This is a genomic window from Pseudomonas libanensis, assembly GCF_001439685.1.
GTDB lineage: Bacteria > Pseudomonadota > Gammaproteobacteria > Pseudomonadales > Pseudomonadaceae > Aquipseudomonas > Aquipseudomonas libanensis.
The window spans coordinates 1-57,671 of record NZ_JYLH01000021.1 but is presented as its reverse complement, the minus strand read 5'-3'; the positions used below and the strand labels follow the sequence as shown (position 1 = coordinate 57,671).

The window sequence follows — 57,671 nt, the reverse complement described above, 5'->3', positions numbered from 1 at the left end:
GCCGGCCTTGAGCCCTTCGATACGCTCGGCCCAGGAATCGCGGGCGGTGAGGATCAATACCGGGATGGCCAGCTTAGCGGTGCGCCATTGCGCAAGCACATCAAGCCCGGGCAAACCGGGCAGGCCCAGGTCGAGGATGATCAGGTCATAGGGTTCGCTGCGACCTTGATACGCGGCGTCGCGGCCATCGGCCAGCCAGTCGACCGCATAGCCTTGGCGCTGCAAACCGGCCAGCAACTCGTCAGCCAGGGGCACGTTGTCTTCCACCAGAAGCAGGCGCATCAGTCCTCCTCATCTTTGATCAGATTACCGTTGGTGGCGTCCAGTTTGATCTCACGCACCACGCCTTCGGTGGTCACCAGTTCCACTTCGTAGGCATATTGGCCGTGTTTCTTTTCCAGCTCGGCCTCCAGCAGCCGCGAGCCGGGGTAACGCGCCATGGCTTGGTGCAACAGTTGCTCCAGCGGCAGGATCACGCCCTGCTGGCGCAGGGCCAGGGCTTCATCCTGATTGAGGTCGCGGGCCGCCAGGCTGGAGCAAAAAACCATGAGCACCAGCGCCACTCGACTGCCCACGCGTAAATTAACCTTCATTACGTATCCTGATGATTCTTGAGAACCTGCCCGGTGAGCGCGTCCAGTTCAACGTCCCATTCAATGCCGTTGCGATCTTCCAGTTCGACTTCATAGACGTACTTGCCGTATTCCTCATCCAGGTCGGTGCCCAGCAGCGTCGAGCCAGGGTGCAGCGCCAGGGCTGTGGCGTCCAATTGGTCAAAGGCGACAATAGTAACAGTGGCGGGGACGATCAGTGGCTTGTCCGGGTCCACGGCTGTGGCCTGGGTCGCCGTAACCATGATGATAGCGGCGGCGCCCAGAACAGTGAGGCGCGTCATGATAAGTCTCCGTTACAGGATGTTTTCCTACGCCGTCACCCTACCTGCTGCAACTTAACTGAAACTGAATTGCCACCATGGCAATTGCGCGCAAGCCGTTTCTCCCACCATTTGCGATATTTTCTATAATGCCCCGTTCGCCCAATCAGAGACCGGTATGACAGCCATCCATATCAAGTTCCCTGCCTTGACCCTCAAGGCCGGCAAACGCGCCTTCGCCCGCATTCGCGAGCGGGGTCTTGCGCCTGCCGACGTCGGCATTCTCCCCGGTGCGGCTGGCGACCCCAAGGCCTTGGGCATCCAGGGCCTGGACCTGGCGCTGTTTGGTGACTGGCTACCCCGCGTGCCGCGCGAGCGTGCGCTGATCGGCGCGTCCATCGGTTCCTGGCGGTTCGCCAGCGCCTGCCTGCCCGACCCTGTGCAAGGCTTGCTGGACCTGGGCCGCCTGTATAACGAACAGCGCTTCGCCAAAGGCGTGACCATGGCCGACGTCAGCCAGAGTTGCCAACGCATGCTCGATGACCTGCTGGCTGGCCGTGATGCGCGCATACTGGACAACGCCGACTATCGCCTGAACATCATGGTGGTCAAGAGCCACGGCCTGCTCGCCGACGACCACCGTGGACGACTGGGGCTGGGCCTGTCTTCGGTGATCGCCGATAACTTGCGCAGCCGCGCACGGCTGTCGCGGCATTTCGAACGGCTGATCATCCACGACCCGCGCCAGCCACCGCCAGTGCATCCCCTTCAGGATTTCCCGTCGCGCTTCCTTAGCCTGGAATTGGGCAACCTGCGCCAGGCGCTGCTTGCGTCCGGCTCGATCCCCATGGTCATGCAAGGTGTGCGCGACCTGCCTGGGGCCGGGCCCGGCACCTATCGCGACGGTGGCCTGCTCGACTATCACCTCGACCTGCCCTACCACGGCGATGACATAGTGCTGTACCCGCACTTCACTGACCGGGTCATCCCCGGCTGGTTTGACAAGGGCCTGCCATGGCGACGCAGCAGCCCGCAAGGCTTGCAGGATGTGTTGCTGCTGGCACCCTCCAGGGACTACCTGGCTCGCCTGCCCTACGGCAAACTGCCGGACCGCAGTGATTTCAAGCGTTTCATGGGCGATGACCCGAGCCGCAACAAGTATTGGCAAACCGCGATGAGCGAGAGCCGGCGACTAGGGGATGAGTTTTTGGCCTTGGCGGACAACGGCGCGCTGGGTGACCGGTTGCTTGCCCTCTAACGGTAGGAGCGGTGTGCGCAGGGGCTGATCAAGCTGTTAAACTCGCCGACTGCCAGACACCTGACCGAGCTGAAAACACTGTGGAAATCTTCAAGGAATTTACATTCGAATCCGCCCATCGCCTGCCCCACGTGCCGGAGGGCCACAAATGCGGGCGCCTGCATGGGCATTCGTTCAAGGTTGCGATCCACCTGAGCGGCGACCTGGATCCCCACACCGGCTGGATTCGCGACTTTTCGGAGATCAAGGCGATTTTCAAGCCGCTCTACGAACGCCTCGACCACAACTACCTCAATGACATTCCCGGCCTGGAAAACCCCACCAGCGAAGTGCTGGCCAAGTGGATCTGGAATGAATTGAAGCCCTTGCTGCCCGAGCTCAGTGCGATTCGTATCCATGAAACCTGCACCAGCGGTTGCATCTATCGCGGCGAGTAAGCGATCGCGTGTCGGAAAACCACCTGCGGGGGGTTTTTCCGAAGTGCCAGTAAAGTCTTTCAGAGGAGTTCATTGCAATGATGCGCCCCGCCACTGTCGATGATGTTGCTGCCATTGAGGCCATCGCCCAGGCTGCTTACTCGCCTTACATCTCGCGCATCGGCCGCAAACCCGCGCCGATGCTGGAAGACTATCGCCAACGGATCGAGGCCGGTGGCGTACATGTGTTGGACCATGCGGGGCAGGTGCAAGGCTTTATCGTCCTGCTCGATACCGACACTGGCCTGCTGCTGGATAACCTGGCCGTGGCACCGGATGCCCAAGGCCTGGGGCTAGGGCGCGTGCTGATGGATTTCGCCGAGCAACAAGCAGCCGACTCTGGCTACACGCACATCTACCTGTACACCAATGAGGCCATGACCGAGAACATCGCGCTATACGCTCGTCGAGGGTATGCACAAACCCATAGGGCCGTGGAAAACGGTCTGCGCCGGGTGTACATGAGCAAATTTCTACAGGCGATTTAACAGGTCCAACTTGTGTCACTTGCTGCACCGTTTTCGCGCTTGACCGGCAACCCGGGCATGACCTTCTCGGCGACGCTTCCTGGTTTGACTATAAATACGCTGCACAACCCCGGGCGCATCACTGCCTCTGACTTGGCACGCACGCTGCAACAGGCCTGCGTCACTCATTCAGGGAGCAACCCACATGACGCAGCAGGAACCAGGCAACGATTACCCCCTCAGCGAAGTCCCCTTGCATGCGCGCAAGGGCCTGGCATCCACGGCCATGGTGCTGCTGGGCTTCACGTTTTTTACTGCGACCATGTTTGCCGGCGGCAAGCTTGGGGTGGCGTTCAGTTTCACCGAGATGCTCGGCGTCGTGGCCCTGGGTAACCTGTTGCTGGGTATCTACGCCGCAGGTTTGGGTTACATCGCCTTCAAGAGCGGCTTGAACTCGGTGTTGATGGGGCGTTTCTGCTTTGGCGAAGTCGGCAGCAAGCTCAGTGACTTGATCCTGGGCTTTACTCAGATTGGCTGGTATGCCTGGGGTACTGCCACGGCGGCCGTGGTATTGGGCAAGTATTTCGAATTGAGCCAGGGCAGCGTGCTGGGGTTGATGGTGGTGTTTGGCTTGCTGTTCTGCGCCACGGCCTACGTAGGGTATCGCGGGCTGGAAATCCTGTCCTATATCGCCGTGCCGGCCATGGGCATATTGCTGGTGCTGTCGATGTGGGTGGCGACCGTGAAAGTCGGCGGCCTGGATGGCCTGCTGGCGGTGGTGCCAACCGGTGAACTGGACTTATCCACGGCGATCACCCTGGTGTTCGGCACCTTTGTCAGCGGTGCGACCCAAGCCACCAACTGGACGCGCTTTTCACGCTCGGCCAAGGTCGCGGTGCTGGCCAGCCTGATCGGCTTTTTTATCGGCAATGGCCTGATGGTGCTGATCGGCGCCTATGGCGCCATCGTCTATCAGCAACCGGATGTGGTGGAGGTTTTGCTGCTGCAGGGTTTCGCCATGGCGGCGATGGCCATGTTGCTGCTCAACATCTGGAGTACCCAGGACAACACCATCTACAATTTTGCCGTCGCCGGCTGCAACCTGCTGCGCACCCGTCGCCGCAAGACCGTGACCCTGGCCGGTGCGGTGATCGGCACCCTGCTCGCCTTGCTCGGCATGTATGACATGCTGGTGCCATACCTGATCCTGCTGGGCACGGTGATCCCGCCGATTGGCGGGGTAATCATGGCGGACTTCTTCTATCGCTATCGTGGCCAATACCCACGCCTGGCGCAAGCCCGCCTGCCGGCGTTCAACTGGCCCGGTCTGGTAGCGTATGGCGTGGGCACCGTGCTGGCGTTCAACTCGCCATGGGTCGCACCACTGGTGGGGATTGTTGCCGCGTCGCTGACCTATATGCTGCTCAGCGCCATACTACGTGCCATGACCGCCTGGACATCGGTATCGCCCTGAGTATCAGGCGGCTGTCTGCCTGATTGTTTTTAGCCAAGAGGAACTTGACCATGCACATCATCAATGCCCGCCTGCGCAACCGTGAAGGCCTGCATGATCTGCACCTGGAACACGGCCGGATCGCCAGCATTACTGCGCAAACCGGGATGCCGGCACTCACGAGCGGCGACCTGGATGCCGCCGGTAACCTGGTAATTCCGCCCTTCGTAGAACCCCACATCCACCTCGACGCCACCCTCACCGCCGGGGAACCGCGCTGGAATATGAGCGGCACGCTGTTTGAAGGCATCGAGTGCTGGGGTGAGCGCAAGGCCACTATTACCCTGGAAGACACCAAGGCCCGCGCCAAAAAAACCATCCAGGCCCTCGCCGCCCACGGCATCCAGCATGTGCGCACCCATGTCGACGTCACAGACCCGGACCTCACTGCACTCAAGGCCCTGCTGGAAGTGCGTGAAGAAAGCTCGCACCTGGTCGACCTGCAAATCGTCGCCTTCCCCCAGGAAGGCATTGAGTCGTTCCGCAATGGCCGCGAACTGATGGAAGAAGCCGTTCGCCTGGGCGCCGACGTGATCGGCGGTATCCCCCACTTCGAATACACCCGCGACCAAGGGGTCAGTTCGGTGAAATTCCTCATGGACCTGGCCGAGCGCACGGGCTGCCTGGTGGACGTGCACTGTGACGAAACCGACGACCCGCATTCACGCTTCCTCGAAGTCCTCGCCGAGGAAGCCCGCAGCCGCGACATGGGCGCGCGGGTCACCGCCAGCCACACCACGGCCATGGGTTCCTACGACAACGCTTACTGCGCCAAACTGTTCCGTCTGCTGGGGCATTCAGGCATCAGCTTTGTCTCCTGCCCCACCGAAAGCATCCATCTGCAAGGCCGCTTCGACAGCTTCCCGAAACGCCGGGGCGTCACCCGTGTCAACGAACTGCTTGAGGCCGGCATGAACGTGTGCTTCGGCCAGGACTCCATCGTTGATCCCTGGTACCCCCTGGGCAACGGCAATATCCTGCGGGTCCTGGAAGCCGGCCTGCACATCTGCCATATGCTCGGCTACCGTAACCTGCAAAGTGCCCTTGACCTGGTGACCGACAACAGTGCCAAGGCCATGGCCCTGGGTGACCGATATGGGCTGCATGCCGGTCGCCCCGCCAACCTGCTGATCCTGTCCGCCGACACTGACTATGAGGTCATTCGCAGCCAGGGCCTGCCGCTGTACTCGATCCGCAACGGCAAGGTGCTGATGAAACGGCAGCCGGCGCAGGTGGAGTTTTTATATAACCCGGCTGGCTAGACGATTGAGTCGATGTCCAGCGTTTGCGCTTTTCCCTGATCATGGTGTGCAGGCGGCGCAATGCTGGCAAATTGGGCAAACTCGCGGCTTTCAGGGTGACCGAACCAACGTTCGAGGCTCGATTGCAGGTGCGCAGACTGTGCTTGGCTGCCGTAGACATCGCGAGCTTCAAGGCGACGCCAGCGCAGGGTTGCCAGGCGCTCGCGGCTGGTGTGCAAGCGGTCGATCTCGGCGTTCAAGGCATCGGTAGGCTCATAGCTGCGATCATTGGCTGGACGCTGGCGGGCAAGTTCACGCCGTTTGGCTCTCAATTGCTCGCGCATGTCTTCGAGGGCGCGGTCGAGCAGCTCAAACTCCCTCAAGGTCACCAGGGGGCCTTGACGATCCAGGGCTTGCTGCCAGCGTCGCAGTGTGGCCCAGGCTGCAGGGATGTAGCTGATGGTCATGAAGTGTTGGCCGGCCTGAAAAAGCTGCCGCAGCAGATTGTCACGGTCGGGCATATCGCCCTGGAGTTGCAATGCGCGATGACAGCCCGCCTCCTGGATGGACTCACAGCCAGGTTTCCATAGCACTGAAGAATGGGTGCCGTCCGGGAGCGTGATCGGCATGAAGTGATGTTGCTCACCGTGATGTTGATAGGGATTGCCGCCCACCCGTACCAGCCCGGCGGCGAACAATAGGCCTCCGGGTGCAGGGGCACTGAATAATGTGATGGCCCCGGGGATCCAGAGTTTGGCGGTGGTGTTCATCCAACGCGCCGGAACGCTGGGGACGGGGTCGTTGTGGTTGACGATGCGGTGGTGGACCAGGGATGAGGCGCCGGCGATGAACTCGGAGTCGGCGGCGCGAGGGGCGCCGTAGGTGTAGAGGAGAATGTTGTAGCTAGCCTCCGGGGTTCGGCGCAGTCCTTCAGCCAACAGCAATGCAATAGCGCCGCCAAGGCTGTGGCCACAAATCACAATACGCTGGCCAATGTGGAATTGGTCAAGGTATTGCAATACGAAATCACGGATAGCCCGGTAAGCCTGGTAGAAGCCCTCGTGGACTTTACCAACGCCGTCGACGAAAGCCACTTGATGGGCGTCCGCGTCACGTAGCGCATCAGCACCGCTGACGGTTCCTCGCACGGAAATCAGGATGACCTCGTCGTGGTGAGTGATGAACGCCTGGGTGTCAGTGCCAAATTTTTCGTCATCGAAAAAATGCAGGCGTGCGGGGTGTTCCTGTTCTTCCTTCAGTTCCGGGCGATTTTGGGGATATAAGTCGGGATCGAAAGGCAGGATTTCGAAACGCTGGGAGTATGGGACGTCTTCATAGAGCGGATAGAAACGTTGCGTTTGCTTCGGATCGATTTGCCAGGCTTCGTGATACACCGAAAGCTGTTCAGCGAACAGATTTCCAACGCTTGGATTCAACGGAAACCGGACCTCCTTTACGGGGTTTTCTCGAGGGACTTGCCCAAATTCGCAATAACTCAACGCAGCAAACAATCCCAGCTGAAACACATTCAGGGCACAGATGTTGTCTTCGATAGATAGCATTGGGCGCAAGGCCCGCAACGGTCGTACCTCGAGAATGGTGTGCTTGTTTGGAAACAGCACGATACCCGTTAATGTTGGCTCGGGTGGGCCGAATCCCAGCTCGGCCATCATTTTCAATGCATGACGTTTGGGGCGATGGGTACGAGGCGTTATCGGAGGCAAGTGGGCGACATGTCGAACCAGATCTCTGACTTCGACTTGATAGAACCGGTCAGCTTGTAGTTGAGCAGGATTGGCTTCAACACGACGCCCATTGGACGTAGAAAATTTAGTCTGCTCTGCCCGAACTTGAAGCTCGCTGATAGGAAGTTGATAAGCCGGCCGCATCATTAACCGGCGATATGGCTGTTCTGCTCCTGAATAAAGTTCGTCAAAAACAAGAACCACGGGACCGCTATAAATATCTTGTAACTTGGCGCCCCCCTCTCCGTTCAATCTACCTTTGTACTGCTGCCCTGCACTGTCGTGAACGGTATACGGCAGACCGCCATACATCGTTCCTACTCCGACTTCGTCGACTAAGCAAAAGCTCACCCACTGCCCTCGTAATGAGCAAGCTGGCGTGCTATCACTGAAAAATGATCGCTTCCTTGCGTCCGTGCACATGACTCACTCCTTCATTCACACGATGGATAGATATCGCAGATGCGACCGTCCGGCATTTTTATAGGTTTAAAATCAGTCGTGTTGCCGTTGCAGTAGGCATCCCGATCGGAGAAGTCCTTTCCTTTACAGCGTTTCCACCCTCCTGGAACAGTTACCCAGTTATCGTCAAAAGCGGGTCTCTCCTCATCAGTCAAAGTCAGCACCATCCTCAGGGTTTTTCCTGGGAGTTCGTCTCGTTGCGCGTATCCACCTACTCGTGTTTTTTGCAGTTTTCCCTCCGCATTAACCGAACGGCACTGGAGAATTTTCCTGATCCCGTGAAGAGGGCCTACAGTCCGAAACAACCATTGACACTGGCCCGAAAAATCCTGCGCACCTGACTCCCGCATCCCGGGCATATCCAGATAATCTCTGATAGAGATATTGGCAATATCCCCACCCACATCCGTACTCCGCTTTCCCCACTTCGCATAAAAATCAAACTCCAAACTACGCAGCACCAACGGACACCCCTCTACCGTTTCAGTCAGCGGCAACTCATAACTCACCCTGCTCGCTGCAGGTTTGTAGTCTGTAAAAAAGACTTTCCGCTCTGGTCTCTTGCCCCGGCGTCTCGGCAAGACACAGGTTTCACCCGTTGCAGGTCGATAATTAGCTGCCGTCTTAAGTTCGAACTGCGGCGGCAAATCCACCTCCAACGTAAAATGCTCTACCCCCTTCCCCGTACACCCCGAAAACCCTACGCCCCCGACCGCAAGCAACCCCACTTTCATCCATCTATTCACCCTTCCCCTCCTCCCTGCGCCACTGCTCCACCACCCGTTCAAAATGCGCCCCTGGCGCCTCGCCTACCCTCGGTTGCCAATGGACAACACTGCTGCGGGTCGCCTCCTCCAACCGACGCACCACCAAAAACTCCAACTGCTCAGGCGTTTGCCATTGCCAGGTGCGCGCCTGCTCCAGTACCTGGGCCAGCCAGATCCTCGGGTCTTGGAATTCAACCAATGCCGCCAAGTCTTCGCTGTGCTCGGCCAACAGGTAGCGCAGGATATTGGCGTGCAGAATCGCTTCGGCCTGGGGATTGGGTGCACGCAGCCAAGGTGACGGGTCGGGTACCGGATAGTCGCCTGGTGCGGGGTTCTCGGCCTGGCACCAACGGCCTTCGTGCCAATAGCACACGCTGATGAGCGGCCCGAGGTAGTCCGGCCAATGCGCTTTCGATAAATGGGCCAAGGCACGACCTAGGGTGCGGTTGTCGTGAATGCGATAAAGCACCTGCTGGCCCTTGGGCCCCAGCAGCAATCGCGCGCGCCAATGTCGCGTCACATCATTCAAATCGGCAGCAGGCAAACTGCCCATCCACCCCCAATTCGACTCGGGGTGTTGCAGCAGCTCGACCAATGCAGGTTCCTGCATCTGCTCCAGCAACACTATGACCGGGCCTGAGCTCGCTAACTGCGCCGCATCGGTCTCGCTGTAGAGTTCGCAATAGCGCAATAGGCTGCACCCTGCCAACAGGGGCTGGCGAGCCGTGTTATGGCCTTCCAGCATCAGGCACAGCGCGTACCCTCTCTGCCGCTGTTGAGCCATCCATCGATTGGGCAAGCTGTCCATCAAGCCGCCCTCCCCGCGATATCGCAGCCGCCTTCTCGGCAGCCTTCACACAGGGGGCAAAAATCCGCGCCCAGTTGCTTGGCCAAGTCCATGATGATGCCTTGCACCGCGGAAAATGGCGCGGCAACCCGCCCAGAGCCCACCGGATGGGATGCCGACGGTGTGCCGCCAAGGCTGATGGTGCGGCTGCTGAAAATACTGCCGGCTTGAATCACCAGGTGCTCTCCACCCGCCTTCAGGCTCAGTTTCGCACCCGCATCGATTACCAGGCTGGCACCTGCCTGGAGATGAACCTGCTGGCCGGCTTCGATCACCATGGTCTGGCCCACTCGGGTCAGGCTATCGCCCTGCACGTCAAGGTGGTCATGTGCCTTGAGCGTTACCTTGCGATCACCGTCGACGTGGCGATGCTCCTCGCTTTCCAGCCGGAGCGTGCTCACCCCCCGAATGATTTCATGCCTCTGCCCGGCTACTTCCAGGCGGCTGTCACGGCCCACCTGTTGTTCCAGGTCGCGTTGTGCGCGCAGGTAGATCAGTTCTTCGCCGCGCCTGTCTTCAAGGTGCAACTCGTTGGCCCCTGCTCCGTGTGGATAACTGCGGCTACGCAGTACGCTGCGCGTCTTGTGCTGCGGCAAAGGGTAGGCGGGCAGGTGCAGCGCGTTAGGCAGGCAACCGCTGACCAGGGGTTGGTCGGGGTCGCCCTCCAGGAAGCTCACCAGCACTTCCATGCCCACCCGTGGAATGACCATGGCGCCAAACCCATCCCCCGCCCAACCGGACGCCACCCGCAGCCAACAGCTGCTGGTATCGTCAGGTTTGTCCAGGCGATCCCAATGAAAGCGCACCTTCACACGGCCATAGGCATCGCAATGGATGTCCTCACCCGCAGGCCCGGTCACCGTCGCGGTTTGGCTGCCACTGATCGTCGGCTTGGGGTGCTTGAGCGGCGGTCGATGCACTGCGCTCCAAGGTGTCGCAGTGAAGCGGTTGCGATAGCCTTGAAACCTGTCGACTCCAAATGCGGCCTCCTCCAAAACCTGCGGTTGGTAGCCCTCATGACGCACTGAAGTCAGTAGCCACAAGTCGTTGCAGACTGGATCGGGGTGATCGCACAGCTCGAGAAAGTGACCACTGCATAACGCCGGTTGATCGCTCTTGCCCAATACTCGATGACGATCACGCTGATGGCGCTCCAGGCTGCGTCGCGCCAGTTGCGCCCCCCGTGCACAACCGGTGAACCCGGCGGGGTAGCCATAGTCTTCCAAAGGGTCTGTAGCTCCGGCCTGGGCTTGCAGGTGTAGCGAAGGATGCTCAAAGTCGAAGTCACGGCGTACGGTGCGTTGACTACGGGTTTGCAGGCGCCGGTCGAAACGCTGGACGACCCGGGCCTCGAGCGCCGGATCAGGCGATGAACAATAACGCTGCACCGGTAACCGTCGAAACACGGTTTGGTCATCACCAAACACCAGCAGATGATTGTCCGCACTGTGGCGAAAATGGAAGTGAATGCCCTCCTCTTCACACAGTCGCTGAATGAAGTGCAGGTCGGACTCCATGTATTGCACGCAGAATGCCCGCGGGGGATACACCACCGGCCCGAGCTCGAAGGTATAGGCATCGGCGAGAATACCGTGGTGCTCAAGGATCGTCGCTATGATCTGCGGCACGTTGCGCTGCTGGAAAATCCGCTGGTCGCGGCGATGGGCAAGCCATGCAAGGCGGGGGGCCAGCGTCAGGTGATAACGGGTAAACCGAAGACCGGTGTCATCCCGGCCGATGGCGTAGACCTGTCCATGCAGGCCTGTATCCACCTCGCCGAAGTCCAGATAGGCGGGTTGACGAAGCAAGGCCTCCAGGTCAAGGGAAGGGTCTTCGCTGATCAACTGCATGTGAATGAAGTACGGCTGGTCGAGGGCTTCGTGACCTTTGAAGGCCAAAACCTGGAAGTCCGTATTAATTCCTGTAAGAAACAATTTAAACCGTGAGGAAGAAAACGCGTGAACCATCCTTTGTTACCCGCCATCAACTTTTTCGATTGAATTACCCTTCCTCGCCAACCCTTAATGGCTTGCGAAAAAAAGCACCTGAACACGTTAAAGCTTAGCGATTTCGGCAGCGTTTCGGATGTTAAAAAACAAAAGAGAAGTTTCGTACGTCGAGATTGGAAGTATCTTTTAAAAAATGCGACACCTTGCAAAACAATGCTGGCTAATATCAAGAAAGTTCTTACTTTGACTTGCACATTCACAGCTAATAATTCAGGAAACAGCTGACGTCGGATTAAGCCGTGCGGGGTTTCACAGGTTCAGGTTATTAGTCGGGCGGCCCCAAACAGACTGACACTCAACAGGTTCCCGGCCTCCGCCTGCAAATGCACTGGAGCCGTACCACCCGGCATCACCACGGCGACCTCTCCAGCCTCCACCCAACCCGCTCGCCACGCGGCACAAGCCACGGCGCAGGCGCTGGTGCCCGAAGACGCGGTAGGCCCTTCACCTCGCTCAAATACACGGGCAATGACGCGATTGCCGGAGTCCCGAGCAGCCCACTGCAGGTTGACCCCACCGACACAGGGTTGGCCGCCACCTGCCGGGGGGGGCAAAGGCAATGCTCTGTAACCGGTTGAACAGCCCTGGCTGATGCATCGTATCGTTAGCTGGCAAGGCGCACGCCTGCGCCAGTAACGTCACGCAATGGGGGTTGCCCACCCGCACAAACTGACTGCGCCGCCATTGAGGATCAATCGCGGCCAGGGCTGCCACATGGCGGTAATCCGCTGCAGGAAACCTGAGGTTCAACCACGCTCACAGGGATTACACACTTTTCAGGCCACCTCTTACAGGCACGATAACGTCTGTGTGGTTTGCAAGCGTCAACGCGTTGCGTGTTCGTTAAATAATGCTCTCGATCCGCATGTTTTTACCCCGCACGCGAAGGGAACCCTGCTCGCTCGAAAAGGCCTGATGTGCAAGGATGTCACGCCGGACATCGTTCGCTGAACGCAAAACCAAGGATTCTTCATGACTGCCATTCTCACTCCAGCCCCCGTGGTTCCCGGGCGGTTGGAACAAATGTCCACCCGTATCGCTTTTTTTATCGCCGGTTTTGGAATTGCCGCGTGGGCGCCCTTGGTGCCGTATGCCAAGGCGCGCGCGAACCTGAACGAAGGCACGCTTGGTCTATTGCTGTTGTGCCTGGGGGTGGGTTCGATCATCGCAATGCCGGCGGCGGGCGCGCTGGCGTCTCGCTACGGTTGCCGGCGCGTGCTTACCGCCGGAACGCTGATGATCTGCCTGGCCTTGCCGATGCTGGCCACTGTCAGTTCGATCCCGTTACTGATCGCCGGGCTGTTCCTGTTTGGCGCGGGCCTGGGCACCGTGGACTCCACCGTGAATCTGCAAGCCGTCATCGTTGAGCGCGCCAGTGGCAAAACCATGATGTCAGGGTTTCATGGCCTCTTCAGCCTGGGTGGCATTGTCGGCGCGGCAGGGGTTTCCGGTTTGCTGGGGCTGGGCCTGTCGCCACTGCAGGCGACCCTGGTGGTGGTCATTATCATGGCCGTTGCGCTGTTCAAGGCCGCACCGCATCTGTTGCCGTATGGCAGTGAAAGCTCAGGTCCTGCATTTGCAGTGCCCCACGGAGTGGTGCTGTTTATCGGCTGCCTGTGTTTTATCGTGTTTCTGGCTGAGGGTGCCGTGCTGGATTGGAGTGCGGTATTCCTGAGTGCTGAGCGTGGCCTGGATGAGGCCTACGCCGGTCTTGGCTACGCGGCATTTGCCTTGACCATGACCGCTGGGCGCCTGACCGGTGATGCCATTGTCCGACGCCTGGGCGCCACGCGAGTGATCGTGATCGGTGGCGCGCTGGCGTGTGCCGGCTTGCTCCTGGCGACATTATTGCCGGCTTGGGAAACAGCGTTGCTCGGGTACGCATTGGTGGGTGCCGGATGTTCGAATATCGTGCCGGTGCTGTACACCGCCGTCGGTAGACAAAAGGTCATGCCTGAACATATTGCAGTGCCGGCCATCACCACCCTGGGTTACGCCGGTATTCTCGCCGGCCCCGCCATGATCGGCTTTATCGCCCACGGCAGCAGCTTGAGTACCGCTTTCGTGCTGATTGCGGTGTTGCTGGCGGCAGTCGCTATCAGCGGCAGAATTCTCAAGGTGTAGGCCACGGCGTCAACGTGCTTTGCGAGCTTTGTGCTGCTCCTGCCAACGTTCGAGGTTTTTGTTGCACAGGTGGTCTTCTACATGCGGCGGGCCAAACAGGCGTGGAGTATTCGCATGCTTCAGCGCAGGTAGCAGACCCGGCCGCTCAAAAATGTTCTTCATCGTGTAGACGCACAGTTCGCTGTACTTGGACCTGGGCATCCCGGTGGACGGGTCCAGCACCGGGTTACCCTGTTGATCAACCTCATACGGATCCAGCAAAACTTCCCTGAGCTTGGCGATGTCGACGTACTGGTGCTGTTCGAAAAGAAAGGTCCGATCCTTGGTTTTATCTCTCAAGTGCTCGAACTGCCCTTGCAGCGCCTCCACTACTTCAGCGTTGCCCTGGGCATGAAAGGGATCCTGGCTGAAGACGCTTGGGGAGCTGTTGCCCTGCAACGTCTGGGCCGCCGCCCTGAGACTATCTCGCGTGATATCACCGTCACGACTGAAGATCGTATCGCTTAGTCGCGGGCGCTCGATAATTTCCCGAACGACCTGAATCGCGCCGTCCAACTCCTCGTTTTTTCCGGTGGGCTCAGCGGCGATCCGTTGCAGTGAAAACCAAGTCAAACGCCCGTCATTCAGATACGAATGCAGCAGCCCGAAGGCTTTCTCCAGGGCACTCGCCAACTGCTTGTCCGTGGAGTTGGGGCCCGGCAGGGAAAACTGCGCCCGTTGCGGGGGGAAGTTCTGCAAGTTTCGATGACGCAGGACAGACAATGTTCCGCGCAACAGGAAGGGCTTGCGAGGCCCAACAGACGCAGGCCCGGAGGGCGTTTCACTCCAGGCTCCAGCGTCGTCGACCGGTGGCGCCATGGGTTGCGTGACTGGTCCACCAGGGGCGTGAGACCGCCCGGGAGGTAGTACACCATCGATTGACATGGGTTTTCTCCAACTCTTTGAGATGCATATCCGCTTGGTGATCGGCTCGGTGACGACCAAAATCAACGAATGAAATCCACTCGGACAAGCACCTCATGTGTGGTTGGATGAACCCGGCAGTTCCTTACGGACAACGAATACCAATGACAATATGTAAAACCGCAACCAACGATGCTCAACCCAATTTGCGCCTGCGCCACCAGCTCGCGAGGGTGTGAATCAGCCCGACATTTTTTATCGACTCGGCCCCCTCTGCGCAGGCCTGTCCGTGCGCAAGCATGCCCCTGGAAAAGTCATCCGAAACGGGCGCCTGGAATTGTCGCTGACCGGCAAAAGCCTTCATGCGCAGGGCTTGGGCCGCATGTTCCTTTGCAGGGGTGTGCAGGCCTCGCGTTGCTGCGCCCTCCTCTGATACCGCAAGTTTCGCGTCCTGGGTGCTGTGCAAGAGTTCAAGGCGCTGGGATGGGGGGGAGTTAAACGAGGTTGAAGTCATGAGTTTGCCCTCACTCGGAATCTGAAAAGCGGCGGGTGAATCACTACTGTAGGTATCAGCTATGTGGCAAATGAGTGTAATCCGTTCCTCGAACAATTGAGTCAGGCGCCGCATTCGCCGTGCAGCGCCTGTAGGTTGGTCATTTGGACAATAGGACCAATGCTCTCCAATTGATCTTTCCGTCCCCGTCCGTACTGGCGAGGTCATCCATCAGCTTGAGCAGGTTACTTCGCTTGATTACTGCCTGGGCCAACTGGATAAGGTGGTCCTTTTCAGCGTCGCCTGTGAAAGGCTGGCGGGCGAGCTTTTTCAGGTCGCGAATTCTAAGGTCTGGCCCCCAGGGCCAGCCCTTCAATTCGTCAAAGTGCTCGAGCATCTCAGCGGCCAACTCCTTGTCAGACTTGTACTTGAAGTAGTTTTCGCCCTTGATGACCGCGTTCACGTTCTGAAAGTCGATGAGATTATCCAATGCACCGGTAGAAGTGTGTCGATCAAGCGCCGACATCAGTTCCGGACGCCGCAGCAGCTCATTGGCCAAGCGAATGTTCTCCCGCATGGAGGGGTTAGGCGACCACCCTCTTCTCGCCATCGCAAGGATGCTGTCAACACTGATATACCCTGGATTCCTGGGGTCCCTGAAGGCATGGAAACTGTCGCGCAATTGCGCTGCCAACTCTTCATTGTTCTTCAGCGAGTATTGCGGATCTGGCCTGCCAGGCGCGACCGGATAGGGCCTTTCTCCGTCGGTAGGGTCTGGTCGTGGTGGCGGGTTGCTCGCCCCGGGATTCGGCCTTGGCGGCGGATTGCTGTTACCTGGGTTCGGCCTTGGTGGTGGACCGCCGCAGCCTGGATACGGAGGCGGCCGATGTCCGGAAAACCATTGGTTCATCCACTGTTTGAACTGGCTCAGGAAATCCTGCATTGCAGGAGCGTGATGATGATGGTGGTGGCGGCCTGAAACATCTGCGCCAGTGGTGGCCGCCTGATGGTTGCCGAACACTGGACCGGCTTTACTTTCCCCGGATTGAAAATTTACATTGGCGGAACTCTGGCCTTTGAAAGAAGGCGCAGCAGGCGCTTCACGAGTGTTCTTGACCTCGGGCTTGGCAGTGGCATTGGCCTGCGAAGGATCAGAGGTTGATGAGGTAGAGACGGGGGATGGATCCAACATCGGTACCGACATGCGTTTCTCCATTACAGTGGGCGCGATTTTCAGCTTGTCGCTCCAACGTAGTGTCGAAGCCCATCAGCTTTCCCATGTGTGGTTTTTTGTCGGAATCAGTTCCTGTGCCAGCAACAATATGTGCTGAGCGAGTGTAGGAAACAGATCGAGCAGGCAATGGCCTTTGCTGCTGCCTCGGCAACGTCGCGGCGCGCCTGGGCAGGCAAAAAAATCGCAACCCTTGAGTTGCGATTTTTCTATCAACTGAATATCAGAAACCGACGCTTGCCTGGACGAAGAACGTACGCGGCTCACCCAGGTATATCCCGGCGTTGTTGTCGCTGGAGCGCGTGTAATGCTGCTGGTCGAAGACGTTCTTTACGCCCACGCCCAGCTTGAGGTTCGACAATTGCGCGCCAAAGTCATAGCCGCTGCGCAGGTTGACGGAGACATAACCTGGGATATCGCCATATTGGCCATCGTCGGTGCCCTGGGTAATGTAGGTGGTGCCGGTACCTGGCGCGCGCTGCTTGGATTGCGCATAGACATCGAGGTTATGGGTCCAGTGGTTGACGTCGTAGCGCAGGCCCAACGTCGCCACTTCACGGGAGTACAGCGGCAGGTCGCGGCCCTTGAACGGTACATCACCTTCGGAGGTGGCCTTGGTATAGGTGAAGCCAGCGTTAGCCGTCAGCCCGTCAAGGCGCGGGTCGAGATTGGACAGGTCGTAGTGGGCCGAGGCTTCGACACCGGCGTGCTTGGTGGCGCCGAGGTTGGTCCAGCCTACATCGTTGCTGACGTATTGCAGCTCATCCGAGAAGTCGATGTAGAACAGTGTCACTTCGCCGCCCCAGACGCTGTCGTTGTAGCGCGTTCCGATCTCGTAAGTCTTGGCTTTTTCCGGGTTAAGGCCATTGGCGGTCTGGTTGCCGGTGCCGCCCTGGCCCAGCTGGAAATACTGCAGGCTGCCGAAGGAAGTTTCGTAATTGGCGAACAGTTTCCAGGCGTCAGAGACGTGGTACATCACGCTCAGGGCCGGCAAGGGTTCGTTGTTGTGGATCTCGCGGCGTTTTTCCTCGGTACGCTTGCCGTTCAAGGCCACGACGGGGCGGTCATGCCATTCGGTGCGGATATCTTCAAAGCGGATGCCCGGGGTGATGGTCCATTTGCCAATATCGATTTTGTTGTCGATGTAGAAGGCGTTGGCTTCGGTGCCACCGGTGCGATCCTGATAGACATGGCCATCGCTCTGCCCGCCCGGCGTCGGCACGTTGTTGACCAGGTTCAGGCTGGTGGCTTGCTCGTGCATGCCTTCCTTGAGGTAGCGGTAGCCAACGCTGACTTCCTGGGTGCTCGGGCCCAGGTCAAACACATGGGACACCCGCGGCTCGATACCAAATGTGTAGTAGGTGCGCGGGTAGGAACTGAGGGTTTTCAAATCACGGTTGGCGATGTTGCTGCCACGGAAGCTGTCGGAATAGTAGGTCAGCACTTCGGCCTGGGTGCGATCATCGATCTGGCGGATGTACTTGAAGGACACGTCCTTGCGGCGACCGCTGAAGTTGTCCCAGTCGCGCACCGACTGATACGGGTTGGCGTCGAACTGTTGCTGGGTCAGGCCGCCGGGCATGTCGGCGCTGGCGTCGTAGTAATGGAAGTTCAGCGAGAAGTCGTCTTGATCGGTCGGCGCCCAGTGGGTCTTGAAGATCACGTCGTCGATATCGTTGGAATTATTGCTGTGGCGATAGCCGTTGCCGTTGACCCCGGAGTACAGCAATGCAGCGCCGATGCCGTTGTCTGCCGTGCCGCCAATAAAGGCGTTCTCCACATGCTTCCAGCCACCATGGGCGGAGGTCTGCAGGGTAGTGCCGACCTCACCGGAGAATTTCTCCGGAATTGCGCGGGTCACGAAGTTGATCACACCCCCCACGTTCTGTGGCCCATAACGTACGGAGCCGGCCCCGCGGACAACGTCGATGCTTTCCAGGTTACCGGCAGAAATCGGCGCCATCGACAGTTGCGGCTGGCCGTACGGGGCGAAGGCCGCCGGTACCCCGTCGATCAGCACGGTGGAGCGCGGCGACAGGCGTGAGGTCAAGCCGCGTACACCGACGTTGAGGGAAATATCGCTGCCGCCGGTGCCGTTGGCTTCCTGCACCTGCACGCCAGGCACGCGGCGCAGTACGTCACCGACGTTCATCGCGCCCTGCTCCACCATGGCTTCGCGGCGCACCACGGTACGCGCCCCCGGATGGTTTTGCACCACGGCGGCATCGGCATCGCCGAGCCAGTCGCCCACCACCTTGATATCGGTGACTCCCAGCTCCAGCGGTGAACCCGCTTCACCGGTGCCGTTGCTCACCGGGCGCAGGGTCACGGAACCGGCGTCGATCTGGTAATCCAGCCCACTGCCCTGCAGCAGTTGGCGCAGGGCTTGTTCGGGCGAGAGGTCGCCATCCACCGCCGGGGCTTGCTTGCCGGCCACCATGTCGGGGCTGAAGAACACTTGCAGCGAAGTCTGCTGGCCCAATTGGCTAAGCGCAGCACCCAGTGACTGGGCGCGGATATGTATGCCATCGGCCGCGTAGGCTGCAGGCAGCGCGGTGCTGACCGCAATGGCCAGGGCCAGGGGCGCCCAGCGGGAGATTTTATTATTGTGGATGGCGAGTTTTTTCACGTCGAACCTAGCCCTGTGATCGCAAAAGTGTGCGACTGTTAATGCAAACCAGTTGCAGTTGCAGGAGAAGACGAAGAACTCGAAAAAAACCTGAACGTCAGCGTGAAATAATTTCCTGACTGCCGTCCGGCAAGGTGCGCAGGGCCACGGGCAGGATGTGCGGCAAGGCTTTGAGCAAGGCGTCGGTGTCACTGGATTTGAATACGCTGGTCAGGCGCAGGTTGCCCACCGCTGCCGTGCTGACACGCAACGGTTGCTCACGGTAGCGCGACACCTCCCGGGCCACTTCGCCCAAGGTGGCGTTGTTGAACACCAGTTTGCCGGTACGCCACGCGGTCAGTTCTTGAGGGTTCACCGCATAGGTGGCTGCCACTTGGCCTTGGGTATCAACGTGGGTGCCACGGCCAGCGGTGAGCGTCACCGCCTGATCCGATATGCGCCCCTGCACCGTGACCGTACCGGCCTCGACCGCCACGCGGGTCTGGTCTTCATCGCGGCGCACATCAAAACGCGTACCGGTAACCGTTACCTGACCTGACCCGGCAACCACGACGAACGGGCGCCCGGCGTCATGCTCGACACTGAACATCGCCTCGCCCTGCTTGAGTTCCACGCTCCGCTGGCCCTTTTCATAGCGAACCGCGGCCACGCTGCGGCTGTTGAGGTCCATCACCGAGCCATCGGGCAAGGCTATCTGGCGATGCTCGCCCAATCGGGTGCTGAACTCTGCACTGTAAGGCTTTGACTGGCCCACCCCGCTGACTAAACCCAGGCCCACTGCAATGGCGACCACACTGGCGGCAACCGCATAGCGCAACACGGCGCGGCGCCTGGGAGGCGCCACCGGGGCATCGCACAGGGTCTGCAAGCGGGTCGTGGGCAGCAGATCGGTGGCGCCCCACAGCCCTTGCAGCACATCGAATTCATATTGGTGCTCAGGCGCCTGCGCCCGCCAGGCATCGAAACGTTGCCGCTCCTCGGCGTTCAATGGGCCGTCTTGCAGGCGTACAAACCATTGCGCGGCCTCATCACGGACACGGTTATCCATCGAGCAAGATCCTGTTCCAAAGCGGGTCATGGCGCCATTGCATCCAGACGATCACGCAGATGTCGCAGCGTGCGGATCATATACTTTTCCACCATGTTTTTAGACAGCCCCAGGCGTTCGGCGATTTCCTGCTGGGTCAGGCCCTCGATCTTCTGCCAGATGAAAATCCTGCGACAGTTGAGCGGCAGCTCAGCCAAGGCCCGCTCGATAGAGTCGGCCAACTGGACCGCGTGCATGTAATGCTCCGGATCACCCCCATGGGGCAAGCTGTGATCAATGGCTTGCAACGTCAGCGCCGCGCGGCGGTCTTCGCGGCGGTAGGCGTCCACCGCAATATTGCGTGCGATTTGATGCAGGTAGGCGCGCGGTTGTACAACCTCGCTGGCGCGGGACTCAAGCACACGCACAAAGGTGTCATGGGCCAGGTCTTCGGCCTGCTGGCGGTTTCTCAGGCGGCGCGTCCAGGTTCCGATCAACTCTTCGTAGTGCTCGAAAAAGCCTGTTCTGCGGGGCGGCTGAGGGATCATTGCGGATGCACTGGGGAGGCGGGGCGTGAATAGTAATGCTTCCTATTAAGCAGGGCAATTGCTGCTGATCGCCTGCGCACCTCACTTCCCGAGATCATTATCTTTTTGAAATGACATCGCTCATGTAGTGATGCAGGTCGCGTAAATCCTTAATGCTCCAGGCGTGCGGCGCTATCTTTACACCGTTCTCCCGCAACGTCCTTGGAATCAGGTCGCCATTGGGACGAAGGATGATTGATGACACGATAACACCCGGATAATCATTGAGTCGTTTCTTGAATACTGCAGTTGTAAGGTCAGGCGTTGGAGGATTGCTTTTTTTAGCCAAGGGCCCTGTTCCTTTGATGTCTGCCCCATGACACACAGCACATCGCTGTAAATAGAGAGCCTTCCCATTATTGTTATCGGCGACGCACAGCGACGTTTGAGTCAGAGATAAAACGACTAATAAGCTGCTGAGTGATTTTTTCATCCATTCGGTGTTTGTCGGCTTACCCATTCCATTGCTTCCTTCATTGCCCTTTGTTTTCAAGATCATACGATAAAGTCTTGCTTGTATCCGAGCGCTGCGCTTTGCACATAGCCTATGCATGGAAGCCGTGCGGTGAACTTCCGCTCCCCGCCGTCAGTCAGCTGAAAGGACTCTCATAATCACGGTGGGTGGGCGATGCAGATTTCCTTGCAGCAACAAGTGGCCCTGGTCACCGGCGCCAGTTCCGGCATTGGCGCCGGTGCCGCCAAAGCCCTGGCCGCAGCGGGCGCGGCGGTGGTGCTCAACTACAATTCCCAGGCGGCACCGGCCGAGGCCCTCGCCGCACAGATCAATGCCGCCGGTGGCCAGGCGCTTGCCATCGGTGGCGATGTGTCCAAGGAAGCTGACGTCGAACGCCTGTTCGCCCAGACGCTCGACGCCTTCGGCCACCTGGATATCCTGGTGGCCAACTCCGGCTTGCAAAAAGACGCCAATCTGGTCGACATGACCCTTGAGGACTGGAACACCGTGATCGGCGTCAACCTCACCGGGCAATTCCTTTGTGCCCGGGCGGCCGTGCGTATTTTCAATCGTCAGGGTATTCGCGAAGGCGTGTCCCGCGCCGCCGGCAAAATCATCCATATGAGCTCGGTGCATCAACTCATTCCCTGGGCCGGGCATGTGAACTATGCGGCGTCCAAGGGCGGTGTGGAGATGCTGATGCGCAGCCTTGCCCAGGAAGTCAGCGAACAACGTATCCGCATCAACGGCATCGCGCCGGGGGCCATTCGCACGGCGATCAACCGCGCAGCCACCGAAGGTGCCGCAGAAAAGGAATTGCTCAAATTGATTCCTTACGGCCGCGTGGGTGATGTGGAGGATGTGGCCAATGCGGTGGTTTGGCTGGCCAGCGATGCGTCGGATTATGTCGTCGGCAGTACGCTGTTTATCGATGGTGGCATGAGTCTTTATCCGGAGTTTAATGGCAATGGTTGATTTGAAAAGCGAACCCCAAAGCGCCATCGACGCTCACGGCATCATCGGCGATATGCGCAGCGCGGCGCTGGTGAACGACCGGGGCAGTATCGACTTTTTCTGTTGGCCAGAATTCGACAGCCCATCGATCTTCTGTGCGCTGCTCGATACGCCCGAGGCCGGCACGTTCCAGCTCACCCCGGACTTGCCCAACGCCCGCCGCGAACAGATCTACCTGCCCGACACCAATGTGCTGCAAACCCGCTGGCTCAGCGACGCGGCGGTGGTAGAAGTCACCGACCTGCTGGCGGTCAGCGAAGAGGTCGACGAGCTGCCGTTGCTGATTCGCCGGGTACGGGTGGTCAGCGGCCAAGCCACCTTGCACCTGCGCTGCGCCGTGCGCCACGACTATGCGCGTGCCAAGACCCACGCCACGGCCAGCAATAGCGGTGTGCTGTTCAGCGCCGACGGCCAGCCCGGCCTGCGCCTGGTAGGCAGCCACCCGCTGACGCTCAAGGAAGATACAGCCGTAGCCCACTTTACCCTGGCCCAGGACGAAGGCGCCGAATTCGTGCTCGGCGGCCAGGACGATCCACGGGTGGTCAATGACTGCACCGACCTGTACCTGGAGCGCACCCTGAAGTTCTGGCGCGGCTGGATCTCCCAGTCCAATTACCGTGGGCGCTGGCGCGAAATGGTCAACCGCTCGGCCTTGGCGTTGAAGCTTTTGACCTCGCGCAAGCACGGCGCAATCATCGCCGCCGCTACCTTCGGCCTGCCGGAAACCCCCGGCGGCGAACGCAATTGGGATTACCGCTACACCTGGGTCCGCGACGCCTCGTTCACTGTCTACGCGTTCATGCGCCTGGGCTTTGTAGAGGAAGCCAATGCCTATATGCGTTGGCTCAGGGGCCGGGTCAGCGACTGCTGCGGGCAGCCGACCAAAATCAACATCCTCTACGGCATCGACGGTCGCCAGGAACTGCCGGAAACCGCACTTGACCATCTGAGCGGCCACGGCGGCGCCCAACCGGTGCGTGTGGGCAATGAAGCGTTCGACCAGATCCAACTGGATATCTACGGCGAACTGATGGACGCGGTGTACCTGGTCAACAAATACGGCGAAGCCATCTCCCACGAAGGCTGGAAACACACGGTGGAAGTGGTCGACCAAGTGTGTGAGATCTGGAACCGCAAGGACGTGGGCATCTGGGAAATGCGCGGCGAGCAGCACCACTTCCTGCATTCGCGCCTGATGTGTTGGGTGGCCGTGGATCGCGCCATTCGCCTGGCGTCCAAACGTTCACTGCCAGCACCGTTCGCCCGTTGGGACCAGACGCGCCAGGCGATCTACGCCGACATCTGGAGCAACTTCTGGAACGAAGAGCGCGGGCATTTTGTGCAGCATATCGGCAGCACTGCACTGGACGGTTCGATGCTGTTGATGCCGCTGGTGCGTTTCGTCGCAGCCACTGACCCGCGCTGGCTGTCGACATTGGAAGCCATCCAGAAAAGCCTGGTGCGCGACGGCATGGTCTACCGTTATCGCAACGACGACAGCCAGATCGATGGGCTGCAAGGCACTGAAGGCGCATTTGCCGCCTGCTCGTTCTGGTACGTCGAGTGCCTGGCTCGCGCCGGCCAAGTGGAAAAAGCCCATCTGGAATTTGAACAGTTGCTGCGTTACGCCAACCCGCTGGGGTTATACGCCGAAGAGTTCGACAGCCAGGCCCGACACCTGGGCAATACGCCCCAGGCCTTGAGCCATTTGGCGTTGATCAGTGCGGCGACCTTCCTGGACCGCAAGCTCAGCGGGGAGAAGACCGTATGGCAACCCTGAACGCCCCTGCCCCATTGCTCTATGTGCGCACCTCCATGCTGGATGTAGCTTACGAGACCCATGGCCCCGTCGCAGGCGAGCCGGTGATCCTGCTACATGGCTTCCCCTACGACCCACGCGGCTACGATGAGATCGCGCCAACGCTGGCCGAGCGTGGTTATCGGGTGTTGGTGCCGTATCTGCGCGGTTATGGCCCGACGCGGTTTATCAACGATCAAGTGATGCGCTCCGGCCAACAGGCGGCGCTGGCCAAGGACCTGCTGGATTTCATGGATGCCCTGGCAATATCCCAGGCTACTCTCGCAGGGTTTGACTGGGGTGGGCGCGCCGCGTGTATTGTCGCGGCGCTGTGGCCGGAACGGGTGCGCGGGCTGGTGACCGGCGATGGCTACAACATCCAGGACATCGCCAAGTCGCTCACGCCTCGGGCTGCGCAAACTGAGCATCGTTTGTGGTACCAGTATTACTTTCACACCCAGCGCGGGGTCGACGGTTTGACCGCCAACCGCCGTGAACTCTGCGAATTGTTATGGCGGCTCTGGTCACCGACGTGGCGTGAAGGCCCAAGCCTGTACGGCAATACCGCGCCATCGTTTGATAACCCGGATTTTGTCGCGGTGGTGATTCACTCCTATCGCCATCGATTCATGTATGCGCCGGGCGATCGCGCATTGGAATTCATCGAGCAGGCATTGGTGCCGCAACCGGTGATCTCGGTGCCGAGCATTTCATTGTGCGGTGCCGACGATGGCGTCGGCCCGCCCTCTCAAGAAGATGAGGATGTGGAGCACTTCAGCGGTTTTTATCGAAGGCACGTGTTGCCTGGCGTGGGCCATAATGTTTTCCAGGAAGCGCCAAAGGTCACGCTGGATGCCTTGCTGGAATTACTGCAGCGCTGAAAAACGCTCCCGATAAGCCTGGGGCGTCACCGACAGGGCGCGCAGGAAGCTGCGGCGCAATGTCTCTTCACAGCCAAAGCCGCATTGCAGGGCGATGCGCTTGATCGGGGTGGTGCTGTCTGCCAACTGCCGGCGTGCGCTTTCGATACGGATCAGTTCGACGGCGCGCGCCGGGGTCTGGCCGGTGTCGGCGCGGTAGTGGCGCACAAAGCTACGTTCGCTCATGCCGGCCTGCGCCGCCAGGGTGGCGATGTTCAGATCCAGTGTCAGGTGTTCGGCGATCCAGGCGTGCAATTCGGCAAAGCGGCTGTCGCTCTTTTGCAGGGATAACGTCACGCTAAATTGCGACTGACCGCCTGGGCGCTTGAGGAACACCACCAGGTGGCGCGCCACTTCCAGGGCGAAGGCACCCCCCAAATCCTCTTCCACCAGGGCCAGGCACAGGTCGATCCCGGCGGTCACACCGGCCGAGGTCCACACCGCGCCCTGCTGGATGAAAATCGGATTGGCCTCCACCGTCAGCGCCGGATACTTGCGCGCCAGTTCTTCACAGCGCGTCCAGTGCGTGGCCACGCGGCAACCATCGAGCAAACCACTGGCGGCCAGCAGAAAGGCCCCGGTGCAGACCGAAGCCATGCGCCGGGAGTGCCGGGATTTTCCCCGCACCCAGTGCACCAGCGCCGGGTCTTCGGCAGCTCCGTACACGCCCCAACCTCCGGCGATCACCAGCGTGTCACACGGTGTGTCGATCGCGGGCAGCGGCTCGGCCAGTAAGGCCAACCCGGCAGACGTCATCACCGGCCCAGCCTGCGCTGCAATCACACTCGCCGCATAGGGCAACGGCAAGCCACGCTGGCGCGCCAGGTCATTGGCCGACGCGAACACTTGCAGCGGCCCGGTCACATCGAGCACCTGGGCATTATCAAAGGCGAGTACGTAGATGATTCTGGGCATGATTGGCGTGATTCGTGGGCTTAATGGCGTATGCGCCAAAGCCTAGGCTTCTACAGTGAGGTCGTCCACCCTTTAATCGGAGCTTGATTCATGACCTTGCACATCGGTTTCCTGTTGTTCCCCGGCATCCAGCAACTGGACCTTACCGGCCCCTATGACGTGCTTGGTTCACTACCCGACGTGAAGCTGCACCTGGTATGGAAAGACCTGGCGCCGATCACTTCAAGCACCGGCCTGGTGTTCACACCGACCATGACCTATGCCGACTGCCCGGCCCTGGATGTGCTGTGTGTGCCCGGCGGCGCCGGCGTGGGCGCGTTGATGGAAGACCCGCAAACCCTGGACTTCCTCAAGGACCAGGCGCAAACCGTGCGCTATCTGACCTCGGTATGCACCGGCTCGCTGGTGCTCGGAGCTGCGGGCTTGCTGCGCGGCCGCAGGGCAACCACCCATTGGGCCTACCACCACCTGCTCGCGCCGCTCGGTGCCATCCCGGTACAAGGGCGTGTAGTACGTGACGGCAATCTGCTGACCGGCGGCGGGATCACTGCCGGGATCGACTTTGCCCTGACCCTGGCGGCGGAGTTGTACAGCGAGGCGGCGGCGCAACTGGTGCAGTTGCAGATCGAATATGCGCCGGCGCCGCCGTTCGATTCAGGCAGCCCGGAGACTGCGCCCAGGCATGTGCTGGAGGAAGCCAGCAAGCGCACGGTGGAGTCGCGCAGAGTGCGTGGGGAGATTGTGGCCCGGGCGGCTGCCCGGTTGGGTTGAATGTTCATCCGTGGTGAGGGAGCTTGCTCCCCCGCCACAGTACAGCGCTGCTTCTTAACTGACGGGCATCGCCGTTACTGCGCTCGCGTCTCGCCGCCTCCCTCTACTACCCGATCAACCAGCAACTGAACGCCCTCCACCATCCGGCAGATCCCCAGCACCACACTGCGTTGCGAACCATCAACCTCAAAGGCCAGGTGCGCCGCTATGGCATTGATGGAGTCCAGATCCTGGGAGGCATTGACCAGCAGGGTTTCGGTGTCGAGGTTGGGATGGAGGGTGAAGAGCAGGTTTGAATCTGAAGGAGGATTGGGGCTGTCTTTGATCATGGTGTAGTTCCTGAGAGTAATGGACTACCACCGAGTTTTTCTCACGAACTGAAGGTGGCAGCTGTACGCGGAGTGAGAAAACCAAGACCCCAGGAGCTTGGCCACGCCGAAGCGTGCCCGCGCACAGCCGCCATAACAGCGAGCCGAAAAGCGCGTGCACTGTATACGGTGAGCGCTTTTGCGCCAATGGAGTAGTTCGGATTTCTCACGTCCGGTCGCTGAATTGGCAGCGACTGGGGAAGACTAGTGATGACCATTCCTAGCAGCAACCTTAAAGGGTTGTGGGAAAAAGCCAGGCTCGGTGCTCGACTGTAGGGTGAGTCCTAGTCCGTTGTAAGAAGTCACCGATGTCTGGCTGATTCACCGCTATCTCAGCATCAGTATCTACACATCTCCTGGTATGGCGCTTTACCTGTGGGAGGGGCTTGCTCCCGATGGCTGCTTCAGGGCCGACCAAGATGCCGGATCAGACCGAGTACATATCCGTTACCGCAGGAATGGATATGTACTCGGTATAACTGTGTCGGCTGTCAGGCCGCCTTCGCGAGCAAGCCCGCTCCCACAGTTGGATCGTGGGGTGTCAGGTAGATGAGCATCGGCTGTCGGGCCGTCACGGGAGCAAGCTCCCTCGCCACATCCAGCGTGTCTTCAGGCAGGACGAGACATCACCGCCAAACGCACAGCCAGCACCATCAGCACGGTCGCCAGGCCCCACTTCTGCAGCCAGGCGCTTTTTGAGCGCTTGGCGAAAAGGCGACTGAGCGCACCGCCAAACATCCCCAGCAGCGCGTGAAACACGCCTGCAATCAGCGTCAGCACGCCACCCAGCACCATTAATTGAACGGCGATGGGCCCAGCCTCCGGTTGCACAAACTGCGGCAGGAACACCATGAAAAACAACAGCGCCTTGGGATTGAGCAAACTGTTGAGCATGGCCTGTAGAAATACCCGGCCCAGGGCCACGCGGTCGACGTGCGCAGTGTCCGGGCCGGGGCGCTTCTGCAAGGTCTTGAACACCAGCCACAGCAGGTAGATCACACCGGCGTAACGAATCAAGTCAAACGCTGGCGGCCAACTGGCGACCAATGCCGTCACCCCCATGACAGTCAAGGCCGTCAGCAACAGGTCTGCCACAGCGATGCCCAGGGCCGACGCACAGCCTCCGCGCCAGCCATGGGTCACACCATGGCTGATCACAAACGCCATATTTGGCCCCGGTGACAGCAGCAACAGCAAAACAGCGCCGGAAAAAACCGCAAGAGTGACGAGGCTGATCATGGGTGAACCGTCCGCCTGGAAAAGCCCAGATTAATCGGCGAGTGCAGGGCACACAAAAAATTGTGCTGGATACATTGCTTGCGCGGAAAACCAGGTGATTGCTGAATGCCACGATCAACGTCTAGAATGCGAAACATTATCAATTAAGTTTGCTGCGCCGGGATGACCATGTCGAGCGATCACCCTCTGGACCCTGCCGCCATCGGCCAGCTTTACCAGGCCCACCACTCCTGGCTGCGCGGCTGGTTGAGCCGGCGCACCGGCTGCCGTGAACACGCCGCCGACCTGGCGCAGGAAACCTTCGTGCGCCTGCTCAACGCGCGCAAGCACCAGACCTTGCAGCAGCCGCGGGCTTATTTGAGCAGCATTGCGCGCAGCTTGATGATCGACCAATACCGGCGCCGCGAGCTGGAGCGCGCCTATCTGGAAAGCCTGGCGCACTTCCCCCAAGTCGAAGTGCCGAGCGAAGAAACCCGCTTGCTGATCCTCGACAGCCTGGAGCGCATCGATCGTTTGCTCGACCAGCTCAAGCCGCGGGTGCGCGAGGCCTTCCTGTTGGCACAACTGGACGGCCTGACCTGCCCGCAGATCGCCCTGCGCCTGGGCGTATCCAGGGCCACGGTGGAACGTGACCTGTCCAAGGCGCTGCACGCCTGTTATCGGTTGCGCTATGCCGAACTCTGACCCGCGCCTGGTGGACCAGGCCATCGAGTGGATGATCAAGCTGCGTTTCAACAACGCCGACGACGCCAGCACCGCGGCCTTTGAGCAGTGGTTGCAGCGCAGCGCAGCACATCAGCGGGCCTGGCAGCGGGTGGCGGCCATGGATGACGATTTCAAGCACCTGCCGGCGCATGTCAGTCGCCATGCACTCGATGGCGCGCGCCAACGCATCAGTCGGCGTGAAGGCTTGAAGGTGCTGGGGCTGTGTGCCGGCGCCGCTGGCTTGGCCTGGCTGGGCCGCGACTACACACCGCTGCCCGCGTTTATGGCCGACTATCGCACCGCCACCGGTGAGCGGCGCTGGGTGGCATTGGGCGATGGCAGCAAAGTCCAGCTCAACAGCGCCAGCGCCATCGATATCGCGTTAAACGCCGAACGGCGGCTGGTGGACCTGCGTCAGGGCGAAGTGCTGATCAATACCGGTGCCGACCAGCGCCCCTTCTGGGTGCACACCCGCGACGGTTACCTGCGCGCCCTCGGCACGCGCTTGCTGGTGCGCGAAGAGCCGGCAGGCACGTTGTTGGCCGTGCAACAGGGAGCGGTGGCGGTATTTTCCGACAGCCATGACATCACTGCACGCCAAGTGATCAAGCCCGGCGAACAGGTGCTGCTCAACCGCAGCGGCGTCCACCCATCCCCCTCCAATGGCCTCGACCCCTGGGCCTGGAGTGACGGTGTGATCAGCGCCCACGACATGCGCCTGGATGACTTTCTCGCCGAACTGGGCCGTTACCGCAATGGGCTGGTGCGTTGCGGCGAAGCGGTGGCCGGGCTGCGGGTCTCGGGCACCTACCAACTGGATGACACCGATCAGGTACTCAAATTGGTGGCCCAATCATTGCCGGTCGCTGTGACCTACCGCAGCCGTTACTGGGTGACCGTCTCCGCTCGGGTTTAACCGACTGAAAATAAATGAGGTGAATTCTCATTGCCGCTCGACCTGTAAGGAAAGGCCGATCAACAGGCCGGTTTTATTCACTTCCCTCAGGAGCATCCCGCGGTCATGCAAGCGTTCCCCTCCAAACGTTCACCTTTCAGGCACGCCGTCAACGCCCTTCTCCTCGGCGCGAGCGTGGCGGCCAGCGCCCTGCCCTATACCGCAAGTGCTCAAGAGCCCGGCAACGAGCGCCCGGCCCGCGCCTGGAATATTGCCCCTGGCCCTCTGGCCGGCGCCCTTGATCAATTTGCGCGGCAGGCCGGTATCAGCCTGTCATATGACGCAGGCAGTGTGGCCGGCAAAAACAGCCCGGGGTTGAACGGCACCCTGGACCCACAATCGGCCCTGAGCCGGTTGCTTCAGGGCCAGGGGTTGCAGGCTCAAAGCCAGGGCCAGAACGCTTGGTTGTTGTTGCCTCAGCAGCAGGACGGTTCGGCGCTGAACCTGGGCGCCACCACCATCACTGGCGATCGCCTGGGGGCCACCACCGAAGGCAGCGGCTCCTACACCACCGGTGCGGTGACCATCGGCAAGGGTGAACAGAGCCTGCGACGCACCCCGCAATCGGTGAGCGTGATGACCCGCAAGCTGATGGATGACCAGAACATCACCACCATCGACCAATTGCTGGAGCGCACGCCAGGCATTACCAGCTACGAATCGCCCATGGGCGGCAAGTATTTCTACTCCCGGGGCTTCAAGATGCTCGGCCAGTACCAGTTCGATGGCGTGCCGCTGGACATCGGCAAGGATTACATACAGGCCGACAGTTTCAGCGCAAACATGGCGATTTATGACCGGGTGGAAGTGCTCAAGGGGGCCGCCGGCATGCTCAAGGGCGCCGGCACCGCAAGTGGTGCGGTGAACTTCGTGCGCAAGCGGCCCCAGGCTACTCCCACCACCAGCCTCGGGCTGTCGGCGGGCACCTGGGATAATTACCACGCCGAGCTCGACACCGGCGGCCCGTTGAACGACAGCGGCACGGTCCGTGGCCGCGCGGCGGTCAGCCAACAGAATCGCGGTTCCTACATGGACCTTGCCAAGCGCCAGGACCAAGCGTTTTACGCAGCCCTGGACATGGATGTCACACCCGACACCACCCTGGGCTTCGGTGCCAGCCATGAGGATGTCGACGCCACGCCATGCTGGAGCGGCCTGCCGCGCTACCGCGACGGCAAAAGCCTCGGCCTGAGCCGCTCCACCTGCCTGGGCCAGGCCTGGAACGACTGGCAAAGCCAGCGCACCACGCTGTTCGCCGATGTGACCCATCACTTCAATGACGCCTGGAAGCTCAAAGTCAGCGCCGTGCATAGCCGCAACCTGCAAGATATCAAATACGCCGCCAGCGAAAGCACCGTGGACTATGGCGACCCGGCCCCCACCCTCACCAGCTACGCCGCACTGCTGGATTACGATCACAAAGATTACGGCCTGGATGCCTATATCGACGGCCAATTCGAGGCGTTTGGCCTGCAACATGAATTGATCCTCGGCGCCAACGGCAGTCGCGGCACCCAGGACGACGTCTACGCGATCCGCAACCTGCCTCAGCGCCAAAGCGTTTTCAACCCCAATCACCACTTCCCGGAACCTGCCGACGACACGTTCTGGCCCAACATGTACCGAGGCGGCACGGTCAACGAGACCGCCACGCAATACGGCGCCTACGCCACCTTGCGCCTGCGCCTGGCCGAGCCCCTGATGCTGGTCCTCGGCAGTCGCGTCAGTTGGTACGAAAACCGCCGCAAGTCCCTGAACCTGGCGTGGGGCGAGTGGGCCGATCAAGACGCACGCACCAAGGAAACCGGCGTGGTAACGCCGTTTGGCGCGTTGATCTATGACCTCAATGACAATCTCTCGGTGTACGCCAGCTACGCCGATATTTTCCAGCCACAAAGCTCCTACGCCACGGTCAGCGGTTCGGCCCTCAAGCCAAAAATGGGCGAGAACTATGAGCTTGGCATCAAGGGTGAGTGGTTTGACGGGCGCTTGAACAGCTCCCTGGCAGTGTTCCGCGCAATCGAAAAGAATGCCGCCCAAACCGACTTCGAGACCCGTTGCGGCAGCTCCTCCGACGGCTACTGCTACACCGACACAGGCAAAGTTCGCGCCCAAGGGGTGGAAGCCGAGATGAGCGGTGAGTTGCTCGAACGCCTGCAAGTGTTCGGCGGCTATACCTACACGCAGACCAAGAACCTGAAGAACATCGACAGCACAGCCGAAGGCGCGGTCTCCAACACCTACGTGCCACGGCATATGCTCAGGTTGTGGGGCGACTACCAGTTGGACGGTGCGCTGTCGAAATGGACAGTCGGTGCAGGGGTTAACGCCCAAAGCAGCAACTACCGGCTGCAAACCATCAAGCTTGAACAAGCCGGGTATGCGTTGTGGAATGCGCGCCTGGCGTATCAGGTGGACGACACCTGGACCGTGGCGCTCAACGGCAACAACCTGTTTGATAAAAACTACTACCAGACCGTAGGCACAGCGGGTTGGGGCAATCTCTACGGAGAGCCGCGCAACCTGACGCTGAGCCTCAAAGGCAACTTCTAGGCACTGCCCCTCCTGTAGGAGCGAGCTTGCTCGCTCCTACTAAAAAGCCTTGTGCTTCCCCTCCTGCCATCGTCAAAAGCTTTTTCCGCTGACAGGCAAATCCCTACGTTTGTTCCTACACTCCAAAAAGCCATCATTGATTCTCGATTTTTCTGACACCTCGAATCAGAATGTCAACAAACCGTCATATCATAGCGATGTTATGAGATCAATTGATGGCGCCGGCCTAAAAAGCCAAATGATTGACACGCGACCTCAAGAGAGCCAGTATTTAGCCAGCACTTCGTAAATCCCTGCGCACGAACAGGCATTACGTATTACCCAGCGACAGCAGTCGTTCGATTTGCACCACTTGTAAAGCACACCTGCCTTATGGATGAGCAAACGAACAGGAACGTTCTGGTGGTGTATTGAGGATCTGATTTATGCGTGCTAAATCGTCGGTCGATAGCCTGTTTTTGACTCGTCCCGGTTTCGTTGAGTTTTTCGTTGTTTTCGTAAAACTGATCCACGGCCTGACTTCAGTCTTGCCCGCGATCATCTTGTTGTTCTACCCGGACCCAGTCGCCGAGCACATGCGCAATCACTACCTCGGCTTGCTGGTGTTCTTTGCGCTGCTGACCATCATCCTGTTCCAGGCCCTGGGGGTGTACTCCGAGGATCTGTTCAGCAATCGCCTGCGTTTTCGCGTGATGCTGGTGGCCTGGGTCTCGGCGTTTTGCATCCTGCTGTTCATGTACCAGATCCTGCTCCTGTTCCCGCAGTTGAGCCCGCGCAACCTGGTGGCGTGGTTTTCCATGAGCCTGGTGCTGTTCGGCGTGGAGCGGATATTGATGCTGCGCCTGTACCGCCATTTGATGAAGAACGGCAAGTTTCTCCAGCGCACGGTGATCCTGGGCTTTACCGAGACCGCGGTCCACGTGGCCGAACACCTGTCGCGCAACAGTGATATCCGTTCCGGACTGATCGGTTTTATCGATGACCGTACCGAACGCATTCCCAAGGAATTGAGCCGCCTGCCCTTGCTGGGCAATACCCGCGACCTGGAAAAGCTGATCCGCTCCGAACAGGTCAACCAGGTGATGATCACCCTGCCCTGGGCCGCCGAACAGCGCATCAATGGCTTGGTCAAGCGCCTGCGGCAGATGTCGGTGAACGTCATGCTGGTGCCGGACATGGCCGCCTTGCGCTATGGCCATAACCGCATCACCGATGTGGGCGGCATCCTGATGTTCAACACGTCGCAGTTGCCACTGCGCGGCTGGTCGCCCTTTATCAAGCGTTGCGAAGACCTGCTGCTGGCCAGCGTGGGCCTGCTGCTGCTGTCACCGCTGATGCTGGTGACCGCTATCGCGATCAAACTCGATTCCAAGGGCCCTGTACTGTTTCGCCAGAAGCGCTTTGGCTACAACGACAACCTGATCCGCGTGTTCAAGTTCCGTTCGATGTACGTCGAGCAGACCGACCTCAACGCCGAAAACCAGACCACACGCCAGGACCCGCGCATCACCCGGGTAGGCCGGATCATTCGCAAGACCAGCATCGATGAGCTGCCACAGCTGTTCAACGTGCTGCTGGGCAATATGTCGATGGTCGGCCCGCGCCCACACGCCACGGCCACCAAGGCCGCCGGGATTCCGTTCGAACAAGCGGTCAGCGAATACAGCTCACGCCACCGGGTCAAGCCAGGCATCACCGGCTGGGCACAGATCAATGGCTACCGTGGCGAGACCGACACTCTGTTCAAAATCCAGAAGCGAGTCGAATACGACCTGGAATACATCGCCAAATGGTCGGTGTGGCTGGATCTGTACATCGTTTTCATGACGGTTCCGGCCGTCCTTTCCACCAAGGAAGTCTATTGATGAACCCTCTTAACGGATTGATCCCGTGCATCATCTCCGGTGGTTCGGGCACGCGGCTGTGGCCGGTTTCGCGGCAGAACATGCCCAAGCCCTTCATGCGCATGCGTGACGATCAGAGCCTGTTGCAGAAGACCTTCCTGCGGGCCAGTCACTTGCCGGGCGTCGACAGCATCCTGACGGTGACCAACCGCGACCTGCTGTTTCGCACCCTGGATGACTACCGCGCGGTGAACACCCAGCGCCTGGCCCTCGACCTGCTGCTGGAGCCCTTTGGCCGTAACACCGCCGCCGCCATCGCCGTGGCCGCCTTGCATGTGCAGGAACATTTCGGTGCTGACGCGCAACTGCTGGTGATGCCCGCCGACCACCTGATCCTCGATGAAAGCGCTTTTGCCCAAGCGGTGGAAAAAGCCCGCGCACTGGCCGAGGCCGGTTATCTGGTGACCTTTGGCATCCAGCCTGACCGTGCGGAAACCGGCTTTGGCTATATAGAACAAGGGGCGCCGCTGGGCGTTGGGTTCCAGGTTCAGCGCTTTGTCGAAAAGCCCGACCTGGCCACCGCCCAAGGCTACCTGGACGGCGGCAAGCACCTATGGAATGCCGGCATGTTCTGCTTCAAGGCTGCCACTGTGCTGGACGAATTGACCCGCCACGCACCGCAGGTCCTGGACGCCGCCAAGGCCGCACTGGAGCACAGCCAGAGCCTGCAAAACAGCAGCAGTCGCCAGCGCGAACTGAGCCCGGAAGGGTTCGGCAGCGCACCGGATATCTCCATCGACGTGGCCCTGATGGAAAAATCCGCACAGGTCGCGGTAGTGCCCTGCAACATTGGCTGGAGCGATATCGGCTCCTGGGAAGCCCTGCGCGAACTCACGCCCAGTGACGACAATGGCAATCAGATCAATGGCGAGGCGATCCTGCACGATGTGCATAACTGCTATATCGATTCGCCCAAGCGCGTACTCGGTGCAGTGGGCGTGCGCGACCTGATCATCGTCGACACCCCGGACGCACTGCTGATCGCCGACGCCCACCGCAGCCAGGACGTGCGGTATATCGTCGCCGAGCTCAAGCGCCAGAATCACCCGGCGTTCAGCCTGCATCGCACCGTCACCCGCCCCTGGGGCACCTACACGGTGCTGGAAGAAAGCACGCGGTTCAAGATCAAGCGCATCGTGGTCAAGCCCAAAGGCTCGCTGTCCCTGCAAATGCACCACCACCGCAGCGAGCATTGGGTGGTGGTCAGCGGCGCGGCGATGATCACCAATGGCGAGCGGGAGATCCTGCTCAACATGAACGAGTCCACCTACATTCCTGCCGGGCACAAACACCGCCTGACCAACCCCGGCATCATCGACCTGGTGATGATCGAGGTACAGAGTGGTGAGTACCTGGGTGAAGACGACATCGTGCGCTATGACGACATCTACGGCCGTGCGCCGGTTGAAGTGAAACCCTGATGCGTACCTCCCTGATCATCCCTACCCGCAATGCGGCCAGCCATCTGGACCGCTTGCTGCCTGCCCTGCGCATGCAGACCTTGCAACCGGACGAGATGCTGGTGGTCGACAGCGCCTCGAGCGATGACACCGTGGCGCGCTTGCGCGAGTTCGGCGCGCGCGTGGAAGTGATCGATGCGCGTGATTTCAACCACGGCGGTACCCGGCGCTGGGCCAGCGAGCAGGTGGGTGGCGACGTGCTGATCGTCATGACCCAGGACGCAATCCCCGCCACCGCCGAGACCTTCGCCAACCTGATCAGCGAGCTGCAACTGGACCCGCTCAATGGCGTGGCCTACGGCCGCCAACTGCCGCACCCCGGTGCCGGTGTGCTGGGAGCCCAGTCGCGGCACTTCAATTACCCAGCGGCCAGCCGCAGCAAAAGCCTGGCCGATGCACCGCACCTGGGGATCAAGACCTGCTTCAGCTCCGACTCGTTTTCGGTGTACCGGCGCAGCGCCCTGCAGGCGGTGGGCGGCTTCCCCCAGGATGTGATCGGCAGCGAAGACGCCTACGTCGCCGCACGCATGTTGCTGGCCGGCTACCAGGTGCGCTACGCCGCCAGCGCGCAGGTGTATCACTCCCACGATTACCGCTTGCTGGAAGAGTTTCGCCGCTACTTCGATATCGGCGTGTTCTACGGCCGCGAACCGTGGATTCGCCAGGCGTTTGGCGACGCCGGCGGTGAAGGCAAACGTTATGTACTGGCCGAATTACGCGCATTGCGCGAGGCCAATGCGCTGCACCGCGCCCCCGAAGTGGTGGTGCGCAGTGCCTTTAAATTGCTGGGTTATCGCCTCGGCCACCTTGAACGCTACTTGCCCAACTCGCTTAAACGGCGCCTGGGCATGTTTTCCACCTACTGGACTTGAGCCGTCATGAAGACTATCAACCGACGTTCCCGTCTTACCCTGCTCAGCCTCTTGAGCGCCTCAATCTGGCTGGCGGGTTGTTCGACCCCCGCGCGGGTGCCGCTTCCTGACGACAATACGCTCAAGGCCGGCCATCAAGCGGCGCTGACCCTGGCCGACCTGCCGCCGCCGCAGGTGCTGATCCAGAGCGGCGACTCGCTGCGGATCGTGCGCGACGCCCAGGAACCGGCGGCGGCCGATGACATGACCCTGTTCGTGGTGCGCCCCGACGGCGTGATCTCGGTGCCCAATATTGGCCGGGTCAAGGCCGCCTTGCGCACGCCCGAAGACCTGGGTAAGGAAATCACCGAGAAGTACAAGCGCATCTACCGCGAACCGGCGGTGACGGTGAACATCGCCAGCGCACCGAGCAACAAGGTGTTTATCGGCGGTGCGGTGTCCAACCCGGCGTTTTTCGACTTGGCCGGCAACGTCAGCGTCGAGCAGGCGCTGCTCAGTTCCGGTGGTGTATTGCCCTCGGCGGATGCCTCCAACGTGGCCTTGCTGCGCACCGGCCCGGATGGCAAGTACAGGACGTATTTCATCAGCCTGGAAAGCATGTTGACCAACGCCAATCACCCGCGGGTGGCGTTGCAGCGCGGCGACTTGATCTTTGTGCCGCAGTCGGGCATCGGCGCGACGGTGGAGGCCGTGGATATGTACTTCACCAAGCTGTTTCCGATCAACAAGGGGATTGGGATTGGCTTGAATTATGACCTCAATGATAGCGGCGTAAAAAACAGCGGGAACACGACTAATGGCCCTATAAATGTCTTTCCCTCAGGCACAACTCCTTGATCGTTACCAGATTGAGTTGACTGCAATCTTCGCATTCAGCGTTAAACAATTTTCAATGGAGTAATCCTGTGATCGAAATCCGCTCTCTTCGCGACCTGCTGCGGCTGTTTTTCATCTACCGCCGCGAATTCAAACTGGCAGTGATCACCACGATCGTCGTCGCGGTGCTGGGTGCCTTCCTGTTGCCGGCTCGCTACGAGTCCGACGCGCGCTTGCTGGTCAAGCCGGGGCGGGACAACACCACGTTGCCGATCGAAGCCGCCAACCGCCAGACGCTGATTGCCCCGAGCACCCAGCACGACCCGATTGTCGACGAAGAAAAAATGCTCACGGGCCGGCCCATCGTGCATATCGTTGCCGAGCGCTATATGGCGATGACCTCCGAACCGCCGCAAGGCTTCTGGAAGGTCACTAAGTTCTACGTCAAGAAAGGCGTTGGCGAAGTCATCAATGGCGTGCGCAGTGTGCTGCAGTTTGTGGGCCTTGCCGAGAAACAAAGCCCGATTGAACGCCTGGCGACCTCGCTGGAGAAGAACTTCAAAGCCGGTCACGAGCCGGGCTCTTCGGTGATCGAGATTTCCTTCACCTGGGACGACCCGGCGGTGGCGCAAAAAATCGTCGAGGAATGGGTCAATGCCTACCTTGAGGAACGTGCACGGATCCTCGGGCGCAAGAGCCTGCATACCTTCTATGAAACCGAGCGCGCCAAGGTGGCGGAAAATATCCAAAGCCTGAAGGACCAACTGCAAGGCCGTCTGAAGCAGATCGATTCGATCAGTGTCGATGCGCGCCTGAAGAACCTCACCAGCCAGATCGACCGCGTCACCGACGCCAAGGTCAGCGCACAAAACCAGATCTCGGGGATCCGCAGCCTCCTGGCCAACGCCAGCCAGCAGATCAAGAGCCAGCCGGCGGACGTGGTGACGATGCGCGAAACCAGCCTCAACCCCACCCAACTGGACCTCAAGCGCCAGCTCAATGCGTTGCAAGTGGAGCGGGCACGCCTGTTGCGCACCTACCTGCCGGGCACCCCGCAGGTCAATCAGATCGAGCAGAATATCCGCGACATGGAAGCCCTCAGCGCCCAGGAAGCCACACGCCTGGAACGCTCGCAAAACACCGCGCCCAACAGCCTGGTGATCAACATCAAGCAGCAAGTGATCGACGCCCAATTGCAAGAGCGCAAACTGGCCGGCGAAATCGAGAACTACGACAAGACCCTCGCCGAGCTGCGCGACCAGCGTGACAAGGCGATGACCGATGAGCCGGAACTCAACAAGCTGAGCCAACAACTGCGCGCCGCCGAAAAAAGCTACGCCTTGTACTCGGACAATCTTGAACAGGCACGAATCGATCATGAACTGGACAACAGCCAGATCAGCAACATCGCCCTGATCGAACACGCCACCCTGAACCCGTCACGCGTGTTTCCCAAGAGCCTGCTGATTCTGTTGTTCGCCATTCCCGCCGGCGTGGCCGTGGGCTTCTTGACCATCTATGTGCTGTACCTGCTGGATCAACGCATCCACGATGGCACCCGGTTGCAGGAGATGTTCCATGTGCCGCTGTGGAGCAGCATCCCCGACGTACAAGACGCAACGCCGGCAGCCGTCACCGCCAGCCTCTATCGCCTGTACAGCCTGCTGCCCCTGGAGCGCATCGCCAGTGAAGGCTTTGCCCTGGGCCTGACCTCGGCGCGGCATGGCGAGGGCGTGACGTTTATCGCCTGCCAGCTCAAGCGCCTGTTGGAGGAGCGTGGCCATCGCGTCTCGGTCGATGGGGCAAACGCGCCCACGCCGGGTGAAGTGCTGTTGCTGGATGCCTCGGCCTTGTCGTCCAACCCCCAGGCCTTCCTGACGCTGCGCCGCGCCGACCAGATCGTGCTGGTGATCGAAGCCCGCACCAGCACCGTGCCGACCCTCGAAAATGCCATGTCGCTGCTGACCACCGCGTTCGGCAAAGTCGACGGCATGATCCTCAACCGCCGCCGCTTTGAAGTGCCGGCCAAGGTCCTGGCACGAATCAACAGCTGGCGCGGTGCGGCCTGATGCGTATCGCGCTGCTGGCACCGCTGCCACCGGAGCAGACCGGGATCGCCGATTACGCCGCGCACTTGCGCAGCGCGTTGATCGAACTGGGCCTTGAGGTGGTGACCCCCCTCGCGGGCTGCCAGGACCTGCCTGAACAATTGCGGCGCCTGCAGGCCTTTGACTGGAGCGGCGTGGACCTGGTCCATGCCGAGCTTGGGGGCGGGCGCTTCGGTGAATTCCAGGCGCTGGGCTACCTGCGCCGGGCGCAACCGCACCTGCCCTTGACCGCCACGGTGCATGACCCGGAGCGCTTGATCTGGCGCCGGGCCAAGCTGTTTTTCCCCTTGACCCTGCTCGAACGCCTGCCCCACCCGCTGCCCCAGGCGGCGGCGCTGCTGGCCGACCCGCTGACCTTGCGCGAAGAACGGCGCCTGGCCAAAGGCATGCGCCGCCTGATCACCCTCACCCGCCTGGGCGGCGACTGCCTGCGCGAACGCATGGGCCTGCGCCCGCAGCAAGTGGCGGTAATCGCCCACGGCAACCTGCCCATTGCGCCCCAGGCGTTGCCACCGCTTGCGCCGCTGCGTCTGCTGTATTTCGGCTTTATCTATCGCGGCAAGGGCATTGAGGACCTGCTCCAGGCCCTGGCCCAGTCACTGGCTGCCCACCCCCAATGCCGAGGCCAAATACGCCTGACCCTGGCCGGCGGCACCGCCCCGGAAATGACCTTCGACCCGGCCGGCAACTACCTCGACGGCCTGCGCCAGCAGATCAGCGCGCTGCACCTGGAGGATGTGGTGGACTGGCAGTTGGACCTGCCCTCGACGCAGATCGCCGCTACGATCCAGGCCCACCATGTGATGGTGCTGCCCTACCGCGAATCGAAAAAACTCGGCTTCCTGGGGCAGATGCGTGGCACCAGCGGCGCGCTGTCGTGGGCCAATGCCTGCGGGCGCGGGGTGATCACCTCCAACGCCCGTGCCTTTGCCGAAGAGGTGGCCGGCGGCAATGGCATCACCTATCAGCAGGGCGATATCGATTCCTTGAGCAATGCCTTGAACCGCTTGATCCTCGACCCGCAACAGGCCCGGCAATGGGCCGCCCAGGCTGAGGAAATCGGCCGCCAACGCCAGTGGGCCAACACGGCCCAACGTTTTGCCGAACTCTTTCGGGATGCTTGTGAGGAGCCGTTGCGATGAAGATTTCATCCGTTCGCCCGATGTGGCGTTATCTGCCGCTGGTGCTGGCAATCGCCGTCGGGGGCGCCCTGCTGTCGAGTGAAAAAGTCGATGCGCAACCGGTGAACCTGGCCCCGGAGCGCAGCGTGGCATGGAAGGACTTTCTTGGTGTGAATGCGCACTTTTTGTGGTTCAAGCCCGAGCAGTACCGCAAGCAGATCAACCAATATAAGAAGCTTGGATTGCAATGGGTGCGCGTCGACCTGCACTGGGATCGCCTGGAGCCCAAGGAAGAGGGTTATCAGCTCAGCACTTTCGATGAACTGGAGCGCACCCTGACTGCCGAAAAAATCCGCTCGGTGTTTTACCTGGTGGGCTCGGCGCCCTTTATCACCACCGCCCCCAAGGGCGCGCCGTTCCAGGACCAGTATCGACCACGGGACGCCGACATCTATGCAGCGCGTCTGGCGCTCCTGGCCAAACGCTACCCGAATATTGATGCCTGGCAGGTGTGGAACGAACAGAACCTGCCGAACAACTGGCGCCCCAAAGTCGACGCCAAGGAATACGGGCAATTGTTATTGGCCAGTCACCAGGCCTTGAATATTGCCGCGCCCGGCAAACTGCAGGTCATGGGCGGCATGGCGTACTACAGCCAGATGCCGCCCCGTGGCAAAACCCTGATGTTTGAAGCGCTCGGCGCGTTGGGGGTGCAAAGCCTGGGCATGGTCGCGGCCTATCACCCCTATTCGATGACCCCGGAAACCGATGAGCCGGGCAAGAACGAAGTGCTGCTGCGCGGCGATCAACTCAATGCAATGCTGCACGGCGCCGGGATCAAGCAGGTATGGGCCACTGAATGGGGCTGGTCCAGCTATGCCGGGCCCAAAGAGATGCAGGACCTGATCGGTATCGACGGGCAAGCCGACTACACCTTGCGCCGCCTGGCCTTGATGGCGTCCCAGGACTACCAGAAGATTTTCCTGTTCGCCCTCTCCGACCTCGACGAACGTGCCTCGCCGCGAGACCAGCATTACGGCCTGCTGGACCTCAATGGCGAGCCGAAGCCGGTGTACACCGCCCTCGCCCGCTTCCTCGAGATCACCGGCCCCACTCTTCAACCCGGCGCTACGCCGCAGCTCAAGGATATACCGGACAGCTTCTACAGCGTGGCCTGGACCCGGCCTGACGGCAAGCGCCTGTTGATGTACTGGAGTGCCGAAGGCAGCAGCATCAGCCTGCCCGGGATTAAACGTGCTGAACTGCTGGACCCGCTGACCGGAGCCCGACAGACCCTGAGTGACGACAATGGCATTCGCCCCGTGGTGAAGCCGAGTTTGCAGATACTGGTGTGGTAGCCCCGGGCATGGAGAACGACACATGAGAATCCTATGGATTGTGCCCTACCTGCCGTGGCCGACCACCAGCGGCGGCAAGACCCGGCAGTACCATTTGCTGCGCACCTTGAGTGAGCGCGGGCATCGCATCACGCTGCTGGCGCAATCGAAGACGCCGGCCGATGACGCGGCGCATGCAGCCCTTGAGCCATTGCTCGAGCGCTTGATCGTGGTGCCGCGCCGGCCGCTGAAACACCCGCTGACCCTGCTCGCTGGCGTGTTCGCGCCGTGGCCGCTGTTGACCACGGTCAACGGCCTGTCCGCACCGTTGCAGGCCCAATTTGCACAACTGTTGACCGAACACTGGGACGTGATTCAGGTGGAACACAGCTACAGCCTGCAGCCGTTCATGCGTACCTTGCAGCAGCGTCGGCGCGCGTTTGTGCTGACCGAGCACAACCTGGAATCAAGCCTCGGCGGCGCCACTTACGACCGCTTCCCCAAGTGGGCCGGGCCGTTCGTGCAGTACGACCAATGGCGCTGCCGACAGTGGGAACGCAAGGCGTTCGAGGCCGCCGCCCATGTGATCGCGGTGACCGAGGCGGATGCCCAGGCCATGCGGCCGTTGTCCTCGACGCCGGTGAGCGTGGTGGTCAATGGGGTCGACAGCCGCGCCTTCGCCGAGGTCAGTGCCGACGCGCAAAGCCAGCGCCTGTTGTTTGTCGGCAACTACGAATACGCACCGAACCTGGACGCGGTGCAGTGGCTGCTCGAGGAGATTTTCCCCAGGGTCTGGCGGCAGTGCCCGAATGCCCGCCTGGCGGTGGCCGGTTACGGCTTGCCCGAACACTGGCGCAACCGCTGGCCAGATGAGCGTATCGAGTGGCTGGGATTCGTTCCCGACCTGTGCGCCTTGCAACGCCGCTGTGCCGGGTTTGTCGCCGCGTTGCGCCACGGCGGCGGCTCCAAGCTCAAGGTGCTGGAGGCGATGGCCGCCGGCTTGCCGCTGGTGAGCACCGCCCAGGGCGTCTCCGGTTTGGCAGTACAGCCACAGGCCCATTACCTGGCGGGTGAAAACGCTGAGGCCCTGGCCGACGCCATAGTGCACCTGCTGGATGAACCGTCGTTGGCCCGGCAGCTGGCCGATGCGGCACGCGACTATGCGCGTCAATATCACGACTGGGCGGTGGCCGGTAACGAACTGGAGCATATCTACCGCACCGTGCTCATCTCCAAGGAACCTCAGCCATGCGCGTAGCCCTGGACTATCGCCCCGCCACGGTTGCGCCGTCGTCTGGCATCGCCCGCCAGGTCCTGGCCCTGGAGCACGCCCTGCGCGCACGAGCCAATACCGAGGTGCTGCTGTTCAGCGAAGCCCCCCTGGACCACCCGCAACGCCAGACCGCCGTTTGCCCGGCCTGGGCCAGCCCGCTGGACGGCCTGCAGCGCCCACAAGTGCGCCTGGGTTTCGAGCGCAGGTTTTTGCCCAAGGCCTTGCACGCGCAGCAGATCGACCTCTACATCGCCACCGCCAATATGGGCTTGCCGCTATGCCGCAAACCCGCCGGCACCCGCTATGTGCTGGTACTGCATGACCTGTTTCAACTGACCCACCGCAACTTTCATCGCTCCAGGCTCAAGGCCCTGGCCTATCGCTTGATTGACGGCGCGTCGATTGCCTGGTCGGTGTGGCAGGCTGACCGGGTGTGGTGCCCTTCGCAGTTTTCCTGCAACGAAGCCGCCCGCGTGTTCCCCTGGGCCCGGGCGAAGTTCCGGGTGCTGAGCAATCTGGTACCCGAATTCAATGCAGCGCCAGAGCCGCTGCCGGAAAGCCTGCCGACGCGTTACTGGTTGGTGGTGGGCACCCGGGAACCGCGCAAAAACATGGTGTTTTTCCTGCGCCAATGGCAGGCCTGTCGTGCGGCGAACCCTGATGTACCAGACATGGTACTGGTGGGCCACGCCAGCGATGTACCGGCGGACCTCGGCGCACTGCCGGGCCTGCATTGGTGCAGCGGTTTATCCGACGGCCAACTGCAAGCACTTTACCGGCATGCTGCCTGCCTATGGCAGCCGTCTTATGCCGAGGGCTTTGGCCTGCCGGTGGTGGAAGCCTTGAGTGTCGGCACGCCAGTGGCGGTGGCACGCGGCTCCGCCCTCGATGAAGTCGCGCCGCCCAGCGCCCCGCGTTTCGACCCGCACGATGCCGGGCAACTGCAAGACGTCATGCGGCAACTGGCAGCCCCCGGGGCGACGGTAGACCCGCAACCGCAAATCGACTGGGCCCGGCAATTTGCCGAGCCCGCCTATCGCTCGCGTCTGGACACCTTGCTCAAGGAATTGGACCGCTAATGCTGCCAGGAAAATTCGTTAGTCTGCTCCTGGGCCTGGTCTTCGGCGGCTTGCTGTTGGCCCTGTCGCCGATAAAGGTCCTGCTGGTCGTGGCCGGCATGGGCGTGGCCTTGACCCTGATCCGCTTTCCCCTGTGGGGCTTGCTGATTTTCGCCGTGTTGGCCACCAGCATTCCGTACACCACCCTGGAACTGGGGGTCCGCACCACCGTGAGTGAAGCGGTGCTGGGGCTGACCTGGGTCGGGGTGTTCTGGCAGTCGTTTATCGGCAAGACCCGTGGCTTGATACTGTGGCGTCCGACCGAGCGCGCGCTGATGTGGCTGATGCTGTTCAGCACCATTCCATTTATCTGGGGCATGGTCATCATCCATGCCGAAGGCAATGGACCGGTGAACTGGGTGCGCTGGCTGATGAACCTGTCGTTGCTGTTTATCGTGCCGTTGCTGCTACGCACCGACGCCGACCGCGACAAGGTCGTGGTCGCCCTGCTGCTGGGTAACCTGGCGATGCTGTTGCTGTCGATTTTCATGTTCCTGAAGACACGCAACGCGATGTCGATGATCGATATCCTCACCGACCTCAAGTATGCCCACCCGGAAGCGGTGAAGGATATTTTCTCCGCCAACTACACACGCATGGCCTCGCCCTGGGTGCACCCCAACCTGACCGGTGGCGTGCTGGTGCTGTTTATCCCCCTGGCGCTGTTCTATGGCTGGACCCGCAGTGGCTGGCGCCGGGCACTGGGCCTGGCGGTGGCGGTGCTGGGTTGCGCCGGCCTGCTGCTGAGCATTTCCCGTGGCGCCATCGTGGCCCTGGCGCTGGTCTTGATCTGGCTGACCTACAAGCGCGTGCCTAACAGTGGGCGCATCATCGGTATCGGTTTGGCGTTTGGCATCGCGCTGGTGATGTTCTACCCGCCGCTGCAGGAGCGCTTGATGACCATCTTCTCGAGCACCAACGCCAGTACCGAAATCCGCTTCGACGAATACGCCAGGTTCCCCGACGCCATGTCGAAATTCCCTCTGGGGATCGGCTTCAAGATCGACCCGCCCGTACCTGGCAGCGACCTGTTGGGGATCTCCAACCTGTGGCTGAACTTCATCTATAAGGTCGGCATTCCAGGAATGTTGTTGTTTATCACCGTCACGGTGCTGTGGTGGCGGGAAGTCCGTCCCCTGGGCCAGGTGCGCAAGGTCACCGCCGACAACGCCCTGTGGCTGGGGTGCATTTGTGGCGTGTTGGCAGCGCTGCTGACGGGGCTTTTCGACCACTATTTCAGCTTCACCTTTGTACTGATCGCACTGTTCTGGCTGTTGATGGGCATGAGCCTGCAACAGGTGCGCCTGCGCCCCACCGTGACCGCGACTGTTCCTGTTATTGCGCCAAAGGATGACCAACCATGAAGCACCGGATAATTCACTCTACCGATTTGCGCGACCGCCTCCCTATGCTGGCCGGTGAACTCGGCGTAAGCCTGCCCGACCTGGAAGAAGCGCTGGATTGGTGCCTGGCCAACGACGTGGTGTTTGAAGACGGCGAAGGAGAGAACAAGCGTTTCTGGATCAGCTCCATTGACCTGGAACCGGCCCTTGAGCACCCGGTGGCCCGCCGCCTGTTCCACCGTCTGAAACAGGACCTGCCGTGCCAGCTATTGCCGCGCTACGGCAAAAACTGGGCAACTATCAAGGATCGCTGGCGCAACGCCTGGGACATGGCCTACAACATTTTGATCAACAAGATCCCCAGCCACCATGTGCGCATTGCCTGGCTGCGCCTGGGTGGCGCGAAGATCGGCAAGGGCTCAAGCCTGTGGCGTAACACCGAAGTGCTGGGCATCCACAATCTGGTGGTCGGTGACGATTCGGTTATCGGCTGGCATTGCCAGGTGGACGCACGCGCCGGGCTGGTGATCGGCAACCACGTAGCGATTGCCTCCCACGTGCTGATCATCGCTGGCAGTCATGATTTGCAGGCGCCGGAATTCTGGTCGATTTCCGGGCCAATCTACATCGACGACTACGTGTGGATCGGCAGCCGTGCCTTGATCGGTTTCGGCACCCATCTGGGCCATGGTTCGGTGATAAGCGCCAACACCGTGGTGGCCAAAGCCGTGGCCCCCTACAAAATCATTGGCGGCACAGGCGCCAAAATCATGGGTGAACGTTGCCATGATCTGAACTATAAGGTGGGTGGCAAGGGCCTGTTCACCCTGTTCCACTGATGTTCGGCAGCACCCTCTGGCTGACCCTGGCGACCCTCGCCGGGCTGGTGGCCGGTTTTGCCCGCGAATGGCTGCTGGTGGCGGCCTGGGGCGCCGGCAGTCGCAGCGACGGGTTTCTGGTGGCGGTGTTTTTGCCCGAAGCGCTGCGCATGACCCTGGCCGCCGGCTTGCTCGCAGCGGCAGCCCTGCCCCTTTATCAACAACGCGACCCACAACGCCAGCAAGCCTGGCTGGCCAGCCTGTCTCCACGCCTGCTGGGCGTAGGCCTGGGCCTGTTTGCCGTGCTGGCGCTGGGCGCGCCGCTGTGGGTGCGCCTGATCGGTCCCGGCCTGGACGCTGCGGCCCACGCCGAAGCCGCCGCCAACTTGCGCTGGCTGGCCGCCTGTGCGCCGGGCCTGGTGATGCATGGCTTGTTCAGTATTCCGTTGCAGGCACGCCAACGTTTTGTCCTGCCAGGGCTGGGCTCGTTATTGTTCAACCTGCCGCCCGTGCTTTATCTGTGTTTCCGTGGCAGCACAAGCGACAGCAGCGAACTGGCCATGAGTTTTTTTGCCGGCAGTGTATTGATGTGCCTGCCGTTGCTGATGCCGGTCTGGTCCTTCGGCTGGCGGCCGTGGCAGGTCACTGGCGACGCCCTGGCAGGCCGCGAATTGTTGGGGCGCATCGGGCCATTGCTGGCCAGCAACGTCGCCAGCCAGGGCCTGGCATTGCTCGAGCGATTGATCGCCAGTTACTTGGGGGAAGGCGCCGTCACTTGGGTCAACCTGGCACGCAAACTGATCAATCTGCCGTTGATCGCCCTGATGAGCCTCAACCAGGTACTGCTGGGCATGATGAGCGGCGAACAAGGCCAGCAGCGCCTGGCTCTGCTGCGCCGGGGCCTTGATGCAGCCACCCTGCTCAGCCTGCCCGCCGCCCTCGGCCTGATCGGCGCCAGCCCCGTGCTGATCCATCTGCTGATGCCCGCCCAAAGCGCCGACGGCCCACTACCGGCGCTGCTGGCCTGGTTCGCAACGCCATTGGTGTTCGGCGCCTGGAACGCCATGCTTGCCCGCTACGCCTATGCCGGTGGCGACACGCGTCTACCATTGCGGTGCGAACTGCTGGGCAGTGTGATCAACGCCATACTCCTGCTGCTGTTGCCGTACTTTTTTGGTCTGCCGGGTATTGCACTGGCGGCGTTGGCCGGGGTTGTCATCACCAATCTGCTGCTGATGCAACGCCAGCGATTGCTTGGGCAACTGGGCTGGCCGCTGCAATGGGGGTTGAGCGCAGTATTATTGGGCTTTGCAGCCCTCATATTGCACCCGCTGCACAATGACGGCTGGCAACTGGGCCTGAGTACCTTGACGGGTGCACTGGTATTAGGGGGATTGGCTGGGTGGTTCAAACCATGGAAAGCCTGAAGTAGAACCACCGCTGCAACTGCCTGCGCAGGAGCTGGTAAGCCAGCTCCTGCGCGGACTCAGTCATCCAGCTGTTGAGGAGCAGCCTGCTTGGCTGCCTTACCCGTTTTGGGAGCGTTCTTGCCAGGTGCAGGTTCTGGCGCAGCTGGCGCGGTCGGCGCAGCCGCTTCTTTCTCGGCCATTGGCATCTGGTCGATAGCGCTGAAAAACTCGTTGAGGTCGAGGGTGTCCGGCGGCACGGTCTTCTCGAGTTTCTTCTCACCGTCCTTGCCGATCAGGATCACCTTGGTGCCACTGCCGGCACCCAGCTTGAGGGCACGGATCAGTGCGTTGGTTTCCGGTGGCGTCAGTTTCTTGTTGTCCTTGGCTTCCTTGGCGAACTTCTCACCTTCGGCGCCGATGCTGCCGAACTTCACGGTGTAGAACACCATGTTGCGTTCTTCAAAGGACTGCTTGGTGGCAGGTTCGTCCAGCTGTTTCCTTAGGGTCGCCAAGGTGTCGTTGCCGGAATCCAGCTCCACCACCACCAGCGGCCGGGCCTTGCCCAGGTCCTGCTTGAGCGGATCGATATCATCAGCGGCCAGCAACGGCCCCGTAAAAGCCATCAAGGTAGCCAGGGTCAGCGACCGGATGAGCATGCGCACCTCCTTTGAATTCCATGCAGGGTTCTTGAGTTTCATGTCTGCGACAGCCAAATTCAAGGATGATTCCTACACCACCATGAGAAGCGTAGGTCAGGACGCCCGCTACGCAAGGGTTGGGGGCTGACCAGGGCCATTGTTTCTTCTGGTTACGAGACTTTCCACTGCGGCCAATGCCGGGCAAAAACGGGCGCGACAACAGGGTCGGCGTCCACTCGTTCCAGGGTCTGGGCAAAGCCCGGCGCCAGTCTTGTGAGCTCCTCACGCGCCTCATCCCAACGTGACACTGCCGCCGCCATGATACCCAGTGCATTCGGCACACCGGTGGGCGTGAACAGCTGGTCGGCGAACTGCTCGGCGAACACTACCCATGCCTGGTGCAGGTAGCGCCGAGTGCCCGTGATCAATTGTGCTTGCAGCGCCTCATCCGCGTTGCCCAGCCAGCGTTGCGGGTAGTCGATGATGCCGATTGCCGAATAGCAATTGGCAGCGATGTACAGCAGGCCGCGCAGGATCTGCGTGCGATTGCCAGCCAGCAGCTCGGCTTCGGGATATTCCAGGCCCAGGTGGATCAGGATAGCGGCGCTTTCGGTCAGCACCTGGCCGTCGGGAGTAACCAGGGTGGGGATCTGTTTCAGCGGATTGATGCGTGCGAGCGCGTCGCTGCCCTCGCCTTCCTGCCAGGAGCTGGCGTCCACGCGATGCCACGGCACTGCGCAACGCTGCAGGGCAATTTCGATCATGCAGGAACCGGACTCGTCGGTGCCGTAGAGTGTGTACATGGGCCTTGCTCCTCATCGCAGCATTTTGATTTGCGCTAGCCAAGCCTGGCTAGCGGCCATCCCGAATCAAGTTTAGAACAAGCCCATCTGCCCGCCCACCAGGGTGCCGAAGTCGTCATTCACAAACGGCAGGATCGCATCGGCCACCGGCTGCAATTGTCGGGTGACGTAGTGGTCGTAGTCGATGGGCGCTTGCCGCACTTCCAAGGGTTCAGGGCCGTTAACGCTGATTACATAGCTGATCCAGCCACCGCGCTGGTACTGGCGCGGGCGCCCCAGGCGGTCGTTGTACTCGTCGGCCAGGCGCGCCGCACGTACATGGGGCGGGACGTTGCGCTCGTAGTCGTGCAAAGGCCGGCGCAGGCGCTTGCGGTAGATCAGCAGCTCATCGAATTCGCCGCTCAACGTACGCCGCACGTAGTCGCGTATGTAGTCCTGATGGGGCTGGCGATGGAAGATGCGCTGGTAGAGTTCCTGCTGGAATTGCCGGGCCAGGGGCGACCAGTCGCTGCGCACGGTTTCCAGACCCTTGTAGACCATCTCTTCGCTGCCATCGTCGCGCACGACCAAACCGGCGTAGCGCTTTTTGCTGCCCTCCTCCGCGCCACGGATGGTCGGCATCAGGAAGCGGCTGAAGTGGGTTTCGTATTGCAGCTCCAAGGCGCTTTGCAGGCCGTATTCGTTGCTCAGGTGGGCGCGCCACCAATCGTTGACGTGCTGCACCAGCGCCAGGCCGATGCGATTGGCGTCCTGCGGTGAATGGGCGCTGCCGAGCCAGACGAAGGTGGAGTCGGTGTCGCCGTAGATCACCTCGTAACCCTGGGCCTCCACCAGCTCGCGGGTCTGGCGCATGATCTGGTGCCCACGCAGGGTGATCGAGGACGCCAGCCGCGTGTCGAAGAACCGACAGCCGCTGGAGCCGAGCACGCCATAGAAGGCGTTCATGATGATCTTCAAGGCTTGGGACAGCGGCGCGTTATGTTCGCGCTTAGCCACTTCGCGGCCCTCGGAAACCCGGGTGACGATCGACGGCAAACAATGACGGGTGCGGGAAAAACGCGCGCCGCGAAAACCTTCCACCGACTCACTGTCGTCGGGATACTTGAGGCCTTCGATCAAGCCCACAGGGTCGATCAGGAAGCTGCGGATGATCGATGGGTAGAGGCTTTTATAATCCAGCACCAACACCGACTCGTAGAGACCCGGACGCGAGTCCATGACAAACCCGCCGGGGCTGGCTTGGGGCGGCTTGTCACCCAGGTTCGGCGCGACGAAACCCTGGCGGTGCATCAACGGCATGTACAGGTGGGTGAAGGCGGCGACCGAACCGCCGCTGCGGTCAGCTGGCAATCCGGTGACGCTGGCCCGCTCCAGCAGGAACTTGAGCAGCTCGGTTTTCGCGAAAATCCGCGTGACCAGTTCGCAGTCCTTGAGGTTGTAGCGCGCCAGGGCCGGCTTGTCCTCGGCGAACATGCGGTTGATTTCGTCCATGCGCTGGTACGGCGTGGAGATGTCCTTGCCTTCGCCGAGCAGGGTTTGCGCGACGTTTTCCAGGCTGAAGGATTCGAAGCTCCAGGTGGCCGAGCGCAAGGCTTCGATGCCGTCGATGATCAGCCGTCCCGCCGCCGCGGCGAAGTAATGGTTGCGGCTGCCGTGTTCGCGCCAGGTCATGGCCTCACCGCCACGCCCGAGCAGCAGGGGCACGTTCAGGCGCTGAGCATGTTCGCGGAGCACGCGCAGGTCGAACTGCACCACATTCCAGCCGATGATCGCGTCGGGATCGAAAGTGGCCAGCCATTGGTTGAGGCGTTCGAGCAGTTGAGCACGGGTGTCGCAGTAGTCGAGCTTGAAGTCCACCGCGTCGGGTTTGTTCGGCGGGCCGAGCATGTACACCTGGCGCTCGCCGCAACCCTGGAGGGCAATGGAATACAGATCGCCCTGGGCGGTGGTCTCGATGTCCAGGGACACCAGCTTCAATTGCGGACGGTAGTCGGGAGCGGGCTTCATCTGCGCGTCGAGCAAGGTGCCGTTCGCGTCGGGTGTGCCGCCGAACCAAACGGGGGCGGTGATAAAGCGTTCCATCATGTAGCGTTCGGGTGGGCGTACGTCACCTTCGTAGACATCGACCCCGGCAACGCGCAGGCGCTTTTCGATGTCCATCAACTGGCGGTGCTGGCGGGCATAAAGGCCCAAGACCGGGCGATGGTGGAAGTCGCACAGTTGCAACGGGCGCAGCTCAAGATCGCGCTCGCCCTTGAGCAGCCAATCGAGCGGCTTGCGATACGCCTCGGGGATGAACACCACTGAGGTCTGCGCGGGCAGGCGAATGCAGCGAGGCCCATAGTCGGTGGCCAGCCAGAAACTGACCTCCGTGCCCGCCGGGGTGTCGCGCCAATGCCGGGTCAAAACAAAACCCTGCTGTAAATCCACCGTACCGCACCTCAGGAATCGCGTTAAGGGCGTGATTCTACTCGGCATCCGTGCAAACGCGGCAGGTTAACGAGCATCCAGACGGTCATCTCACAAATTTGTTGCAGATCGTTAATGGCAATCACTATCATCTGCGCCGGAGTCGTATTCGCGCAGTGAGGAAGCGCAACGTCGTTGTCCACTTCCTCACCGTTGACGGTTCGCCGTCAGGATCGATCATGCCCATCTGTAACGCTCGCGCTGTGCCGTTTCGCCCTACCCTGCTTGCCCTTTGCTGTTCCTTGAGTTTTGCTGCACAGGCGGCACCACCAGCGGGTGCGGATAACGCACTGGAGCTAGGCGCTACCAGCATCAATGCCGAAGCGCCCGCGCCTACTGCATTGCCACCCGAGTTTGCAGGTGGCCAGGTGGCACGCGGTGGCCAATTGGGCGTACTGGGCAATCAGGACATCATGGACGTGCCCTTCAGCATGTCCTCCTACACCGAGAAACTGATTCGCGACCAGCAGGCGGAAACTGTCGGCGACGTGTTGCTCAATGACTCTTCCGTGCGTCAGGCCTCCGGGTATGCGAACCAGTCACAGACGTTCATGATCCGTGGCCTGCCGCTGAATGGCGACGACATTTCCTATAACGGCTTGTATGGCATCCTGCCGCGCCAGGTCATCTCCACCGACGCCTTGGAGCGCGTGGAAGTGTTCAAGGGCCCCAACGCCTTTATCAACGGCGTCACCCCCACTGGCTCGGGGATTGGCGGCGGTGTCAACCTGCAACCCAAGCGGGCCGATGATGTGCCACTGCGCCGGTTCAGTACCGACATCAGCAGCGATGGGCGAATTGGCGAGCACTTGGACATTGGCCAGCGCTTCGGCGAAGACAACCGGTTTGGCGCACGGGTCAACCTGTCCCAGCGCGAAGGCGATACCGGCATTGACGATGAAAACCAGCGTTCGAAGCTGTTTGCCGTCGGCCTCGACTACCGCGGCGATGCATTGCGCCTGTCCGGTGATTTTGTGTATCAGAAGCAACGTATCAACGGCGGACGCAACTCGGTATTCCTCGGCAAGATCACCCACGTGCCGGATGCGCCATCGGCAGATACCAACTATGCGCCGAGTTGGAGCAGTACCAACCTTGAAGATACCTTGGGGATGCTGCGCGCCGAGTACGACCTGAACGAAAACTGGACCGCTTACGCGGCAGCCGGTGCCAAGCACAGCCGTGAGATGGGGCGCTACTCGTCAGTGACCCTGAGCGATAATCTCGGCAATGCCCTGGCGAGCCGCTCGACCATCGCCCATGAGGAGAACAATCGCAGCGCAATGGGTGGCCTGAACGGCAAATTCCAGACCGGGGCCATCAGTCACCGACTCAACTTCGGTCTGGCCGGTATTTGGACAGAAGCGCGCAATGCCTATGTGTTCAACGCCGCAGCAACGTCTACCCCAACCAATATCTACAACCCGGTGACCGGCGCGCCGCCCACGTTGAACAGCCCGCGTAACACGCCGGGCACCGATTTCAGCGATCCAACCATCACCGGCAAGACCTTCGTGCGCAGCGCAGCAGTCTCCGACACCCTCGGCTTCTTCGATGACCGCCTGCTGGTGACCCTGGGCGCACGCCGCCAGCAGATGGTGGTACAGAGTTACAACTACATGAGCGGCAGCCGTACCGCCAACTATGACGAATCGATCACCACGCCGGTGTACGGCATCGTGTTCAAGCCATGGGAGCATGTGTCGCTGTATGCCAACCGCATCGAAGGCCTGGCCCAGGGCCCGACGTCGCCGCTCAAATCAGGCGTACTGACGGTCATCGGTGGCGGGCAAGCCTATGCGCCCGCTCGCTCCAAGCAGATCGAAGCCGGCGTCAAGGTGGACATGGGCACCTATGGCGCGACACTGGGTGTCTACCGTATCGAACAGCCTGGCGCGGGTTATGCCGAGGCCATCGACGCCACCACGGCGCGTTACGTGCGTGAAGGCCAGCAGATCAACAAGGGCGTCGAGCTGAACGTCTTCGGCGAACCGGTCAGTGGCCTGCGCTTGCTGGGCGGGGTGACGTTGATGAAGACTGAACTCAAGGGCACCCTCAACGGCGCCAATGACGGTAACCGTGCCATTGGCGTGCCTTCATTCCAACTAAACGCCGGCGTGGATTGGGATGTGCCCGGCCTGCAAGGCGTGAGCCTAAGCGGCCGCATGCTACGCACTGGCGGTCAGTACGCCGATGCAGCCAACAACCTGAGCCTGCCGGCCTGGAACCGCTTCGACGTGGGCGCGCGCTATACCTTCACCCTGGATGAGCGCGATGTGACAGTGGGCGCAACGGTGGAGAACGTTGCCAACGCGAAGTACTGGGAATCGGCCCAGGGCGGCTTCCTGAGCCAGGGGGATCCGCGAGTGGCGAAGTTGTCGGCGACGATTGATTTCTAAACGCGTGAAAACATGGGGGGCTGAACTCCCCCCTGCATCCCATTACTTGGGTGGGGTTTTGCTCAGATAGTTTTCGATATTGCCCATCTGCTCGTCCCAACCACGGGAGTTCATCTTGAAGGCTTTCTGGCGCCGCCCCTTGGGCACGTTATCGAAACCCGATTCGACAACCCGCAACAAGATGCCCGGCGCACGATCCTCAATGGTGAACTCAACAAGGGTCGGTGTTTCCTCATCGTAGTCGACACCCGCGTCTACCGCGTAAGGGTGCCACCAGAAAGAGAACAGCGTTTGCGGCAGGATGCGTTCGATCCTGGCCTTCCACACCACATGTTCGTAGCCTGGGTAGGTAATCGGCGCTTCGATAGTTGCCCCGGCAACAAAGGTTTTGCCCTTGAGCGCGATACCGAACCAATCACCAAATTGCTCAGCCTGCGTCAGTGCCTCCCAAACCTGCTTGCGTGATGCGTTGAGCAGGACTTTTCGTTCGATGCGATCTAATACGTGCATGCGTCACCTCCTCCATTGAACAGTAGGCGACATCGATCAATGCGCAACCTTCAGTTGTGCGCGATGATGATGACCCCATCCTTGACCTGGCCATAGGTTATGACTGACCCATTGAATGGAAGTTGCTTGTGCAAAGCGGTGCGCTACCAGGTGGACAGCCTGGACATGCCGATCAGCCACTGTCACTGCGAGAGCTGCCGCAAGGCGCATGCGGCCGCGTTTGTCGCCACAGCCGGGGTGATGCGCGAACACTTTCGCTGGACCCACGGTGAAGAGCTGCTGTCGTCCTTTGAATCTTCACCGGGCAAACGCCGGCATTTCTGCTCACGCTGCGGCTCACATCTGATCGCCGAACGTGGGCATCAGCCTCACGTGATTGTGCGGGTGGCGACGCTGGATGATGACCCAGGCACCCGGCCCACCTCGCATATCTGGACGTCCCATGAGGTACCCTGGCTTGCCTATGACGGCGTTGAGCGCTGGAACGAATGGAAGGCCTGAGTCAGACGCGTGGGTCGCCTGGCGCCTTGGCGGGTGTCGCATATTGCGGTTTGAGATGACCTTCCTGGTCGAGCAGCCAAGCGTCCATGATCTGTCGAACCACAGGCCCGGCCACACGGCCACCGGCCTCACCGTTTTCGATCATGACTGAAATCACGATTTTCGGATGTTCGGCCGGCGCGAAGCCGACGAACAAGGCGTTATCGCGATGGCGCTCCAACGTCTTGTTGCGGTTGTAGCGCTCACCCTGCTTGATCGCCACTACCTGGGCGGTACCACTCTTGCCGGCGATGCGATATTGGGCACCTTGCGCTGCGGCCCGGGCAATACCACGTGGATCGTGCATCACCAATTGCATGCCGTGGTTGACCTGCTCCCAATCACGCGGATCCTTGAGGACCACGTTGGGCATTGGGTTTTCGTCCACGGGGGGTACGCCATTGATGGTCTTGGCCAGATGTGGCCGGTTCCAGACACCTTTGTTGGCGATCAATGCGGTGGCCTGGGCCAATTGCAACGGCGTTACCTGCATATAGCCCTGGCCGATACCGAGGATCACGGTTTCGCCTGGGAACCATGGCTGGCGACGGGTCGCACGCTTCCAGGCTTGGGATGGCATCAGGCCGGCAGACTCTTCGAACATGTCAAGGGATACTTTCTGACCAAGGCCAAACTCGGCGAGATAGTCGTGCAGGCGGTCGATGCCCAGCTTGTGGGCCAAGTCGTAGAAGTAAGTGTCGTTGGAACGCATGATGGCCGCGTCCATGTCCACCCAGCCGTCGCCGCTGTGATTCCAGTTGCGGTATTTGTGATCGAAGTCCGGCAGCTGGTAGTAACCGGGATCGAACACCCGGGTTTGCGGGGTGACAACGCCACTGTCGAGGCCGGCGATGGCCACTTCCGGCTTGATGGTGGAACCCGGCGCATAGAGCCCACGCAGTACGCGGTTGAACAGTGGGCGGTCGATGGAGTCATGCAGCGCAGCGTATTCCTTGAAACTGATGCCAGTGACGAACAGGTTAGGGTCGAAACTCGGCTTGCTGACCATCGCCAGTACTTCACCGGTTTGCGGGTCCAGGGCCACCACCGAACCACGACGGTCGCCCAAGGCCTCTTCGGCGGCTTCCTGTAGCTTGACGTCGAGGCTAAGGACGATGTTTTTACCAGGGATTGGGTCAGTGTGCTTGAGCACCCGCAATACGCGGCCCTGGGCATTGGTCTCGACCTCTTCGTAACCGACGTGGCCATGCAGTTCGGACTCGTAGAAACGCTCGATCCCGGTCTTGCCAATGGACTGGGTACCGCGGTATTCCACGGAATCGAGAGTCTTGGATTCTTTTTCGTTAATGCGGCCCACGTAGCCAATGGAATGCGCAAAGTGCGCGCCCAGTGGGTAATGACGAACGAATTGTGGCTCGACGTCCACGCCAGGTAGACGGAACTCGTTGACGGCCAACACGGCGATTTGTTCTTCGGTCAACTCATAGAACAACGTGACGGGAACAAACGGGTGACGAGCCTGCTTGAGCGCCTTATCGAACACTGCACGGTCTTCGGCAGGCAGGTGTAGCAGATTGACGATTGCGTCCAGCTCGCCCTTGAGATCGGTGGTGCGCTCGCGGGTGATGGTCAGGTTGTAACTCGGACGGTTGTCGGCCAGCACTACGCCATTGCGGTCATAGATCAAGCCGCGAGTCGGCGTGATGGGCAGTACATGGACCCGGTTGTTTTCGGAAATCGTGGAGTGATAGTCATACTGCACCACCTGCAGGAAATACATGCGCCCTACCAGGGCACAGGTGATGCCAATCACCAACAGCGCACAGGCGAGCAAGCGCTTGTTGACCAGGCGGTTTTCTTTTTCGTGATCTTTGATAGGTATCGGTTCAGGCATTTCTACAGCATCTCGTTGAAAAAGGTCGACGCCGCCTCCTGCGGATAAAGATCAATCCTTGTGAAAATGTGCTGCACCATACCAAAAATGCAGAAACACTTTGCATCGATTTCCCTCAGCGGCAGGTTATTTAATGAGGGGGACGCTGGAGACTGTGACACTTTCCGAGCGCCCAAAACAAAACCCCAACTGCTTTCGCAATTGGGGTTTCGGAATTTAATCTTGACGATGACCTACTCTCACATGGGGAAACCCCACACTACCATCGGCGATGCATCGTTTCACTACTGAGTTCGGGATGGGATCAGGTGGTTCCAATGCTCTATGGTCGTCAAGAAATTCGGGTACTGAGTCGTGGCCAGCTGGCCTCGCTTCAGCAAATTGGGTATGTGACAGCTGTCGGTGCTTTGTGAGCGTCGAACTTTCGGTTCATTTTCGTCTTCACACACCGCAATCTGATGCTCGTTAGAGTAGTCAAATTGCTTGGGTGTTATATGGTCAAGCCTCACGGGCAATTAGTATTGGTTAGCTCA

General features: G+C 60.5%; 48 protein-coding genes, 1 rRNA gene and 1 pseudogene (1 of these 50 running past the window's edge). 27 read left to right on the top strand and 23 right to left on the bottom strand.

The annotated features are described in order from the left end of the window. The 3 genes in view from TU73_RS25300 to TU73_RS25290 are tightly spaced (each overlapping or abutting the next) and all read right to left on the bottom strand, a layout consistent with a single transcriptional unit that may run on beyond the window. On the bottom strand, positions 1-282 hold the beginning of the coding sequence (locus tag TU73_RS25300; protein WP_057014487.1) for a response regulator transcription factor. It extends 387 nt beyond the left edge of the window; only the first 282 of its 669 coding nucleotides appear in the window; it begins with the start codon at positions 280-282; its stop codon lies off the left edge, out of view. After that, on the bottom strand, positions 282-593 hold the full coding sequence (locus TU73_RS25295) for a PepSY domain-containing protein (protein ID WP_057014486.1): 312 nt from the start codon (positions 591-593) through the stop codon (positions 282-284). Before TU73_RS25295 ends, TU73_RS25300 begins: the two co-directional genes overlap by 1 nt. Then, positions 593-895, bottom strand: a complete 303-nt coding sequence (locus TU73_RS25290) for a PepSY domain-containing protein (protein WP_057014485.1) — start codon at positions 893-895, stop codon at positions 593-595. Before TU73_RS25290 ends, TU73_RS25295 begins: the two co-directional genes overlap by 1 nt. Before the next feature lie 157 nt (positions 896-1,052). Here TU73_RS25290 and TU73_RS25285 point away from each other — a divergent pair, with 157 nt between their 5' ends. The 5 genes from TU73_RS25285 to codA all read left to right on the top strand — a co-directional run bounded on the left by TU73_RS25285 (position 1,053) and on the right by codA (position 5,850). Continuing rightward, positions 1,053-2,132 (top strand): patatin-like phospholipase domain-containing protein, encoded by a 1,080-nt coding sequence (locus TU73_RS25285; RefSeq protein ID WP_057014484.1) that lies wholly within the window; start codon positions 1,053-1,055, stop codon positions 2,130-2,132. 80 nt (positions 2,133-2,212) lie between these two features. Continuing rightward, on the top strand, positions 2,213-2,569 hold the full coding sequence (gene queD / locus TU73_RS25280) for a 6-carboxytetrahydropterin synthase QueD (protein WP_003190259.1): 357 nt from the start codon (positions 2,213-2,215) through the stop codon (positions 2,567-2,569). A 77-nt stretch (positions 2,570-2,646) separates the two neighbouring features. Further along, complete coding sequence (locus TU73_RS25275) at positions 2,647-3,096, top strand: GNAT family N-acetyltransferase (protein ID WP_057014483.1); 450 nt, start codon at positions 2,647-2,649, stop codon at positions 3,094-3,096. Positions 3,097-3,280: 184 nt separating this feature from the next. Beyond that, positions 3,281-4,549, top strand: a complete 1,269-nt coding sequence (gene codB / locus TU73_RS25270; protein ID WP_057014482.1) for a cytosine permease — start codon at positions 3,281-3,283, stop codon at positions 4,547-4,549. A gap of 50 nt (positions 4,550-4,599) precedes the next feature. Then, positions 4,600-5,850, top strand: a complete 1,251-nt coding sequence (gene codA, locus TU73_RS25265; protein WP_057014481.1) for a cytosine deaminase — start codon at positions 4,600-4,602, stop codon at positions 5,848-5,850. Here the strand turns inward: codA and TU73_RS25260 are convergent. The 5 genes and pseudogenes from TU73_RS25260 to TU73_RS28740 all read right to left on the bottom strand — a co-directional run. Beyond that, positions 5,847-7,997: a lipase family protein gene (locus TU73_RS25260; protein ID WP_057014480.1), complete on the bottom strand. Its 2,151-nt coding sequence runs from the start codon at positions 7,995-7,997 to the stop codon at positions 5,847-5,849. The two genes, codA and TU73_RS25260, sit on opposite strands and share 4 nt — an antisense overlap. An 11-nt stretch (positions 7,998-8,008) precedes the next feature. Next, positions 8,009-8,770 carry a hypothetical protein gene (locus TU73_RS25255; RefSeq protein WP_057014479.1) on the bottom strand — a complete coding sequence of 254 codons (762 nt, stop codon included), beginning with the start codon at positions 8,768-8,770 and terminating at the stop codon, positions 8,009-8,011. 4 nt (positions 8,771-8,774) lie between these two features. Next, complete coding sequence (locus TU73_RS25250) at positions 8,775-9,611, bottom strand: DUF4123 domain-containing protein (RefSeq protein ID WP_057014478.1); 837 nt, start codon at positions 9,609-9,611, stop codon at positions 8,775-8,777. Then, the gene (locus TU73_RS25245) at positions 9,611-11,617 is read right to left on the bottom strand and encodes a type VI secretion system Vgr family protein (RefSeq protein ID WP_057014477.1); all 2,007 of its coding nucleotides are present in this window, start codon (positions 11,615-11,617) and stop codon (positions 9,611-9,613) included. The genes TU73_RS25250 and TU73_RS25245 overlap by 1 nt, the downstream gene beginning before the upstream one ends. A gap of 299 nt (positions 11,618-11,916) precedes the next feature. Further along, positions 11,917-12,376, bottom strand: a pseudogene (locus TU73_RS28740) (diaminopimelate epimerase); the annotation flags it as partial. A gap of 255 nt (positions 12,377-12,631) precedes the next feature. Between TU73_RS28740 and TU73_RS25240 the strand changes: the two are divergent. Further along, positions 12,632-13,783: an MFS transporter gene (locus TU73_RS25240; protein ID WP_057014476.1), complete on the top strand. Its 1,152-nt coding sequence runs from the start codon at positions 12,632-12,634 to the stop codon at positions 13,781-13,783. A gap of 9 nt (positions 13,784-13,792) precedes the next feature. Here the strand turns inward: TU73_RS25240 and TU73_RS29245 are convergent, their stop codons facing one another. The 6 genes from TU73_RS29245 to TU73_RS28735 form a co-directional block, all read right to left on the bottom strand. Continuing rightward, a complete protein-coding gene (locus TU73_RS29245; RefSeq protein WP_244887702.1) occupies positions 13,793-14,641 on the bottom strand; it encodes a type III secretion protein in 849 nt (282 codons plus the stop codon). A gap of 698 nt (positions 14,642-15,339) precedes the next feature. Beyond that, positions 15,340-16,383, bottom strand: a complete 1,044-nt coding sequence (locus TU73_RS29240; RefSeq protein ID WP_173668890.1) for a type III secretion effector protein — start codon at positions 16,381-16,383, stop codon at positions 15,340-15,342. A 250-nt stretch (positions 16,384-16,633) separates the two neighbouring features. Continuing rightward, a complete protein-coding gene (locus TU73_RS25220) occupies positions 16,634-19,039 on the bottom strand; it encodes a TonB-dependent siderophore receptor (RefSeq protein WP_057014475.1) in 2,406 nt (801 codons plus the stop codon). 97 nt (positions 19,040-19,136) lie between these two features. Continuing rightward, the gene (locus tag TU73_RS25215) at positions 19,137-20,087 is read right to left on the bottom strand and encodes a FecR family protein (protein WP_057014474.1); all 951 of its coding nucleotides are present in this window, start codon (positions 20,085-20,087) and stop codon (positions 19,137-19,139) included. A gap of 26 nt (positions 20,088-20,113) precedes the next feature. Beyond that, complete coding sequence (locus tag TU73_RS25210) at positions 20,114-20,614, bottom strand: sigma-70 family RNA polymerase sigma factor (RefSeq protein WP_057014473.1); 501 nt, start codon at positions 20,612-20,614, stop codon at positions 20,114-20,116. 97 nt (positions 20,615-20,711) lie between these two features. Continuing rightward, positions 20,712-21,086: a c-type cytochrome gene (locus TU73_RS28735; RefSeq protein ID WP_156421258.1), complete on the bottom strand. Its 375-nt coding sequence runs from the start codon at positions 21,084-21,086 to the stop codon at positions 20,712-20,714. Between the two features lie 195 nt (positions 21,087-21,281). Between TU73_RS28735 and TU73_RS25205 the strand changes: the two genes are divergently transcribed. From TU73_RS25205 to TU73_RS25195, 3 genes are read left to right on the top strand one after another with little or no spacing between them, the layout of a single operon-like run. Further along, entirely contained in the window at positions 21,282-22,082 is an 801-nt protein-coding gene (locus TU73_RS25205) for a glucose 1-dehydrogenase (protein WP_057014472.1), read from the top strand. Further along, positions 22,075-23,901 carry a glycoside hydrolase family 15 protein gene (locus TU73_RS25200; RefSeq protein WP_057014471.1) on the top strand — a complete coding sequence of 609 codons (1,827 nt, stop codon included), beginning with the start codon at positions 22,075-22,077 and terminating at the stop codon, positions 23,899-23,901. Before TU73_RS25205 ends, TU73_RS25200 begins: the two co-directional genes overlap by 8 nt. Then, complete coding sequence (locus TU73_RS25195) at positions 23,889-24,800, top strand: alpha/beta fold hydrolase (protein ID WP_057014470.1); 912 nt, start codon at positions 23,889-23,891, stop codon at positions 24,798-24,800. The genes TU73_RS25200 and TU73_RS25195 overlap by 13 nt, the downstream gene beginning before the upstream one ends. Here TU73_RS25195 and TU73_RS25190 read toward each other — a convergent pair. Next, positions 24,786-25,754: a GlxA family transcriptional regulator gene (locus TU73_RS25190; protein ID WP_057014469.1), complete on the bottom strand. Its 969-nt coding sequence runs from the start codon at positions 25,752-25,754 to the stop codon at positions 24,786-24,788. The two genes, TU73_RS25195 and TU73_RS25190, sit on opposite strands and share 15 nt — an antisense overlap. Before the next feature lie 90 nt (positions 25,755-25,844). Here TU73_RS25190 and TU73_RS25185 point away from each other — a divergent pair, with 90 nt between their 5' ends. Further along, complete coding sequence (locus TU73_RS25185) at positions 25,845-26,525, top strand: DJ-1/PfpI family protein (RefSeq protein ID WP_057014468.1); 681 nt, start codon at positions 25,845-25,847, stop codon at positions 26,523-26,525. Between the two features lie 74 nt (positions 26,526-26,599). On the opposite strand, the gene TU73_RS25180 is transcribed toward TU73_RS25185, so the two are convergent. Beyond that, positions 26,600-26,854 carry a DUF6124 family protein gene (locus TU73_RS25180; protein WP_057014467.1) on the bottom strand — a complete coding sequence of 85 codons (255 nt, stop codon included), beginning with the start codon at positions 26,852-26,854 and terminating at the stop codon, positions 26,600-26,602. Between the two features lie 648 nt (positions 26,855-27,502). Then, a complete protein-coding gene (locus tag TU73_RS25175) occupies positions 27,503-28,132 on the bottom strand; it encodes a LysE family translocator (protein WP_057014466.1) in 630 nt (209 codons plus the stop codon). Between the two features lie 168 nt (positions 28,133-28,300). Here TU73_RS25175 and TU73_RS25170 point away from each other — a divergent pair, with 168 nt between their 5' ends. The 15 genes from TU73_RS25170 (at position 28,301) to TU73_RS25100 (ending at position 47,942) form a co-directional block, all read left to right on the top strand. Beyond that, on the top strand, positions 28,301-28,816 hold the full coding sequence (locus TU73_RS25170) for a sigma-70 family RNA polymerase sigma factor (RefSeq protein ID WP_046072525.1): 516 nt from the start codon (positions 28,301-28,303) through the stop codon (positions 28,814-28,816). Further along, positions 28,803-29,753, top strand: coding sequence for a FecR domain-containing protein (locus tag TU73_RS25165; protein WP_057014465.1), 951 nt, complete (start codon positions 28,803-28,805; stop codon positions 29,751-29,753). Before TU73_RS25170 ends, TU73_RS25165 begins: the two co-directional genes overlap by 14 nt. Positions 29,754-29,858: 105 nt before the next feature. Continuing rightward, positions 29,859-32,345, top strand: coding sequence for a TonB-dependent siderophore receptor (locus TU73_RS25160; RefSeq protein ID WP_057014464.1), 2,487 nt, complete (start codon positions 29,859-29,861; stop codon positions 32,343-32,345). 425 nt (positions 32,346-32,770) lie between these two features. After that, positions 32,771-34,210, top strand: a complete 1,440-nt coding sequence (locus TU73_RS25155) for an undecaprenyl-phosphate glucose phosphotransferase (protein ID WP_057014463.1) — start codon at positions 32,771-32,773, stop codon at positions 34,208-34,210. Continuing rightward, entirely contained in the window at positions 34,210-35,670 is a 1,461-nt protein-coding gene (locus TU73_RS25150; protein ID WP_057014462.1) for a mannose-1-phosphate guanylyltransferase/mannose-6-phosphate isomerase, read from the top strand. The genes TU73_RS25155 and TU73_RS25150 overlap by 1 nt, the downstream gene beginning before the upstream one ends. Further along, the gene (locus TU73_RS25145; protein WP_057014461.1) at positions 35,670-36,581 is read left to right on the top strand and encodes a glycosyltransferase family 2 protein; all 912 of its coding nucleotides are present in this window, start codon (positions 35,670-35,672) and stop codon (positions 36,579-36,581) included. Before TU73_RS25150 ends, TU73_RS25145 begins: the two co-directional genes overlap by 1 nt. A gap of 6 nt (positions 36,582-36,587) precedes the next feature. Continuing rightward, the gene (locus tag TU73_RS25140; RefSeq protein ID WP_057014460.1) at positions 36,588-37,418 is read left to right on the top strand and encodes a polysaccharide biosynthesis/export family protein; all 831 of its coding nucleotides are present in this window, start codon (positions 36,588-36,590) and stop codon (positions 37,416-37,418) included. A 68-nt stretch (positions 37,419-37,486) separates the two neighbouring features. Further along, a complete protein-coding gene (locus tag TU73_RS25135) occupies positions 37,487-39,466 on the top strand; it encodes an exopolysaccharide transport family protein (protein ID WP_057014459.1) in 1,980 nt (659 codons plus the stop codon). Continuing rightward, positions 39,466-40,647: a glycosyltransferase gene (locus tag TU73_RS25130; RefSeq protein ID WP_057014458.1), complete on the top strand. Its 1,182-nt coding sequence runs from the start codon at positions 39,466-39,468 to the stop codon at positions 40,645-40,647. The genes TU73_RS25135 and TU73_RS25130 overlap by 1 nt, the downstream gene beginning before the upstream one ends. Continuing rightward, complete coding sequence (locus TU73_RS25125) at positions 40,644-41,984, top strand: glycoside hydrolase 5 family protein (protein ID WP_057014457.1); 1,341 nt, start codon at positions 40,644-40,646, stop codon at positions 41,982-41,984. The genes TU73_RS25130 and TU73_RS25125 overlap by 4 nt, the downstream gene beginning before the upstream one ends. 22 nt (positions 41,985-42,006) lie before the next feature. Continuing rightward, on the top strand, positions 42,007-43,221 hold the full coding sequence (locus tag TU73_RS25120; RefSeq protein WP_057014456.1) for a glycosyltransferase family 4 protein: 1,215 nt from the start codon (positions 42,007-42,009) through the stop codon (positions 43,219-43,221). Continuing rightward, positions 43,212-44,315, top strand: coding sequence for a glycosyltransferase family 4 protein (locus TU73_RS25115; protein ID WP_057014455.1), 1,104 nt, complete (start codon positions 43,212-43,214; stop codon positions 44,313-44,315). Before TU73_RS25120 ends, TU73_RS25115 begins: the two co-directional genes overlap by 10 nt. Then, positions 44,315-45,718 (top strand): O-antigen ligase family protein, encoded by a 1,404-nt coding sequence (locus TU73_RS25110; RefSeq protein WP_057014454.1) that lies wholly within the window; start codon positions 44,315-44,317, stop codon positions 45,716-45,718. The genes TU73_RS25115 and TU73_RS25110 overlap by 1 nt, the downstream gene beginning before the upstream one ends. Beyond that, positions 45,715-46,536: an acyltransferase gene (locus TU73_RS25105; RefSeq protein WP_057014453.1), complete on the top strand. Its 822-nt coding sequence runs from the start codon at positions 45,715-45,717 to the stop codon at positions 46,534-46,536. The genes TU73_RS25110 and TU73_RS25105 overlap by 4 nt, the downstream gene beginning before the upstream one ends. Next, the gene (locus TU73_RS25100; protein WP_057014452.1) at positions 46,536-47,942 is read left to right on the top strand and encodes a lipid II flippase MurJ; all 1,407 of its coding nucleotides are present in this window, start codon (positions 46,536-46,538) and stop codon (positions 47,940-47,942) included. Before TU73_RS25105 ends, TU73_RS25100 begins: the two co-directional genes overlap by 1 nt. Positions 47,943-48,001: 59 nt before the next feature. Here the strand turns inward: TU73_RS25100 and TU73_RS25095 are convergent, their stop codons facing one another. From TU73_RS25095 to TU73_RS25085, 3 genes are all read right to left on the bottom strand, one after another. Beyond that, a complete protein-coding gene (locus TU73_RS25095) occupies positions 48,002-48,580 on the bottom strand; it encodes a DUF4174 domain-containing protein (RefSeq protein WP_057014451.1) in 579 nt (192 codons plus the stop codon). A gap of 152 nt (positions 48,581-48,732) precedes the next feature. Beyond that, positions 48,733-49,365 carry a glutathione S-transferase N-terminal domain-containing protein gene (locus TU73_RS25090; protein WP_057014450.1) on the bottom strand — a complete coding sequence of 211 codons (633 nt, stop codon included), beginning with the start codon at positions 49,363-49,365 and terminating at the stop codon, positions 48,733-48,735. Positions 49,366-49,437: 72 nt separating this feature from the next. Further along, a complete protein-coding gene (locus TU73_RS25085; RefSeq protein ID WP_057014449.1) occupies positions 49,438-51,795 on the bottom strand; it encodes a DNA polymerase II in 2,358 nt (785 codons plus the stop codon). Positions 51,796-52,013: 218 nt separating this feature from the next. Here TU73_RS25085 and TU73_RS25080 point away from each other — a divergent pair, with 218 nt between their 5' ends. Further along, positions 52,014-54,233 (top strand): TonB-dependent receptor, encoded by a 2,220-nt coding sequence (locus tag TU73_RS25080; protein ID WP_057014448.1) that lies wholly within the window; start codon positions 52,014-52,016, stop codon positions 54,231-54,233. 42 nt (positions 54,234-54,275) lie between these two features. Here TU73_RS25080 and TU73_RS25075 read toward each other — a convergent pair whose 3' ends face one another. Beyond that, positions 54,276-54,743, bottom strand: coding sequence for an SRPBCC family protein (locus TU73_RS25075; RefSeq protein ID WP_057014447.1), 468 nt, complete (start codon positions 54,741-54,743; stop codon positions 54,276-54,278). 99 nt (positions 54,744-54,842) lie between these two features. Here TU73_RS25075 and TU73_RS25070 point away from each other — a divergent pair, with 99 nt between their 5' ends. Further along, the gene (locus tag TU73_RS25070) at positions 54,843-55,244 is read left to right on the top strand and encodes a GFA family protein (RefSeq protein WP_057014446.1); all 402 of its coding nucleotides are present in this window, start codon (positions 54,843-54,845) and stop codon (positions 55,242-55,244) included. Between the two features lies 1 nt (position 55,245). Here the strand turns inward: TU73_RS25070 and mrdA are convergent, their stop codons facing one another. Continuing rightward, positions 55,246-57,138, bottom strand: coding sequence for a penicillin-binding protein 2 (mrdA, locus tag TU73_RS25065; RefSeq protein ID WP_043050970.1), 1,893 nt, complete (start codon positions 57,136-57,138; stop codon positions 55,246-55,248). A gap of 220 nt (positions 57,139-57,358) precedes the next feature. Then, positions 57,359-57,474: ribosomal RNA gene (rrf, locus tag TU73_RS25060) — 5S ribosomal RNA — on the bottom strand. Positions 57,475-57,671: the final 197 nt, after the last annotated feature.

Excerpts from the sequence above, each read along its gene's own strand:
- TU73_RS25295 (WP_057014486.1), bottom strand. The coding sequence starts at position 593 with ATGAAGGTTAATTTACGCGTGGGCAGTCGAGTGGCGCTGGTGCTCATG.
- TU73_RS25290 (WP_057014485.1), bottom strand. The coding sequence starts at position 895 with ATGACGCGCCTCACTGTTCTGGGCGCCGCCGCTATCATCATGGTTACG.
- TU73_RS25285 (WP_057014484.1), top strand. The coding sequence starts at position 1,053 with ATGACAGCCATCCATATCAAGTTCCCTGCCTTGACCCTCAAGGCCGGC.
- TU73_RS25275 (WP_057014483.1), top strand. The coding sequence starts at position 2,647 with ATGATGCGCCCCGCCACTGTCGATGATGTTGCTGCCATTGAGGCCATC.
- codB (WP_057014482.1), top strand. The coding sequence starts at position 3,281 with ATGACGCAGCAGGAACCAGGCAACGATTACCCCCTCAGCGAAGTCCCC.
- codA (WP_057014481.1), top strand. The coding sequence starts at position 4,600 with ATGCACATCATCAATGCCCGCCTGCGCAACCGTGAAGGCCTGCATGAT.
- TU73_RS25260 (WP_057014480.1), bottom strand. The coding sequence starts at position 7,997 with ATGTGCACGGACGCAAGGAAGCGATCATTTTTCAGTGATAGCACGCCA.
- TU73_RS25255 (WP_057014479.1), bottom strand. The coding sequence starts at position 8,770 with ATGAAAGTGGGGTTGCTTGCGGTCGGGGGCGTAGGGTTTTCGGGGTGT.
- TU73_RS25250 (WP_057014478.1), bottom strand. The coding sequence starts at position 9,611 with ATGGACAGCTTGCCCAATCGATGGATGGCTCAACAGCGGCAGAGAGGG.
- TU73_RS25245 (WP_057014477.1), bottom strand. The coding sequence starts at position 11,617 with ATGGTTCACGCGTTTTCTTCCTCACGGTTTAAATTGTTTCTTACAGGA.
- TU73_RS25240 (WP_057014476.1), top strand. The coding sequence starts at position 12,632 with ATGACTGCCATTCTCACTCCAGCCCCCGTGGTTCCCGGGCGGTTGGAA.
- TU73_RS29245 (WP_244887702.1), bottom strand. The coding sequence starts at position 14,641 with ATGGCGCCACCGGTCGACGACGCTGGAGCCTGGAGTGAAACGCCCTCC.
- TU73_RS29240 (WP_173668890.1), bottom strand. The coding sequence starts at position 16,383 with ATGTCGGTACCGATGTTGGATCCATCCCCCGTCTCTACCTCATCAACC.
- TU73_RS25215 (WP_057014474.1), bottom strand. The coding sequence starts at position 20,087 with ATGGATAACCGTGTCCGTGATGAGGCCGCGCAATGGTTTGTACGCCTG.
- TU73_RS25210 (WP_057014473.1), bottom strand. The coding sequence starts at position 20,614 with ATGATCCCTCAGCCGCCCCGCAGAACAGGCTTTTTCGAGCACTACGAA.
- TU73_RS28735 (WP_156421258.1), bottom strand. The coding sequence starts at position 21,086 with ATGAAAAAATCACTCAGCAGCTTATTAGTCGTTTTATCTCTGACTCAA.
- TU73_RS25205 (WP_057014472.1), top strand. The coding sequence starts at position 21,282 with ATGCAGATTTCCTTGCAGCAACAAGTGGCCCTGGTCACCGGCGCCAGT.
- TU73_RS25200 (WP_057014471.1), top strand. The coding sequence starts at position 22,075 with ATGGTTGATTTGAAAAGCGAACCCCAAAGCGCCATCGACGCTCACGGC.
- TU73_RS25195 (WP_057014470.1), top strand. The coding sequence starts at position 23,889 with ATGGCAACCCTGAACGCCCCTGCCCCATTGCTCTATGTGCGCACCTCC.
- TU73_RS25190 (WP_057014469.1), bottom strand. The coding sequence starts at position 25,754 with ATGCCCAGAATCATCTACGTACTCGCCTTTGATAATGCCCAGGTGCTC.
- TU73_RS25185 (WP_057014468.1), top strand. The coding sequence starts at position 25,845 with ATGACCTTGCACATCGGTTTCCTGTTGTTCCCCGGCATCCAGCAACTG.
- TU73_RS25180 (WP_057014467.1), bottom strand. The coding sequence starts at position 26,854 with ATGATCAAAGACAGCCCCAATCCTCCTTCAGATTCAAACCTGCTCTTC.
- TU73_RS25175 (WP_057014466.1), bottom strand. The coding sequence starts at position 28,132 with ATGATCAGCCTCGTCACTCTTGCGGTTTTTTCCGGCGCTGTTTTGCTG.
- TU73_RS25170 (WP_046072525.1), top strand. The coding sequence starts at position 28,301 with ATGTCGAGCGATCACCCTCTGGACCCTGCCGCCATCGGCCAGCTTTAC.
- TU73_RS25165 (WP_057014465.1), top strand. The coding sequence starts at position 28,803 with ATGCCGAACTCTGACCCGCGCCTGGTGGACCAGGCCATCGAGTGGATG.
- TU73_RS25160 (WP_057014464.1), top strand. The coding sequence starts at position 29,859 with ATGCAAGCGTTCCCCTCCAAACGTTCACCTTTCAGGCACGCCGTCAAC.
- TU73_RS25155 (WP_057014463.1), top strand. The coding sequence starts at position 32,771 with ATGCGTGCTAAATCGTCGGTCGATAGCCTGTTTTTGACTCGTCCCGGT.
- TU73_RS25150 (WP_057014462.1), top strand. The coding sequence starts at position 34,210 with ATGAACCCTCTTAACGGATTGATCCCGTGCATCATCTCCGGTGGTTCG.
- TU73_RS25145 (WP_057014461.1), top strand. The coding sequence starts at position 35,670 with ATGCGTACCTCCCTGATCATCCCTACCCGCAATGCGGCCAGCCATCTG.
- TU73_RS25140 (WP_057014460.1), top strand. The coding sequence starts at position 36,588 with ATGAAGACTATCAACCGACGTTCCCGTCTTACCCTGCTCAGCCTCTTG.
- TU73_RS25130 (WP_057014458.1), top strand. The coding sequence starts at position 39,466 with ATGCGTATCGCGCTGCTGGCACCGCTGCCACCGGAGCAGACCGGGATC.
- TU73_RS25125 (WP_057014457.1), top strand. The coding sequence starts at position 40,644 with ATGAAGATTTCATCCGTTCGCCCGATGTGGCGTTATCTGCCGCTGGTG.
- TU73_RS25120 (WP_057014456.1), top strand. The coding sequence starts at position 42,007 with ATGAGAATCCTATGGATTGTGCCCTACCTGCCGTGGCCGACCACCAGC.
- TU73_RS25115 (WP_057014455.1), top strand. The coding sequence starts at position 43,212 with ATGCGCGTAGCCCTGGACTATCGCCCCGCCACGGTTGCGCCGTCGTCT.
- TU73_RS25110 (WP_057014454.1), top strand. The coding sequence starts at position 44,315 with ATGCTGCCAGGAAAATTCGTTAGTCTGCTCCTGGGCCTGGTCTTCGGC.
- TU73_RS25105 (WP_057014453.1), top strand. The coding sequence starts at position 45,715 with ATGAAGCACCGGATAATTCACTCTACCGATTTGCGCGACCGCCTCCCT.
- TU73_RS25100 (WP_057014452.1), top strand. The coding sequence starts at position 46,536 with ATGTTCGGCAGCACCCTCTGGCTGACCCTGGCGACCCTCGCCGGGCTG.
- TU73_RS25095 (WP_057014451.1), bottom strand. The coding sequence starts at position 48,580 with ATGCTCATCCGGTCGCTGACCCTGGCTACCTTGATGGCTTTTACGGGG.
- TU73_RS25090 (WP_057014450.1), bottom strand. The coding sequence starts at position 49,365 with ATGTACACACTCTACGGCACCGACGAGTCCGGTTCCTGCATGATCGAA.
- TU73_RS25080 (WP_057014448.1), top strand. The coding sequence starts at position 52,014 with ATGCCCATCTGTAACGCTCGCGCTGTGCCGTTTCGCCCTACCCTGCTT.
- TU73_RS25075 (WP_057014447.1), bottom strand. The coding sequence starts at position 54,743 with ATGCACGTATTAGATCGCATCGAACGAAAAGTCCTGCTCAACGCATCA.
- TU73_RS25070 (WP_057014446.1), top strand. The coding sequence starts at position 54,843 with ATGACTGACCCATTGAATGGAAGTTGCTTGTGCAAAGCGGTGCGCTAC.
- mrdA (WP_043050970.1), bottom strand. The coding sequence starts at position 57,138 with ATGCCTGAACCGATACCTATCAAAGATCACGAAAAAGAAAACCGCCTG.